Consider the following 47835-nt stretch of genomic DNA (forward strand, 5'->3'; position numbering starts at 1 on the left):
CGGCGGAGGTGACGGGCGGGGCGGCGGCGGTCGGCGTCGCGGGGGCGGCCGGGGCCGGCGGGGTGCGTCGCGCGGCGTCAACGGCCGGATCGGGCTCGACGCTCGGGGTGAGGCCCCAACGGAAACCGCCGGAGGCCGGCACTGCCGGAGCAGGAGCGGTGTCGCCGTCGGCCGGACCTGTATCCGACGACGGAGCCTGTGCGGGCCGCTGGGGAGCGGGGCGCTGGGGAGCGGCCCGCTCGGCGTCGGCCGGCTCTGCGTGCGGCGCGACGGGGATGGCGACGGTCGGGGCGGAGTCGTCCCAGGCATCCGCTGCGGTGTCTGCTGCGGTGTCGGCCCCGGTTTTAGCCGTGGCCTTGTCGGGTTCGGCGGCGGCCTCGCTGCCGTCTGCGTTCAGCTGAGCCGCGAGCCAGTCAAGGCCGAGGTCCTTGTCGTCGCTTCCGTCCCGCTGCTCAGGCATCAGCTCAGTCCCAAGTCCTCGAGTCCGATGGCCGCGTAGTACGGGTAGCCAGCCGCTTCGATGATTTCGCGGGCCCCGGTGCTGCGGTCCACGACCACGGCGACGCCGGCGATGATGGCACCCACCTTGAGGAGCGCCTCGATGGCGGCGAGAGGCGAGCCGCCCGTCGTCGAGGTGTCTTCGAGCACGATGACCCGCTTGCCGGCGAGGTCGGGGCCTTCGACCTGACGGCCGCGGCCGTGGTCCTTGGGCTCCTTGCGCACGACGAAGGCGTCGTAGCCCAGGCCGCGGGCTGCACCCTGGTGCAGGATCGCAGTGGCGACGGGGTCGGCGCCCATGGTCATGCCGCCGACGGCCACAACATCCGGGATGTCCTTGATGAGGTCGATCATGACCTGACCGATCAGCGGCGCGACCCTGTGGTCCAGGCTGACCTTGCGGAGGTCCACGTAGTACGTGGCCTTCTTGCCGCTGGTCAGAGTGAAGTCACCGTGGAAGACGGCGTCGGCCGAGATGTAGTCGATGAGTTTTCTGCGAGTATCCATCACAGGGCTACTTTAGGCCAACACGCGCCCGGTGCACGATGCAGGCGTGCGCCGGACGGCGTGATTAGAAGCTGCGAACGAACTTCCGCTCGGGAACACGACCGTAGCCATCCTTGTTCACCGCGACGACGGTGCCGACGACGGAGCCAATGGCGACAAGGGAGATGAGGAGCATGAAAACGAACACGGACGTGCCTTTCGAGGGAAGTGGATGGCCGTGTCACGCGGGCAGTTGCCCGGTGACCGACATGTTAATCTGACCACCAACAACCATTCAGCACAATCACATTGTTTAGCAGTGACTATGTAGTCTGGCTTCATGGATGTACAGCGTCTCGAACTGCTCCGCGAACTGGCCGAACGCGGCAGCGTCACCGCCGTGGCCCTGGCCACCCACCGCACCCCGTCTGCGGTCTCGCAGCAGCTGAAAGTCCTCGAGCGGGAGGCGGGTCTGCCGCTTACCAAGCGCAGCGGGCGCGGGCTCGTGCTCACGGATGCCGGCCGCGCGCTGGCCGCGAGCGCGACAGATATCGCGGTGGCCCTGGAGCGCGCCACGGCGGTCTGGGACACCTTCCGCAACCGGGCCACCGGCGACGTGAGCCTGGTGACGTTCCCCACCGCCGGACAGATGCTGCTGCCGGGGGCGCTGCAGGACCTCGCCGGCCACGACGGCCTCGCGGTGCACTGCACCGATATGGACCCTGAGCTCAGCGACTTTCCCGCTCTCACGAGCGAATACGACATCGTGCTCGCCCACAGCATGCGCGGGCAGCACACCTGGGGCGGACGCGGTCTGACCTCGGTGCCCCTGATGACGGAGCCGCTCGACGTCGGTCTGCCGACAGGCCACCGGCTCGCCGGCCGCGTGTCGCTCGGCGCCGGCGACGTGGTCGGCGAGACCTGGATCGGTGTGCCGGTCGGCTACCCGTTCGGGCGCATCCTGCACGACATCGAACTGCAGACCGGCAGCCGCGCCCGGGTGACTCAGCGGTTCGCGGACATGCGGCTGATCGAATCGTTCATCATGGCCGGGCTCGGCATCGCCCTGGTTCCCCGGTACACGTCCAGCGGCGATCAGCCGGGCCGGATGGTGCTCAAGCCGCTGCGGGGGCTCGACGCCGAACGGCAGATCGTGGCGCTGATGCGGCCTGACCGCGCCGAGCGTCTGGCCGTGCGCACCGTCGTCGACGCGCTGCGCGCCCGGGCGGCGCAGGTGCAGGCCGAGCACGCGGCGGCGGCCGGTTGATCGGCACGCCGGGCCACGCGACGGGCGTTTGCCAGGACAACGGTCGGAAACAGGGACCCTGTGTCCAATCCCGTTCCGGTAATGGCACTGTGTCCTGACAACGAGGTGCGGTTCCAGCCGAGTTCCACCCGCACCGTGCCGGTTAGGCTGACCGGATGGCTGACATCGAATGGACCCTGCGCTGGGAAGCCGATCTCTCAGCCGACGACCACACCGCCCTGGCGGCCCTGTTCGCGCGGTACTTCCCCGAGGATCACGCCACCTTCACCGGCCCCCGCAGCTGGATGGGCGCCCGCCCTGAAGCCCGGGTCATCGCCTACGACAACGGCCGGCCGGTCGCCCACCTCGGCTTCGTGCGGCGGATGCTGCGCCTCGAGTCCGGCGGCTCGCAGCTGGTCGGCGATGTAGGCCTGGTCGGCGTCGATCCCGACTACCAGGGCACGGGACTCGGCCGCCGGCTGCTCACCGAGGCGACCCTGGCCCTGACCGGCCAGGGCCTGCCGTTCGGCTACCTCACCTGCGCCCCCGAGCTTGTCGCGTACTACACCGCCGGCGGCTGGCGGCAGTCTCCCGGGCAGGTGACCCGCATGATCGACACCCACATGCGCCCGGAGACCTTCACCGGCCCGGCGATGGTGCTGCCGGTGACCGCGCCGTTCTCCGAGTGGCCGACCGGGCAGACGATCATCCGCGACGGCCTCGAGGTGTAGGCCCCGGCGTCAGCCCGCGCCCACGGCGGTCAGGTACCGGTCCACCACCACGTCAACAAGCGCCTCTGGAGGCTTCTCTCCCTCGACGAGAAGCGTCTCGCTGACCACGTCCGCACCGGCATCCTGCGCCCATCTGGCGAACGTTCCGGGTGCCAGGAGATAGCTTGCGACGACGACGCGAGCATCCGGCGACTCGGTCCGCGCAGCGGCCACGGCATCCACCAGGCTCGGACTGGCGGCGGCGATGAAGGCGACGGTGACGGGCTGGCCGATCAGGGCGGCGAGCTGCTCGCCCGCGGTGCGGCAGTCGGCCACGGCGTTGGCGTCGCTCGATCCGGCGGCGGCGAGGATCACCCGGTCCCCTGCGCGCAGGCCGCTTCGCGCCAGCCGGTCGGCGAGGATGCCGGTCAGCCGGCTGTCGGGGCCGAGGGCCGCGGTGACGACGACCGGGCGCGGCTGGGCCTGGGCAACGGCGTTGGCGAGGTCGAATCGCACGTGGTACCCGGCGGACACCAGCAGCGGCACGATGACGGCGGCCCGGCCGGGCTCGGCTGCGGCGAGGCAGTGTGGCACATCCGGCTGCTGCACGTCGATGAATCCCGCTGCAACGAGGGTGGCCGGGCTGATCGTGGTCAGCGCCAGGGTCACCGCGTCGACGAGGGCCAGCACCGCGCGCTGGGCAGCGGGATCCCGGGAGCCGTGGGAGGCGAGGAGCAGCAGCGGCGCGGTCTCTCGCGCGGGAGCGGCGCTCATCACGCCGCGGCGCGGGCCGAGGCTTCCGGCGCGAGCCGCACCCGCACTGAGCCGGATTCGACCCGGGTCTCGAAGGTGGGCAGGGTGAGGTCGGCGGAGGTGAGGCATTCCCCGGTGGCCAGGTCGTAGACCTGCTTGTGCAGCGGCGAGGCCAGCGTGACCGTGTCCCCGTGCGAGCCGACGATTCCCCGGCACATCACGAAGGAGCCGGTCGCGGGGTCCTGGTTGGAGACGGCGTACACGGTTCCGTTGGGCATCCGCACCAGCGCGAGCTGCTCACCGTCGACCATGGCCGCTTCTGCCCACAGGGGTTCGAGTTGGGAGAGTTCGCAAACTGTCGCCCATCCGGTGGTCGCGTCGGCACTCCGCGTGTTCGTGGTGTCTTGAGCTGTCAGCATGATGTCCTCGATTCCGGCGCCGGGCCAGTGAATGCGTTCGGCGCCCCTTCAGATTACCCATGCCCCGGGTACGTTTTTCGGGACTAAGTACCCTCCTTAGGCGCGCGCGGGTATGGCTTACTTGAGAGACGCCATGAGGTCGGCGCGACGGCGGAATACGCCGTCGGGATTATGCGGCCTGATTTACCCGAGAGATGCCGCAATGACACTGAACACTCCCCTGCCGAACTCGAGCGAATCGGACGGCGCGCGCCGGGTCATCGTCATCGGCGGCGGCCCCGCCGCGCACAGGTTCGCCGAGGCCATGGTCGCCCGGGCTGAGGCCGACGGCGAGTCCGCAAGGCGCGTCGACATCACCGTCATCGGCGAGGAAGTTCACCTGCCGTACGACAGGGTCTCCCTGTCGCACCGTCTGGCCGGCCCGGAAGACCTGACCCTGGGCGACCCGGCGTTCTGGCAGTCAGAGACCGTGCACTACCGCGGCGGCAGTCGCGTTACCGCCGTGGACCCCGCGGCCCGCACCATCACGCTCGACAACGGTGAGGCCATGGTCTACGACGACCTGGTCTTCGCCACCGGCTCTTCCGCCTTCGTGCCCCCGGTGCCCGGCGGCGACAGGGGCGTCGTGTACCGCACCATCGAGGACGTGGACTTCCTCGTCAGCGAGACCGCCCGCCTGAAGACGAAGTTCGGCCGGCCCGCAAACGTCACCGTGATCGGCGGCGGGTTGCTCGGACTCGAGGCCGCCGGTGGTGTGCAGCGCCTCGGCGCCAACACGACGATCGTGGATGGCGCGACCTGGCTGATGCCCACCCAGCTCGACCAGGGTGCCGGCATGGCCCTCGGCCGCCTCATCGACGGGCAGGGCATCCGCCTCGAACTCGGCCACCGCCCCACCGAGATCCTCGTCGCGGAGACCGGCCAGGTTCTCGGGCTGACCCTCGACGACGGCCGCCAGCTCAATGCCGACCTGATCGTCTGGTCCATCGGCATCCGGGCTCGGGACGAGCTCGCCCGCGCCGCGGGCCTGGAGATCGGCCCGCGCGGCGGCATCGTGATCGGCGACGACTGCTCAAGCTCGGCGCCCGGCATCTGGGCCATCGGCGAGGTCGCCAGCGTCGGCGGCCAGTGCATCGGGCTCGTCGCCCCCGCGAACGCCATGGCCGAGGTCGTCGCCGACCGGCTCAACGGCGGCCACGCCCTGTTCCCCGGCATTGACGACGCCACCAAGCTCAAGCTGTCCGGCGTGGAAGTGGCCAGCTTCGGCGACGCCTTCGGCACCAGCGACAGTGCCCTCGAGGTCGTCTACGCCGACCCGGCCCGCGGCCTGTACCAAAAGGTCGTCGTCTCCAGCGACGCGAAAACGCTGCTCGGCGGAATCTTCGTCGGCGACGCGTCGCCGTTCCTGTCGCTGCGCCCGCTGCTCGGCCGCGAGCTGCCCGCCGAACCCGGCGCCTACCTGTCGGCTTCCGGCGCCGAGCTTCCCTCGAGCTCGGACATGCCCGACGACGCCCAGCTGTGCTCGTGCAACAACGTCTCATTCGGCACCGTCAGGGCCGCGATCCACGGCGACCACGGCGACCCCGTCACCGAACTCGGCGCGCTGAAGGCCTGCACCCGGGCCGGCACCCAGTGCGGCTCCTGCGTGCCGTTGCTCAAGAAGGTGCTCGAAACCGAACTGACCAAGGCGGGCATCGCGGTGTCGCACGCCCTCTGCGAGCACATCTCGATCAGCCGCAGCGAGCTTTTCGAATCCGTGCGCGTGCTGCAGCTCACCACGTTCGACCAGATCATGGAACGCTTCGGCACTGGTCTCGGCTGTGACGTGTGCAAGCCGACCATCGCGTCGATCCTCGCGTCGCAGTCCTCCAGCTACATCCTGGATGCCGGCCGTGGTGGCCTGCAGGACACCAACGACCGTGCGCTGGCGAACATGCAGAAGGACGGCAGCTACTCGGTGGTGCCGCGCATCCCCGGCGGCGAGATCACCCCGGAGAAGCTCATCGTGATCGGGCAGGTCGCCGCGGAGTTCAACCTGTACACCAAGATCACCGGCGGCCAGCGGATCGCGCTCTTCGGTGCCCGGCTCGACCAGCTGCCGGACATCTGGCGGGTGCTCGTGGACGCCGGCTTCGAATCCGGACAGGCCTACGGCAAGAGCCTGCGCACGTCGAAGTCCTGCGTCGGCTCGGCCTGGTGCCGCTTCGGCGTGCAGGACTCCGCGGCCATGGCCATCCAGCTGGAGAACCGGTACCGCGGGCTGCGGTCACCGCACAAGTTCAAGCTCGGCGTCTCGGGTTGTGCCCGGGAATGCGCCGAGGCCCGCTCCAAGGACATCGGCGTCATTGCCACCGAACTGGGTTGGAACCTCTATGTCGGAGGTAACGGCGGTTTCCAGCCCGCCCACGCCGTGCTGCTGGCCCAGGATCTCGACGCCGAGACACTGGTGAAGTACATCGACCGGTACCTGATGTACTACATCCGCACGGCCGACCGGCTGCAGCGCACCGCCCGCTGGCAGGAAGACCTCGAGGGCGGCATCGACCACGTGCGCGACGTGGTCGTCAACGACTCCCTCGGCATCGCCGCGGACCTGGAAGCGGCCATGGCCACCCACGTCGACGTGTTCGAAGACGAGTGGGCGGCCACCCTCGCCGATCCGGAGCGGCTCCGCCGGTTCCGTCCCTTCGTCAACGCCGACACCCCCGACCCCTCGCTCCTCCAGGTGATCGAACGCGGCCAGCCGCGCCCGGCTCGCCCGGAAGAACGCGACGGCACCAGTGCGGCCGGCCCGGTTCACCTGGCCGGGCTCACGATCCCGGTTCGCCGCGATGGCATCGACATTCCGGTTTCTTCGGCGACCGGCGCGGAGTAGCCCGTGTCCGTCGGCCTCGACTTTTCGGGGAAACGGGTGCTCGTCGTGGGCGGGGCCCACGCGGCACGCCGCGTTCTCGCGCGGTACCTGACCTCGGGTGCGACCGTGTACCACCTGGCCGGACCTGGCCCCCATTCGCCGGTCAGCCTCGTGGTGCCCGGGGTTACCGCCCCCGTCTTTCCTCGGTCGGTAGGCGCATGGGATGCGCTCATCGCCGCGGTCGACCTGGTCGCCGTCGTGGAGACCACCCCGCACACAGACGCCGTGATTGCCGCGGCGTGCTCCAGGCACCGCACCTGGCTGAGCCGGGAAATCGCGGCGTCGACCTCCCCCGTCGGGTCGGTCACGCTCGTCGGCGGCGGACCCGGGCTCGAACGGCTGCTCACCGTCGGCGCGCTCGCCGCCCTGAACGCGGCCGACATCGTCTACTACGACCGGCTGGGTCCCACCGACCGGCTCGAGGAATGGGCGCCGGGCGCCGAGCACGTGGACGTCGGCAAAGCTCCTGGGCACCACGCGGTTCCGCAACGCGACGCCGAGCGGATGATGGTGGCGTCGGCCCTGGCCGGCCGCACCGTTGTGCGCCTCAAGGGCGGCGACCCGTTCGTCTTCGGCCGGGGCGGCGAAGAGGTTCTGGCCTGCCGCGCCGCCGGGGTACCGGTGACCGTGATCTCCGGTGTGACGAGCGCGATCGCCGTGCCGGCCGCCGCGGGCATCCCCGTGACGCACCGGGAGGTCAGTCATCTGTTCACGGTGATCTCCGGCCACGCACCGATCACTGATTCGGAACTGACCCACCTCATCGGCCTCGGTGGAACCATTGTGGTCTTGATGGGCATCGGCACTCTGCAGCAGATGGCCGCCGGCCTCGCCCGGCTCGGGATGCGCATCGACATGCCTGTGGCGATCATCGAACGGGGATTCGCGCACGACCAGCGCTCGACCTTCGGCCGCCTCGACACTATCGGTGCGCTCGCGGCCCATGCCGGGGTGCGCTCCCCCGCCGTCGTGGTGATCGGCGACGTGGTGAGCCTGGCCGCGCACGGGGATGAGGCGGCCGCCGATCTCCTGCGCGAGGCCGCGACCCTGCAAGCCTGAGTTCGCCTCCCACACGGGACGGGTTGCATAACTCCTGCAATTCGTCCGGGCGCCCGGCGGCGGCTGCCGGAATGACGCGGGACTGCCTTGCAGCGGCGAAATTCTGCAGGAGTTGTGCGCTCGGGGCGGCTCGCGGAGCCGGTCGGGCAGCCCGGACCGGCGCAACGCGAAGGCGGCGATCCTCCCCACCTCGCCGGATCCGCTGCCGACGTGGGGCGAGAACCGCCGCCTTCCTCTGCCGCCTCCGCCCGGCCCCGGGCGGGAGGCGGTCAGGCTCTACCGTGCGACACCCGGGTGCGGCGCGACAGGGAATCGACGATGACCGCGAGTAGCAGCACCGCGCCGGTGATCATGTACCGGATCGACGAGTCCAGGTTGAGCAGGGTGAGGCCGCTGGAGATCGACTGGATCACCAGGATGCCCAGCAGGGCGGAGAACGCGCTGCCGCGGCCGCCGAAGAGACTGGCGCCGCCGATCACCGCCGCGGCGATGGCGTTGAGGTTGGTGTCTCCGCCGCCGCTGCCCTGGTTGGCCGCCGCCAGCCGCCCCGCCGCAAGGATGCCGCCGAGGGCCGCGAAGGTGGAACACAGTACGAACACCGTGATGTACACCCGCGTGACGTTGATGCCGGAGCGGCGGGCGGCCTCGACGTTGCCGCCGACCGCGTAGACCGACCGGCCCCACCGGGTGCGGGTAAGGAAGAAGTTCATCACCACGACCAGCACCAGGAACAGCAGGAACATCGCGCCGACCCCGCGAGTCTGGTTCAGGTACCAGGCCGGCACACCGAGCACCAGCAGCAGGAACACACTACGCACCACGATCGACGTGGCCGGTACGGCTGAGAGCCCCGCAGCGGCCCGCCGATTCGCGGTGACGAACAGCTGCGCGGCATAGGCCAGGGCCGTGAGCACCACCAGCACGTAGGAGAGCCAGTCGGGCAGGAACCACTGCTGGGCGAACTGTACGATCCATGAGTCGAACGGGATGTTGATCGATCCCGTCGAGCCGAGCACCCACAGCTGCAGACCCAGGAAGCCGAGCAACCCGGCCAGGGTGATCACGAAGCTGGGTACCCCGAACCGTGTGTACAGGAATCCGTAGAGCAGGCCGACGGCCACACCCGCCAGCAACGAGGCCGACAGCGACACCGGCAGGGGCCAGCCCATGTTGACGAAACTGACCGCGAGGATGGCCGCGGACAGGCCGCTGACCGAACCGACCGACAGGTCGATCTCGCCCAGCAGCAGCACCAGCACGATGCCGATGGAGATGGTGCCGACGGCCGCACATTGCAGGGTGAGGTTGACCAGGTTGGTGCTGGAGAGGAAGTTGGGGTTGAGCAGGGAGAACGCCACCCAGATTAAGATCAGGCCGATAACGACGGGCAGCGAACCGATGTCACCGGAGCGCACCCGCCTGCCGAACGCGCGCACCGTGCCGCCGATGCCGTGCGGCTGGATCAGGCGTTCGTCCTGCAGGTCAGCTGCGACGGCGGCCAGCCGAACCGTTTCGGCGGGCGGGGCGGCGTCGTCGGCGCCGGCCGGCAGCGGGGTCGACGTCGGGGTCGTCACGGCCGTTCCTCCTTGGGGAGTGCGGTGGCGGTGGGTGCGCCCGCCGCGGCAGCGGCGTCGGCCGAGTCCACCCGTGCCTGGGCGCGCCGGGTGACGGCGTTGTCGCTGGCCCCGGTGATCGCCGTGATGATGTCCTCGTAGCTCACGTCGGCCACCCTGAACTCGCCGTTGTTCCGGCCCAGCCGCAACACCACGATACGGTCGGCGACGGCCTGTACATCCGCCATGTTGTGGCTGATCAGAACCACCGCCAGGCCACGGTCCCGCAACCGTTCGATGAGGTTGAGCACCTCGGCCGTCTGGGCCACACCCAGGGCGGCGGTGGGTTCGTCGAGGATGACGATGCGCGGCTCACCGATCAGCGACCGGGCGATCGCCACGGTCTGCCGCTGCCCACCGGAGAGCGAGGCGACGGGGATGCGCACCGACGGGATGCGGGCGGAGAGCTGGCGGAGCAGTCCCCAGGAGCGTTTCTCCATCTCGACCTCGTTGATGGTGCCGCGCCCGAGCTCGTGACCGAGGTACAGATTGGCAACCACGTCGAGGTTGTCGCACAGAGCCAGGTCCTGGTGCACGGTCGCGATGCCCAGATTGTTGGAGTCAGCGGGGTTGTTGATGGTCACTGTCTTGCCGTCGTGGCTGATGGTGCCGCCGTCCTGCGGGTGCACCCCGGCCAGGATCTTGATCAGCGTGGACTTGCCGGCGCCGTTGTCACCGACGAGGGCGACCACCTCGCCGCTATAGATGTCGAGGTCGATAGCCGTGAGCGCCTGCACGGCGCCGAAGTTCTTGTCGATTCCGCGCAGCGACAGGACGAGGTCGCTTTCCGGTGCCTCCGGGGTGGAAAGCACAGTCATTGTGATTCCTCTGATCGAGATGAGAGCCGGCCGGGAACCGAATCGTGGGTGCGGTGCCCCGGCCGGCCGTTTCGATGCGCCGGCTGACTACTGCAGCCCGGCCTTGGCGCAGGCGTCGGCGTACTCAGCGGTGCAGATGTCGTCGACGGTGTAGAAGCCGTCGTCGATCACGGTCTCCTGGATGTTGTCGACGGTGACCATCACCGGTGTCAGCAGGGTAGAGGGGATGTCCTGGAACGTCGTGTCAGGTTCCGGGGTGTCGCCCTGGGCGAGTTGGTGCGCGACCTCCGCCGCCCTCTCGGCCTCGAGCTTGATGGCCTTGTAGACGGTCATGTACTGGTCACCGGCGACGATGCGCTGGATGGCGGCCAACTCGGCGTCCTGCCCGGTGACGGGCGGGATCGGCTCGGTTCCGGCGGCCTTCACCGCGGCGATCGCACCGCCGGCTGTTCCGTCGTTGGCGGCGTAGATGCCCGACATCTCATCACCGAACTGGGTGATCTGCCCGGCCGCCCATTCCTGGGCCTTGTCCGGGCTCCAGTCAGGCGTGTCGTATTCGGCAAGGATCGGAATGCCGCTCGGGTCGATCACGGAGTGCGCGCCCTTCTTGAACTCGGCCGCGTTGGCGTCAGTCGGAGACCCGTTGATCATGATCAGACCCGTTGTGGTGCCGTCTTTGGTGAGCCTGTCCACGAGGGCAGTGCCCTGCAGCACACCCACCTGCTCGTTGTCGAAGGAAATGTAGTAGGTGACCTTGTCGCTCTTGATCAGCCGGTCGTAAGACACCACCGGCACATCCTGCGCCGAGGCGGACTCGGCGATGCTGGCCGCAGCCGCACCGTCAACCGGGTCGAGCACGAGAACCTTGATACCCTCGGTGAGCGCCGACTCGGCCTGCTGCTGCTGCTTGGCGGCATCCTGATCTGCGTTGGCGTAAATGATCTCGTAGTCTCCGAGCGACTTCAGCTTCTCTTCGAAGAGCGGCCGGTCGAAGCTTTCGTACCGGGTGGTCTTGGACTCGGGGAGGAGCAGGCCGATTTTGATGGTGTCGCCGCCGCCGCCATCGGTGCTTTCGGCGTCGGAACCGTTCGATGTGCATGCGGTCAGGGTTCCTGCGGTAGCGATCAGGGCGACCGCCAGGAGCGCGAGCTTCTTCCTGGGTTTTCTCACGATATGCCTCCAGCTGTGACCGCCCTCGTCGGGCGGTGTAACGAGCATGGCCCCGGGGCCAAATGCCGTCAAGGCACGAACTCAAGAGGCCAGACCGCCCCTTTCGGGCGATATTCGAGGGGACAGAACGGGCATGATTCCGCCGATCCCGGGCAGTATGTCGGGGGAACGGCCGCTGACCACGGTGCGGACGGCGTCTTCGGGCTGGCCCTCCGTGGTCTGGGCCCGATCGATGGCGAAGAGCACCGCGCCGAGCACCTCCGCCCGCTCGCCCAACTCACCCTTGACCACCTCTGGCACCCCGGATGCCGTGGCGAGGGTGGACCGTTCCAGCGCGTGCCGGCCGGCGTCGGCGATCACCCGGCGCGCCAGGGCCTCACCGGCATCGGCGCAGCACGATATCGCGCAGCTTCACCTCGCCGTGGCTGCCGGGGAACTTCGCGGCCAGCGCGGGGGCTCCCACCAGGGTTTCCAGGCAGCCGCGGTTGCCGCACGGCAGACCAGGCCATGCTCGTCGAGGGTGAGGTGGCCGATCTCGCCGGCCTTGCCGCTGCCGCCGCGGTAGACCCGGCCGTCCACGATGAGCCCGGCGCCCACGCCATGCGACAACCGGAGGTAGGCGGCCTGCCGAACTCCCTGTGCGGCGCCCATGCGGTACTCGCCGAGCGCACCGAGATTGGCCTCGTTGTCGACGAACACCGGCCGGTGCAGACGGGACCCGAGTTCCTCGGCGACGGGCACCCCGTCCCAGCCGCGCAGCAGGCCGGGCGTGGCGATGAGGCCGGTGCGCGGGTCGACCGGAGCGGCCAGCCCCACCCCCACGAGTTCGCACGTCGGACTCTCGCCCGGCTATCGCACGGCTTCGCTGAGAGGCCCGTCCAGCCAGCGCTCGACCTCACCCTGCGATCGTTGCCGTTCCACAACTCCTCCCGAAGTACCCGGCGACGGATGGTCCGGCGGATCACCCGGGGTAACGTCACCCGGAGGAATGGCAGATCGAGAGCGAAAATCGGATTCGTGAAGACGGGACGATTCAGCGTGCGGAAATTCGCGTGGCCGAGTGCGGAAAAACGTGACCATCCCGCGAGATCACGATTTTTGCGCGAGCGCTCGCACCTGCTCGACGATCAGGTCGGGTCGAGTGATGAATGGGTGGTGCCCTGTCGGAAGCTCGACGACGCGCGTTGCCCGCTCGGCATGGAGGCGCTGCAATTCTACCGATGTGCTGCGGTCCTGCCCGCAGACGATGTAGGTCGAATCGACCCCCTGCCAGCCGGCGGTGCTGGTGGGCGTCATGAACGCCCTGGCGGCCTGCGCGGTCACCCGATCCCAGGCCTGGTGCTGGGTGTCGGCGTCCGCGTCCTGCAGAAATCGGGCGCCGAACGAGGTTGCGTCGTAACCCGAAACACCGAGCGTGCCGTCGCCGTTGACCGCGATCGACACCGGGTTGCTCTCACCGCTCATGATCGCCCCCTGCGACTGCCCGATCTGGGGCAAATAGGACGACACGTAGAGCAGGTGCGCGACGGCGGGATGCGCGCCGGCCTCGGCGATGACGGTTCCGCCATACGAATGGCCCACCACGATCGCCGAGTCCACGTCATCGAGTTCACGGCGAAGCGCCGCCGCGTCGGCAATCAGGCCGCCCGCGACCTGCTCTGGCGTGGTCTCGCCGCAAGACGGCAGCGCCAGAGCGCGGCTTCGGATGCCCGTGCGTTCCCGGAGAAGGTCAGCGCTCCGCTGCCACCACCACTGCCCGTCTCGCACCAGAGCGCCGTGGACGAAGATCAGTTCCATGTCGGTCCTTCCATCGCGGTTGGGAGGTGGTGGCGGTGGAGCTCGGATCAGAGCGTGTCGACAGCGGCCCGTTCGACGGCGAGGCCCGCGTGGTAGCGGTCGAGGTAGCTGGAGAAACCGGCGACGTCGACCGGGTCGGGGGCGACGGTCTCGAACTCCTGCCCAACGAACACCCGTTCACGCAGGTAGCCGTCGAGATCGAGGTCCACGCCTGATGCTGCGGCCGCCGTGTAGGACGCCAGGACCGCGATGCCCCAGGCGCCGCCTTCCGACGCCGTCTCGGCGACGGAGACCGGGGCGTCCAGGGCGCCGGCGAGGAATCTCTGGGCGACACCGGCGGTGCGGAAGAGCCCGCCGTGCGCGAACATCGCGTCGAGTTCGACGCCCTCCTGGGCGAGAACCCGCATACCGAGGCTGAGCGTGCCGAACACCCCGTAGAGCTGTGCGCGCATGAAGTTGGCGAGGGTGAGCCGGCTGTCGGGGGTGCGCACGAAGAGGGGCCGGCCCTCGGTGAGGCCGGCGATTGGCTCGCCGGCCAGATGGTTGTAGGCCAACAGGCCGCCGGCATCCGCGTCACCGTCGAGCGCCTCACGGAACAGGGCGTCGAAGACCGCGTCGCTGGTGACGGGGTTTCCGCTGGCCGCGGCGAAGCGGCCGAACATTCCGGCCCACGCGGCGAGCTCGCTTGCCCCGTTGTTGCAGTGCACCATCGCGACGGGATCGCCGGCCGGTGTGGTGACCAGGTCGAGTTCGTGGTGCACCTTCTTGAGCGGGCGTTCGAGCACGACCATCGCGAAGATGCTGGTGCCGGCGCTGACGTTGCCGGTGCGCGGGGCGACGGAACAGGTGGCGACCATGCCCGTGCCGGCGTCACCCTCCGGCGGGCACAACACTGAGCCGGGTCGCAGGACACCGGTCGGGTCCAGGAGGGCCGCTCCCGCCGCCGTGAGTTCGCCTGCCGGCTGCCCGGCCACGAGCACTGTCGGCAACAGTGCGGCGAGGTTGAGGTCGGGAACGGAGGCAGCGACCAGGCCGTCGTAGCGGGCGAGGAGTTCGGCGTCGTAGTCGGCGGTGGCGGCGTCGATGGGGAACATGCCCGATGCATCGCCGACACCGAGAACCTTGCGGCCGGTGAGACGCCAGTGCACGTAGCCGGCGAGGGTCGTGATGAAATCAAGCTGCGCCACGTGCGGCTCGGAGTCGACAACCGCCTGGTGCAGGTGGGCGATCGACCAGCGCAGCGGAATGTTCACGCCGAACAGCTCGGTCAGCTCGGCCGACGCGGGACCGGTCGTGGTGTTGCGCCAGGTGCGGAACGGCACCAGCTGTTCGCCGGCGTCGTCGAACGCGAGATAGCCGTGCATCATCGCCGAAACGCCGATCGCACCGTAGCTCTCGAGGCGAACACCGTACTGCTTCTCGACGTCGGCGACGAGGGCAGCGTGGGCGGCCTGGATGCCCGTCCACACGTCTTCCAACGAGTAGGTCCACACCCGATCGACGAACTGGTTCTCCCACTCGTGGCTGCCTACGGAGAGGACGTCAGCCGGATTTTCGCCGATCAGGCAGGCCTTGATGCGGGTCGACCCCAGCTCGATCCCCAAGGACGTCCGTCCGCTGAGAATTGCGGTCCGGGTGGCCTCGAGTGCATCGTTGCTAGTCATATCTCGATTATGGCGGTGATTTCACCGCACCGCGGTCAGGGTCCGCCGAGCCAACTGTCGATCCGATGGTGGTCGGGGGTGAATCCGTTGCCGACGCCCCACAGGACGGCCTGGGTGCGGCTGGCAACGCCGATCTTGCCGTAGACACTACGTATATAGGACTTGACGGTATTGGGACTGAGATACGTGAGCGCGGCCACTTCGGCGTTGCTCTTGCCCTGGGTGATCAGCGCCAGAATCTCGGACTCGCGATCCGTGATCCCTTCGCGACGCCCGGGCCAGTCCAATCCCGGAGCGCTGCCCACCCGCCTGGGCGGATCGCTCACCACGATCTCGCCGGCCTGCACCGATTCCAGGGCCGCCACGAGGTCACGGGCGGGCAACGTCTTCGACAGGTAACCGCTGACACCCCGATCCAAGGCATCGGCGATGAGCGCGGGCTGGAAGTTCCAGGTGTACACAACGACGCGACCGGCTCGTGGGTTCCGGACGAGAGCTGAGAGCTCAGACAGATCGGATTCGGGTTGGGCGAAGGAGTCGTACAGCACGATGTCGGTTGTGTCGGAGAGAGCCGTGTTCGCATCGATCTCCGCGACAAGCACACGATCCCGATAGTGATCGAACATGTGCGCCAGGCCCTTCAGCACAATGTCGTAGTCATCGACAAGGGCGACAGTCACTGGCTGGAACGGGGACACAGTAGGACGTTACCGCCCCTGTGGGAAGCGTGGCTACACCCCTAGGGGTGTACCGCCGCCTCCGTCCGGGTGTTTTGCTGTTCATCGTCCAGCAACCGCTGGTCTCATCGAACGCTCAGCCACAACCAACAGGAAGGAGACCACAATGCTTGGTCTCATCATCAGCCTCATCGTCGTCGGCATCATCGCCGGCGCAGTCGCTCGCCTCGTCGTGCCCGGTCGGCAGAACATCAGCATCCCGATGACCATCGTGCTGGGCATCATCGGGTCCTTCGTCGGCGGATTCCTCGGCTTCCTGATCTTCCAACACGACCCGATGGACGGCTTCTTCCAGCCGGCAGGCATCATCGGCGCGATCATCGTGCTCTTGGTCTACATCCGCGTCAGCGGCCGTCGCAGCGTTCAGCACTAGCCGGCTCCCCGGTGACCGCCGTTTCGTCGGTCACCGGGGCCAGCTGCGCCGTGAGGGCTTCCGTCAGGAGACGGCCTTCTCCAGCAGTTCGACCAGTTGCTTCTGATCCGCGTCGGTGAGCGTGTTCACCGCGAACGAGGTGGGCCAGAAATTGCCTTCGTCGAGGTTCGCGTCCGGCTGGAAACCGATGGTGGCGTACCGCACCTTGAACTTCGCGGCGCTCTGGAAGAACACCACCACCTTGCCGTCGGCGTTGGCGTAGGCCGGCATGCCGTACCAGGTCTTGGCGCCCAGATCGGTGTTGTCCTTGACCAGCCGGTGCAGAGTCTCGGCCAGTTCCTGGTCGGTGCCGGACATCTCGGCGATGGCGGCGAGGCACGCCGCCTCCAGGTCGGCGTCGACTTGAGCGGCCTTTGCTTCGGCCACCACCGCTCGCATGGCGGCCTTCTCCTCTTTGCTGAATGCTGTGCTCATTGTGTGTTCCTCCCTGGTTCGGTCTATGGCACCTACTGTAGGACGCACCCGGGACGGCTGCTTCTTCGATTCTGCTCACATCGGCGCATCCGGGCAGGTCGGAGCGACGGGCGTTTATAAGGACAAAGGTCGGAAATTAGGAACCTTCGTCCAATCCCGTCCTTGTAATATCGCTTTTTCCTTTTAACGAGGTCACCTACGTGTTCTGCGGGAAGCCCAGGTTGATGCCGCCGTGGCTGGGGTCGAGCCAGCGGGCGGTGACGGCCTTTTCACGGGTGTAAAAGCTGATGCCCGCGGGGCCGTAGGCCTTGGCGTCGCCGAACAGGGAGTCCTTCCAGCCGCCGAACGAGTGGTACGCCACCGGCACGGGGATCGGCACGTTGATGCCGACCATGCCTACCTGCACCTCATGCTGGAAGCGCCGCGCTGCACCACCGTCGTTGGTGAAGATCGCGGTGCCGTTGCCGTACTTGCTGGCGTTGATGACGGCCACGCCGTCGGTGTAGCTGGCCACCCGCAGCACGCTGAGCACCGGGCCGAAAATCTCGTCCTTATAGACGGCGGAGTCCAGGCTGACCTTGTCGAACAGGGTGGGGCCGAGCCAGAAACCGGATGCCTCGCCGTCGACCTTGATGCCGCGACCGTCGATCACGACGTCCGCTCCATCCGCCTGGGCGATGTCGATGTAACCGGCCACCTTGTCGCGGTGCGCCTCGGTGATCAGCGGGCCCATATCGCAGCCGCGCATGCCGTCGCCCACCTTCAGTCCCTTGACCCGCTCGGCGATCTTGGCGATCAGCTCGTCGGCGACGGGCTCCACGGCCACGATCACGCTGATGGCCATGCAACGCTCCCCCGCCGAACCGAAGCCGGCGTTGACCGCGGCATCCGCGGCCAGGTCGAGGTCGGCATCCGGCAGCACCAGCATGTGGTTCTTGGCGCCGCCGAGGGCCTGCACCCGCTTGCCGTGCTGCGCGGCGGTCTCGTAGATGTACTTGGCGATCGGGGTGGAGCCGACGAAGGAGATGGCCTGCACGTCTGGATGGACCAGCAGCGCGTCGACGGCCTCTTTGTCTCCGTGCACGACGTTGAAGACGCCGTCGGGCAGGCCGGCCTCGGTGAACAGGGCGGCGAGCCAGTTGGCGGCGGACGGGTCCTTCTCGCTGGGCTTGAGCACAACGGTGTTGCCGGCGGCAATGGCGATGGGGAAGAACCAGAGCGGCACCATGGCCGGGAAGTTGAACGGGCTGATGATGCCGACCACGCCGAGCGGCTGCCGCAGGGTGTACACATCGACGCCGGTGGAGACGTTCTCGGAGAACTCGCCCTTGGACAGGTGCGGCAGGCCGAGGGCGAACTCGACGACCTCGAGTCCACGGGCGATCTCGCCGAGGGCGTCTGAGGTGACCTTGCCGTGTTCGTTGGTGAGGATGTCGGCCAGCTCGCCCTTGCGCGCATTGAGGAGCTCGCGGAACGTGAACATGACGCCCTGGCGTTTGGCGATGGAGGCGTCCCGCCAGGCGGGGTATGCGGCCAGGGCCGAGGCGACAACGGTGTCGACGTCGGCGGCGGTGGCCAGGGAGACCAGACGCTGCACTGCGCCGGTGGCCGGATTGTAGACGGGGGCGGTGCGCGTGGAACTTCCGGCGCCTGGGGCGCCGTCGATCCAGTGGGTGAGGATGGGAAGGTCGTTCATGTCAGTCGATTCTGTTGGGGTTATCCGTTGGTCGAGCTTGTCGAGATCCGGTCGCGGGGTCTCGGCAGGCTCGACCAACGCATGGGGGCGTTGTCGAGGCAGGTCAGGCGTAACCGAGCTCGAGGGCGAGGACCTCGTCGTAGATGGCCAGGGCCTCGGCCACCTCGGAGTCGGTGACGACGCAGGGCGGCACGACGTGGATGCGGTTGTCCATGATGAAAGGCAACAGGTTGCGGGCCAGCAGCTCGGTCTTGATGCGGGCCATCACCGCCGGCGGCACTGGCTCGCGGGTCTCCCGGTCGGCCACGAGCTCGATCGCCCAGAAGACGCCCTCGCCGCGCACCTCCCCGATGATCGGGTGCTTCGCCTTCAACGCCTCCAGGCCGGGGCCGATGGCGTCGGTGCCGATCCGGGCGGCGTTCGCCACGATGTCCTCCTCTTCCATGGCGTCGAGGGCCGCCACGATCGAGGCCATCGCCAGCGGATGCCCGCTGTAGGTGAGCCCGCCGGGGAACACCGTGTCGTCGAAGTCGGCGGAGATGGCGTCGGAGATGATCACGCCACCGACGGGCACGTAGCCGGAGTTGACGCCCTTGGCGAAGGTGATCAGGTCGGGCACGACGCCGGTGCCGTCGAACGCGAACCAGCGCCCGGTGCGGCCGAAGCCCACCATCACCTCGTCGAGGATCAGCATGATGCCGTACCGGTCGCAGAGCGCGCGCACCCCGGCAAGATAGCCGGGCGGCGGCATCAGCACCCCGGCGGTGCCGGGGATGGACTCCAGCAGAACGGCGGCGATGGAGGTGGCGCCCTCGCTCTGGATGACCCGCTCCAGGTGGTGCAGCGCGCGTTCGCATTCCTGCTCTGGCGTCGTCGCCCAGAACTCGCTGCGGTACAGGTAGGGGCCGAAGAAGTGCACGTGTCCGCGGGCGAACTCGTTGGGGATGCGGCGCCAGTCGCCGGTGGCGACGATGGCCGCGCCGGTGTTGCCGTGGTACGAGCGGTAGGTGGAGAGCACGGTGTCGCGGCCGGTGTGCAGGCGGGCCATCCGGATGGCGTTCTCGTTGGCATCCGCACCGCCGTTGGTGAAGAAGACCTTGTTGAAGCCGTCGGGTGCCCGGTCGACGATGCGTTTGGCGGCCTCGCCGCGGGCCAGGTTGGCGGTGGACGGCGCGATGGTGGTGAGCAGCTGCACCTGGTCGATGATTCCCTTGATCACGGCCGGATGCTGGTGGCCGATGTTGACGTTGACGAGCTGGCTGGAGAAGTCGAGATAGGTGCGGCCGTCGTGGTCCCAGACCCGGCAGCCGAGACCGCCGGCGATGACAAGGGGAACCAGCTTGCCCTGGGCAGACCAGGAGTGGAAGACGTGGGCCTTGTCGAGCTGGGCGGTGCGGTCGTTCAGGCCGAGCTCGGTAGTGGTGTCGATGTCGGTCACGATGTGTGTTCCTTCTCTGCTGCTCTGTGTGCCCCGCCAGGCGGGGCGGTGGGTGACCGGGCGACCGCGCGAGGCAGCCGCCCGGTCGAGGTTGACTACTCGCCGCCCTCCTGCAGGGTGACGTCGATCGGTGCCCAATCGGCGCCCTTGACGTCCACTCCCTCCGCGGTCAATTCATCCAGGGCCTGCTGCACGTACTCGTTGGAGTATGCGGTTTTGGGCGGGTCTGTGGTGATGATGGTGCCACCGGTTTCGTTCTTCGTGTTCATGGCGATGTCGACGGTGTTGGCCCAGGCGGCCTCGTCGATCAGGCCAACGCCGTTCGTGGACGGGAAGATCAGCTTGCTGACCTCGTTGGTCATCCACAGCTGGTGGCCGGCGGGCAGGGCTGACCCGGCGTCGGCCACGATGGTCGCGGCCTCCTCGGGATTCTGGGAGGCGTAGATCCAGCCCTTGATGGAGGCCTTGATGAACGCCACGGTCTGGTCGGCGTAGGCCTCGTCGTCGGCGAGCTTGTCGGTGTTGGCCCAGATCGCATCCTGAAGCATCGCGGTGCCCTCGTCGTTCCAGTCGATGACGTTGAGGTCCTCGGGCTGGTAGAGCTCACCGGTGTCTGGGTTGATGGTTTCCAGCACCTGGGCGTACTCGTTGTAGGTCATCGCCTGGGCCGCGTCGATGTCGCCGGCCAGGAAGGCATTCATGTCGAACGCCTGCTGCACGAGGCTGATGTCGCCGACCTGCACGCCGGCCTGCTGCATACCGGCGAAGAGCTCCCACTCGTTGCCGTAGCCCCAGCTACCCACGTTCTTGCCGGCCAGGTCGGCCGGGCTGGTGATGTTCTTGTCCTTGAACGAGATCTGGGTGGTGGCGCTGCGCTCGAAGATCTGCGCGACGTCGGTGATGTTGGCGCCCTGTTCGATGGAACCGAGCACCTTGGGCACCCAGGAGATGGCGTAGTCCACGTCGCCGGACGCGAGAACGTCCTGCGGCACGATGTCGGCGCCGCCCTCCTCAATGGTCACGTCGAGGCCTTCCTCCTCGTAGTAGCCCTGGTCGACGGCCGCGTAGTAACCGGCGAACTGGGCCTGGGCCACCCACTGCAGCTGCAGGGTGACGGGGGTGAGGTCTCCGGTGGCGGAGTCCTCGGTCGGATCGGCATCGCTGGCGGCGCTGCATCCGGAAAGGACGAGGGCGCTGGCCGCGGCGACGGCGCCTGCCGTCGTCAGCCATCGTGTGCTGTGTTTCATGAGTTCCTCCTTTTATGTACTGCTACGGGTGCTGCTGATGCGGGATGGTGCTGCGGGATGGTTTCAGGCGGTGGGGGCGCGGCGGCTGACCACCTTCTCGAGGCCGAGCGCTGCGCTATAGAAGAGGAGTCCGAGGATTATGGAGCCGAGCACGTAGGCCCAGGCGAGACCGTAGTTACTGCTGGACGCGGCGGAGGTGATCGACTTGCCCAGGCCCCCGACCGGGCCGCCGAAGTACTCGGCGATCAGGGCGGAGATCACGGCGAGGGAGGACGCAATGCGGAGGCCCGTGAACACGAACGGCACCGCGGTGGGCAGGGTCACGGTCTTGGTGGCCTGCCAGCTCGAGGCGGCGTAGGCGCGCATCAGGTCTCGGTGCACGGGCCGCACCATGCGTAGGCCCTTGAGGGTGTTGAAGTACACCGGCACGAACACCGCCAGCGCGGCCACGAGCTGTCTGGCGGTCTCGGCGTTGGCGCCGAACATCGTATACAGCACGGGTGCCAGGGCCACGATCGGCACCACCGCGAATGCGGCCACCACGGGCGCTGACATCTCGTCGAAGATCCGCACCAGCGCGGAAAGGATGGCCAGCAGCACGCCGACGATGGCGCCGAGCACCAGGCCAATCAGGGCATTGCGTCCGGTGACGACCATGCCGTTGACGACGTTCTGCAGGTTGGTGACGAACTGCTCGCCGATAGTGACTGGGCCGGGCAGGATGAACGGCTTGATAGCCAGCACCGTGACGAAGCCCTGCCAAAGCAGGATCGCCAGGGCGCCGAGCAGCACCGGCGGTAGAACGGTGCGGGCCGGCCCGGAGCCGGCTTGGGCTGTGCGTGCCGACCCGGCGGGAGCCGGTGCGGCCGCGCGCGTTCCAGCGGGGACGCTCATCGCGACTCGACTCCGCGCGCCCCGGTGGGGGCGGCGCCATGCAGCAACTCGCGCACCCGGCTGACCGAGTGGAAGAACTCCGCCTCTTCGCGCAGGTTCTCGCCGCGGTCGCTCATACGGCCGAGGTTCACCCCGAGCACGTCGCGGATGCGGCCGGGCCGGGGCGACATCACCACCACCCGGTTGGAGAGGAACACGGCCTCGGGGATGGAGTGGGTGACGAAGACCACGGCGGCGCTGGTCTCGGCGCAGATGCGCACGAGCTCGTTCTGCATGCGCTCCCTGGTCATCTCGTCGAGGGCGCCGAACGGCTCGTCCATCAGCAGCAGGCTCGGGCTCTCCGCCAGCGACCGGGCGATCGCCACCCGCTGTTGCATGCCGCCGGAGAGCTGGTCGGGGTAATGCCCGGCGAAGTCGGTCAGGCCCACGAGTTCGATCAGCTCGGCGGCTCGCTCGCGGCGGGCGGCCTTGCCGGCGCCGTGCAGTTCCAGAGGCAATTCGATGTTGCCGGTCACCGTGCGCCAGGGCAGCAGGCCGGCCTGTTGAAAGGCGATGCCGTAGTCCTGGTCGATGCGGGCCTGGCTGGCGGTCTTGCCGAACACCTCGATGGACCCGTTGGTGGGGGTGTCGAGGTCGGCGATCAGCCGCAGCAGGGTGCTCTTGCCGCAGCCGCTGGGCCCGATCAGCGAGACGAATTCGCCGGGGGCGACGGTGAGGCTCACCGCATCCAGGGCCGTGACTGAGGCGCCCTTGCGGCCGGCGAAGACGCGGCTGACCTCGGTCACCTCCACGGCGTGCTGTACCGGTAGTGCTGCCGTGGTCATGCGGCCACCTCTCCCCTGCGGAATCGACGTAGGAACAGTGAGATCAGGCCGACGAACCCGGCGGCGACGAGGCCCACCAGGATCGACCCGAAGATGGGGGCCCAGGGCTTGCCGGGGTCGCTGCCGGCGGCACCGGCGTATTCGACGATGAGCCGGCCGATGCCGCCGCGCAGCCCGATCGAGACCTCGGCGACGACGCTGCCGATCACGGCGCTGGCCGCGGCGAGGCGGAGGGCCGGCAGGAGGAAGCCCACGCTGGCCGGGAGCCGCAGCCGCCAGAGCGTCTTCCACCAGCCCACGGCGTAGCAGTGCATGAGGTCCACGTGATTGGCGTCGGGTGAGCCGAGGCCCTTAAGCGCGCCGATCGAGACCGGGAAGAAGGCGAGGTAGGAGGCGATCAGCGCCACCGACATCCAGTTCTCCCAGGTGAAGGCGCCGAATTCGAGCTGCGCGCCCCAGCGCCGCACCAGCGGGGCCAACGCAATCAGTGGCACGGTCTGGCTGAGGATGACCCAGGGCAGGATGGCCGATTCGGCCAGCTTGAACCGCTGCATCAGCAACGCCAGGGCCAGGCCCACCGTGACGCCGACGATCCAGCCGACAGCCGAGATGCCGAGGGTGAACAGGGACGCCTCGAGCACGGCCTGCAACATCGAAACGGCGCTGGCGCTGCCGGTGACGGGTTCGAGGATGCGTTCGAGCATCACCCACAAGTGCGGCATGGCCATCTCGCTGGCCCGGGGCAGCACGGTGACGCCGCCGACGATCACGCCGTCTGCCGGTGCGAGGAAGATGTAGAGCTCCCACAGCAGCGCGAGCGCGAGCACCCCGAGGGCGCCCACCAGTAGGCGCCGCGGCGTCCCCCGGAGCCTCGCCCGGCCCCGCGACGCAGCGCCCGCCCTCACGGGGGCGGTGCGCACGGAGCCGGCCGGAGTCATGCCTTGGCCGTGATGTGGTTGGCGAGGGCGGGGATCACGGTTTCGCCGTAGACCCGGAGCGTCTCCTCTTTATTGTCATGCTGCAGGTAGCCGGCAAACTGGTCGACGCCCAGCGCCTTGAGCGCCTTGAGCTTCTCGATGTGCGCCTCGGCCGGGCCGAGCAGGCAGAACCTGTCGACGATCTCGTCTGGTACGAAGTCGGCGTGGGTGTTGCCCGCGCGGCCGTGCTCGTTGTAGTCGTAGCCCTCGCGGCCCTTGATGTAGTCGGTGAGGGCCTGCGGCACGGCCCCGGACTGGCCGTATTTGGCGACGATGTCGGCCACGTGGTTGCCCACCATGCCCCCGAACCAGCGGCACTGGTTACGCATGTGCTGGATGTCCTCGCCGATGTACATGGGCGCGGCCACGCAGAACTTGACGGAGTACGGGTCACGGCCCGCGTCGCTGGCGGCGGTGCGCACTGTCGTGATCATCCACTCGGCCACGTCGAGGTCTGCCATCTGCAGGATGAAACCGTCGCCGACCTCGCCGGCGAGTTTGAGGGCGAGCGGCCCGTAGGCGGCCACCCACACGTCCAGGGTCGAGCCCGTGCTCCAGGGGAACTGCAGAGTGGCCCCGTTGTACTCCACCGGGCGGGAGTTGGCCAGTTCGCGGATCACGTGGATCGATTCGCGCAGCGTCTTCATGGTGCTGGGCCGACCGTTGGTCACCCGCACCGCGGAGTCGCCGCGGCCGATGCCGCAGATGGTGCGGTTGCCGTACATCTCGTTGAGGGTGGCATAGGTGGATGCTGTGACGGTCCAGTCCCTGGTGGCCGGGTTGGTGACCATCGGGCCCACGATGACCTTGCGGGTCTCGGCAAGGATTTTGCTGTAGATCACATAGGGCTCCTGCCAGAGCAGGTGCGAGTCGAAGGTCCACACGTGGCTGAAGCCATGGTTCTCGGCCAATTGGGCCAGCTGCACGGTGCGCGCCGACGGCGGGTTGGTCTGGAGTACTGCTCCGAAGTCCATGGGGTTCCCGCCTAGATCAAGTACTGGCTGAGGCCGCGTTTGATGTACTTGCCATCGCCCTTGGCGCCGAGGTACCGGTTGTTGTCGATGACGACCTTGCCGCGGGAGAGCACGGTGTCGACGTGGCCATCGATCTCGAAGCCCTCGTAGGCGGAGTAGTCCATGTTCATGTGGTGGGTCTTCTCCCTTCCCATTTCAGGCATCCCGATGGAGGTGTGGCCTCCCGGGTTGTAGATCACCACGTCGCCGTCGGCGCCGGGCTGGATGACGCCCTTGGTGCCGTACATACCGAACATGCGCGCCGGGGTGGTGGAGGTGACCTCCACCCAGCGTTCGAGGGAGATCTGCTTGTCGACCACGCCCTGGTACAAGAGGTCCATCCGGTGTTCGACCGAGCCGATGCCGTTGGGGATCTTGGAGAAGTCGGTCAGGCCCATGTCTTTCTGGCCCTTCATGCAGAACGGGCAGTGGTCGGTGGAGACCATCTGGATGTCGTTCGTGCGCAGGCTCTGCCACATGTGGTGCTGGTGGCCCTCGGCCTTGGACCGCAGCGGTGTGCTGCACACCCATTTGGCGCCCTCGAAGCTGCCCCACTCGTCGCTCTGGGCGCCGAGGTTGTCTTCGAGGGAGAGGTAGAGGTATTGCGGGCAGGTCTCGCCGAACACGTTCTGGCCGCGGTCACGGGCGACAGCGATCTGCTCAACGGCCTGCTTGGCCGACACGTGCACCACGTACAGCGGCGCCCCGGTGAGGTTGGCGAGCATGATCGCCCGGTGGGTGGCCTCCTCCTCGGCCTGCCATGGTCGGGTGAGGCCGTGATAGTAGGGCGTGGTGTTGCCGGCTGCCACGGCCTGCTGCACGAGCAGGTCGATGACGCTGCCGTTCTCGGCGTGCATCATGATCATGCTGCCGTTGCCGGCTGCCTTCTGCATGGCCTTGACGATTTGACCGTCGTCGGAGAGGAAGACGCCCTTGTAGGCCATGAACAGCTTGAAGCTGGAGACGCCCTCGTTGACGAGTTCGTCCATCGCCACGAGGGAGGAGTCCTGCACGTCGGAGAGGATCTGGTGGAAGCCGTAGTCGATGGCGCACTCGCCGCGGGCCTTCTCGTGCCAGAGGTGGTACTGGTCGAGCACGTTCTCGCCGGCGTACTGCACCACGAAGTCGACGATGCTCGTGGTGCCGCCCCACGCCGCGGCGCGGGTACCGGTCTCGAAGGTGTCGCTGGCTTCTGTGCCGCCGAACGGCATCTGCATGTGGGTGTGCGCGTCGATGCCGCCGGGGATGACGTACTTGCCGGCGGCGTCGATCACGGTGTCGACGTTCCGCTCGATGTCGAAGCCGAGCAGGGTGGAGCCGGGTGCGAGCACCGCGGCGATTTTCTCGCCGTCGATCAGCACATCCGCTGTGGCCGTTCCCGTGGAATTGACCACGGTGCCGTTCTTGATCAGGGTCTTCACGATGCTCTCCTGTTCGCTGTGCTTCGCTACTTCGTCTGCGGTTCGCACCATCCCGCTGGTTGAGCTTGTCGAAACCCCCGTGCGCCGTTCTCTGAACGTAGGCTCGGTCGCGGGGTCTCGACAAGCTCGGCCAACGGATGGTCGGGTCGCGGGGTCTCGACAGGCTCGACCAACGGAACTTTGGTTCCGCAGGTTGCCTTACGGCTTGGGGATCGAGGTGTACGAGTCCGGGCGCCGGTCCCGGTAGAACTGCCAGTTGTTGCGCACCTGGCGGATCATGCCGAGGTCGAGGTCGCGAATCACGACCTCCTCGGTGTCGGCGCTGCCCAGCTCGCCCACATAATTGCCCTGCGGGTCGACGAATTGGCTGGTGCCGTAGAACGTCACGGCGAGGTCGCCGTATTCGTTGTCCTCCCGGCCCACCCGGTTGGGCGCGGCCACGAAGTATCCGTTCGCGGCGGCCGCGGCGGGCTGCTCGATCTCCCAGAGCCGGTTCGACAGCCCGGGCTTGGTGGCGTTGGGGTTGAAGACGATCTGCGCGCCGTTGAGGCCCAGCTCGCGCCAGCCCTCTGGAAAGTGCCGGTCGTAGCAGATGTACACGCCGATGGGTCCGACGGCGGTGTTGAAGACCGGGTAGCCGAGGTTGCCGGGACGGAAGTAGAACTTCTCCCAGAACTTGTCGAGGTGGGGAATGTGGTGCTTGCGGTACTTGCCCAGGATTGTGCCATCGGCATCCACCACCACGGCTGTGTTGTAGTAGACGCCGGGCTGCTCCTCCTCGTAGATGGGGAGCACCATGACCAGGTTGAGCTCCTTGGCCAGGGCGGCGAAGCGCTGCACGATGGGGCCATCGGCCGGTTCGGCGTAGTCGTAGTACTTGGCGTCTTCGGTGATGCCGAAGTACGGGCCGTAGAACAGTTCCTGGAAGCAGATCACCTGCGCCCCGTCGGCGGCCGCGTCGCGGGCGAACTGCTCGTGCTTGGCCAGCATCGAGTCGATATCGCCCGTCCACGTGGTCTGGGTGATCGCCGCTCGCACGATGTTGGATGTGTCAACGCTCATACTGTTTGCCTCCACTGGGTCTCACACGGTGGAACCTCGTCAGCGGGGGTCGGACGGCAACGCAATGTTCTGCGAGCCAAACGGTGAGAGAGCCTGTCGAGATCGAGCCACACTACGGTGTCCGGTTTTGTTATTATTCGACGTAAACATTTCTGTTCTGTTTCTTCACATGACGTATGCGTAAATCATCATCCTGTCGTTAGCGGGTGCTGCTGGCAAGCACTTGCCCCGGAAGGACCCCCGTGCAGCTCTATCTCGTCGAGATCGAACAGGCCACGCCGGCCGGAATTGCGGCCGCCCTCGGCCGGCTGATCAGCAGCGGCCGGATCGCTCCCGGCGAGCGCCTGCCCACCGTGCGGGACCTCGCCGGCGGGCTCGGGGTGAGCCCCGCGACGGTCAGCCACGCCTGGCAGGCGCTCTCCTCAGCGGGCTTGATCGTGTCGCGGGGCCGCAGCGGCACCTTCGTGCGGGAGCAGTCCACACACTGGCTGCCGGCTCGCACCCAGTCGCTGGCCGGCCATGTGAGCGACACCCGCATCGACCTGTCCCGGGGCACGCCAGACCCCTTACTCCTGCCCGCGCTCGGCCCCGCGCTCTCCAGGGTCTCCCAGCGCGCCATGACCCCCAGCTACCAGGCGCCGCCGGTGATCCCGGAGCTGCTCACCGTGCTCACCGGCTCCTGGCCGTACAGGTGCGAGTCCATCACGGTCGTCGACGGGGCACTCGACGCCATCTCGCGCAGCCTCGAGCAGGTAGCCAGGTTCGGCGACAGGGTGATCGTCGAAGACCCGGGCTTCCCCCCGTTGTTCGACCTGCTCGACCAGATGGGCATCGAGCGGCTGCCCGTTGCGGTGGATGCGGAGGGTATCGACCCCGCCGAGTTCCAGGCGGCGCTGGCCCTGTCCCCGGCCGCGGTCATCCTGCAGCCGCGCGCACACAACCCCACCGGGGCGTCGATGTCTCCTGAGCGGGCGGCGGAGCTGGCCCGGCTGTTGGCCGCCAGCACGCGCGCGACGCACACCGTGGTGATCGAGGACGACCACTCCGGCGCGATCAGCACCTCCCCCGACGTGTCGCTCGGCCGTTGGCTTCCCGAGCGGGTGCTGCACGTGCGCAGCTACTCCAAGTCGCACGGGCCCGACCTGCGCATCGCCGCGCTCGGCGGGCCCGCCAGGCTGGTGGACCGCATCGTGGCGCGGCGGATGCTCGGCCCGGGCTGGACCAGCCGGATGCTGCAGACCATCCTGCACGAGCTGCTCACCGATGGCGCCAGCATGGCGCAGGTGAACGAGGCCCGGCACGTGTACTTCGCCCGTCAGAAGGCGCTGGCGGAGGCCCTCACCGGGTTCGGCCTGCCGCTCGCCCGCGCCGATGGCATCAACGCCTGGGTACCCGTGGCCGACGAGCGCGACGCCCTGGTGCGGCTGGCGGCGTCGGGCATCCGGGTGGCCGGCGGCAGCCCGTTTCTCGCGGTGGACCGGTCGGAGGCGTTCATCAGGGTGACGGCCGGGGCCCTGACCGATGATGTGCTCCCGGTTGCCCGGGCGATCGCGGCGGCGGCCGCGCCCGCGCGCTAGGCATCCGTCTCGTCCGAACCCATCGTTGGTCGACGTGTCGACGCCGTGCTGGAAGACGGGTGGGCCGCCGTGGCGGGGGACCTGGCAGGCGCGTATGGCAACTTCAGCCTGCACCAGGATGTGGCGACCCTCGCCCGGATCTACCCGCCGGACACGGCAGCTCGGTTGCGGGCGGCCAAGCGGCGCTACGACCCGGAGAACGTGCTCGCCGGCAACCACAACATCGTGCCCTGAGCCGGCGGGGCGGCGCTCCCGCGGAACAACTGTTGCCCATCCGGACGATAGTTGCCGGCGCACCGGGCGCAAATGTCCGCACGGGCAACAGTTGAGCCGGGCAGTCCGCCGGCAGCCAGGCCGGCTGGGTACCATCCGGCGAAAAACCGTGCGTGCCCGCCGCACCGGACGTCCACGGCAACGGGATGCAATGGGCAGCGCAAACGTTAGCGGCCGAAGGGCGGGTCAGAGGCAACCGCCACTAAGACCATGGGTTTAGGCTGGATGTGACCCCCGGTTCGATCTGACCGGTTGCGCTGGCCCGGATTTGGGCGGCAGGTCGGGGCTTTGCCTTCAGTTTCACCCCCACCTCGTTCGAGCCCTGCTCCGACGCGTTCGCTTGCGGTGCGGGCCGGCGCCGGTGTCGCCCGCGACACCGTCGTTTCGGTCCGAAGCGTCGCGACCGCGCCGACGGAGGCCCGGCTCCCGCCGCTCAGATTGGTCCCATGAAGACTCGCCACCCCGTCGCCGCCGCCACCGCGGCCGTGCTGCTGCTCGCCGGCTGCGCCTCCGGTTCCACGGCCGCCGCGCCCGCCCCCACCGCCTCGGCCGGCGGTGCCGGCGCCTTCCCGGTGTCGTTTGAGAATTGCGACACCACGGTCACCCTCGACGCCGCCCCCGAACGCATCGTCACGATCAAGTCGAACACCACCGAGCTGCTGCTCGCGCTGGGACTCGGCGAGCGCATCGTGGGGTCGGCGTTCCTGGACGGCCCGCTGCCGGCATCCCTCGCCGACGCTGCCGCCGATCTCAACGTGATCAGTGACTTCGTACCCGGCCAGGAGGCCGTGCTGGCGCTCACCCCCGACTTCGTCTACGGCGGCTGGGAGTCGAACTTCTCCGCCGAGGGCGTGGGCGAGCGAAGCGCACTGGCCGATCTGGGCATCGGCAGCTACGTGTCGCCGGCCGCGTGCAAGGGCGACGCCATGCCGGATCCGCTCACCTTCGACACCGTGTTCGCGGAGATCGACGAGGCCGGCGCCCTGTTCGGCGTGCCGGATGCCGCCGCTGAACTCGTCGCCGAGCAGGAGGCCGAACTGGCCGCGCTCACCCCCGCCGCCGGCGACACCACCGCGCTCTGGTACTCCAGCGGCACCGACACCCCGTACGTGGGCGCCGGCATCGGCGCGCCGCAGATGATCATGGATGCGGCGGGCCTGACCAACATCTTCGCTGACGTGCATGACACCTGGACCTCGGCCGGCTGGGAGTCCGTCGTGGAGGCGAACCCGAGCGTCATCGTGCTCGTGGACGCCACCTGGAACACCGCCGACTCGAAGATCGCCAACCTCCAGGCCAACGCGGCGACCGCCGGGCTCGACGCCGTGCTGAACGACCGCTACATCGTGGTGCCGTTCGCGGCCACCGAGGCGGGCATCCGCAACGTGGAGGCCGCCGGGTCGATCATCGACCAGCTCGCCGCGCTCGAGGCCGAGTAACACCGATTCGAAGGACCACGGATGACCGTCACCCCGAGCAGGCAGGGCCCCGGCACCGCCGCGCCCGGCGGGCCCGCGGAAAATGGTGCGCCAGGCACCTATACGGCATCCGCTCGCGCTCGACGCAGCGGGCCGGGACGGTACCTGGTCTGGCTGGTCGCGGCGGTGGTGGCGCTGGTGCTCGGCAGCGCCGTGGCCGTGACGATCGGCCCGGCCGACGTGAGCCTGGCGCAGGTGTGGGCCAGTGTGGCCGGCCACCTCGGCCTGCCCGGGCTCGCCGGCGACACCCCGGTGCCGCCGCTCACCGACGCGATCGTCTGGCAGCTGCGGATGCCGCGGGTTCTCACCTCCGCCACGGTGGGCGCGGGCCTCGCGCTCAGTGGCGCGGTCATGCAGAGCGTCACCCGCAACCCGCTCGCCGACCCGTACCTGCTCGGCCTGTCCTCCGGCGCGTCACTGGGCGCGGTCTGCGTGGTCATCCTCGGCATCGGCTTCGCGCTGCCGGCGGCCGCGTTCGCCGGGGCGCTGATCGCCCTGTTCGCTACCCTCAACATCGCCCGCGTCGGCGGCAGCATCACCCCAGGCCGGGCCGTGCTGGCCGGGCTGGCGATCGCCCAGCTTGGCTCCGCGGGCACCTCGTTCATCATCTTCTGGGCCGCCAAGGGCGACTCCTACCGGGAGATCCTCAACTGGCTGCTCGGTTCCCTGGCCGGCAGCTCGTGGAGCAGCGTGCTGATCTCCTCGGTCGCGCTGGTCGTGGTGGGCACCGGCATCCTGCTCGCCGCCAGCCGGCTGGATGCGTTCACCTTCGGCGACACGAACGCCGCGTCGTTGGGCATCAACGTGAACGCCACCCGCTGGGGGTTTCTCGTGGCGGTGGCGTTGCTCACCGGCGCGATGGTGGCCGTGAGCGGCGCGATCGGCTTCGTGGGGCTGATCCTGCCGCACCTGGTGCGCGGGCTCAGCGGCCCGGGGCACCGTCGCCTGCTTCCGCTGGTCGCGGTGGTGGGCGCGCTGTTCCTGGTGCTGGCCGACACCCTCGCCCGCACCGTCTTCGACCCGCGCGAGCTGCCGGTGGGCATCATCACGGCGTTCATCGGCGTGCCCGTGTTCATCCTGCTGATCAAGCGCAAGCGAAGCGCGGCCTGGGCATGAGTGTCGAGCGCGGCGCCGCCGCCAGGTCACGAGACGACACGTCGGGCCTGTTCCGGAGCCCGCCAGGGGCCCCAACGGTCACCTCGCCGGATGCCGTCGAGCGAGACGACACTTCGGGCCCGTTCGGGAGCGCTCAAGGGGCCCCAACTGCCACCTCGGCTGCGCCGGGCGACGCGGGGACGGCGACGGCCGCATCGGGCGTCGTGCTCGACGGGGTCTCCCTCAGCATCGAGGGCACCAACATCCTGCAGGGCATCTCGGCGACCCTGCCGCCCGGCACCGTGACCGGACTGCTCGGGCCGAACGGCGCAGGCAAGTCCAGCCTGCTGCGGATCATCGCCGGCATCGAGCGGGCGGATGCCGGCACCGTCGCCCTGGACGGCGCCGTCGTGGGGCAGCTGCGCCGGCGGGAGGCCGCCCGGCGCATCGCGCTGCTGGAGCAGAACGTCGCCCCCAGCGTCGACCTGTCCGTGCGCGACGTGGTGCTGCTCGGCCGCATCCCGCACCGCAGCCGGCTGCTCGGAAGTTTCGGTGGCGACGACGACCTCGCCGTGGCCGTCGAGGCGCTGGCGATGGTGGGTGCAGGCGACCTCCTCGACCGGCGCTGGCACACCCTCAGCGGCGGTCAGCAGCAGCGCGTGCAGATCGCCCGGGCCCTGGCCCAACGGCCGAGCCTGCTGCTGCTGGACGAACCCACCAACCACCTCGACGTGAGTGCGCAGCTCTCGCTGCTGCACCAGGTGCGCGGGCTGGGCCTCACCTCGGTGCTCGCCCTGCACGACCTCAACCTCGCCGCGGCCTACTGCGACCGCATCGTGCTGCTGCAGGAGGGTCGGCTGGTCGCGTTCGGCACGCCAGCCGAGGTGCTGCGCCCCGAGACCATCCGGGCGGTGTACGGCGTCGACTGCGACATCATGCCGCACCCCCGCACCGGGCTGCCGGTGATCGTGTTCTCCGGGCCAGACGAGCACGCCGCGCCCGGCCCGGCAGCCCCGACTGAAGGAAACCCATGACCCGAGTCACAGTTCTCGCCGGCGGCGTCGGCGGCGCCCGCTTCACCCGCGGGCTGCTGCAGCAGCTGGCATCCGTGGACGCCCGAGTTGCCGCGAATGACCCCTTCGGCAGCCGTGAAGGGGCATTTTCCGGCACGTCGGCGCAGGGAGCCACCGCCAGCGAGGTCACCGTGATCGTCAACACCGGCGACGACATGTGGCTCGACGGCCTGCGCATCTGCCCCGACCTCGACACCGTGATGTACACCCTCGGCGGCGGCATCAGCGAGGAGCAGGGCTGGGGCCGCCCCGACGAGTCCCGGCGCACCTCCGCCGAGATCGCCGCCTACGGGCGCGGCTGGTCGTGGTTCACCCTCGGCGACCTCGACCTGGCCACCCACATCGTGCGCACCGACCTGCTGCGGGGCGGCGCCACCCTCAGCGCTGCCACCGAGTTCCTGTGCCGGCGTTGGCAGCCCGGCGCCCGGCTGCTGCCGATGAGCGACCAGTTCGTGGAGACTCATGTGCGGCTCGCGGCGGATGCCGACGAGCACCGGGCCGGCGACCTCATCCACTTCGAGGAGTGGTGGGTGCGCTACCGCGCCGGCAAGCCCGTCAGCGAGTTCGTGCAGGTGGGCCTGGCCGACGCCGTCGCGGCCCCCGGCGTGATCGAGGCCATCCTCGACGCGGACCTGGTGATCCTGCCGCCGTCGAACCCCGTCGTGTCGGTCGGCACGATCCTGAGCGTCCCGGGCATCCGTGACGCCCTCCGCAGCACCACGGCGCGGGTCGTGGGCGTCTCGCCGATCATCTCCGGCGCCTCGGTTCGCGGCATGGCCGACGCCTGCCTGAACACCATCGGCGTGCAGACCTCCGCCCTCGCGGTGGGGCTGCATTACGGCTCCCGCCGCGGCGACGGGGTGCTCGACGCCTGGCTCGTCGACAAGACGGATGCCGACGCTGTGCCCGCGCTCGAGGCCGCCGGCATCCGCGCTGTCGCTGTGCCGCTCTGGATGAGCGATGTGGCCGCGACCGCGCAGATCGCCGCCGAGGCCCTGCACATCGCCGCTGGTCTCACGGACGCGCCAACCCCTGACCTGCCGATCGCGGAGTTCGCCTTTCCCGGCCCGTTGCGCGACCGACTGGTGGCCGCCATCCTGGACGGGTCGAAGACGTCCACGACGTCCACGCTCATCGAATACGGCATCGAGGACGTGCCGCTGCCCGTCGTCGGCAGCCGGCAGGTCGTGATCGACTCGGCCGGCCATCCGGTGGCGGTCATCGAGACCACCGGCGTGCGGGTGACTCGACTCGCCGACGTCGACCTCGACCATGCCCGCGACGAAGGCGAGGGCTATACCTCCGTGGCCGCCTGGCGGGCCGGCCATGAGACTTTCTGGCACAGCGACGACATGCGCGCCAGCATCGGCGACCCTGCCTTCACCGTGATCGATGACACCCCGGTTGTGCTCGAACGGATGCGGGTCGTGCGCGTGCTACCGCGCGCCTGACCCGCCCGGGCAAGCGGAACCCCGCCGAGCGGCCTACTATCGCCGGTAAGTAATGCCGGTGCGATCACGGAAGGTGGAATCAACATGGACACTGCCACAGTCATTTGGATCATCGTGGGCATCGTCGTCGTGCTCGCCATCATCAGCGTGATCGCCGTCGTCGCTTCCCGGCGCGGCAGGGAGCAGCGCGAGAAGAAACGCCTCGCCGACCAGGAGCGAGCCGAGGAGATGCGCCGGGAAGCCGAGGCCCGTGCAATCGACGCCCGCGAGAACGAGGCCAAGGCCACCCGGGCGCAGGCGGATGCCCAACAGGCGCAGGTAGACGCCGACCGGCTGCGCCAGGAAGCCGACCAACGCCAGGCCGAAGCGCAGGACCTGCGCGCCCATTCCGAGCAGCAGAGCCGTCAGGCCGACGAGATCGATCCCACCGTGGACACGCGCCACGGCGGGCGCCACGACGACACCGCGACCGGTGCCGGCGAGTCAGACGAGCGCCCGGCGGCCACCGAGGCGCGCCACACCGAACAGCCCCCGCAGCAGGGCACCGACGACCGGGCCTGAGACCGCCTTCTCGGCACCCTGGCCCTGCCGGGGAACACGCAGCCGCGCTACTCTCGGCTATGTCGAAGCGCCACGCGCCGACCCGCCCCCGAGCGAAGGGCCACCCTCATGTCTCCTGCTCCCACGCCGACCCGCGCCTACGGCACCTGGCCGGGCGGGATGCCCTACCTCGCCGTCGGCTCCGGCCCGCCGCTGGTGTTCCTGCCCGGCACCACCCCGAACCATGAGGCTCCCGTGGGTGTCGAGCGTCGTTTCCACGCCCGGCAGGTGATGCCGTACGCCGGGTCGCGCAGGGTGTGGTGGGTGAACCGGCGGCCGGGCCTCGACCCCGCCGCCACGATGGCCGACATCGCCGCCGACTACGCCAATGCGATGCTGCGGCGTTTCGACGAGCCCGTCGACGTGATCGGCGAGTCCACCGGCGGCAGCGTGGCGCTGCAGCTCGCCGCCGACCATCCGGCCGTCGTGAAGCGGCTCGTGATCGTGTCCGCCGCGTACAGGCTCAGCGAGGAGGGCCGCGACACCATGATGCGGGTGGCCGACCACGTTCTCGACGGCCGGCCGCGCGCCGCCGGCGCGGAGCTGATGCGGATGACGGGCTCCGGCGCCCTGTCCAACCGCCTGCTGGCGGGGCTGGGCTGGCTGGTCGGCAAGCCCTTCTTCGCCCGTGTCACCGCCGACCTGATGACCACCATCCGGGCCGAGGATGGCTTCAACCTGCACACCAGGTTGGCCGACATCCTCGCCCCCACGCTCCTGATCGGCGGGGACCGGGATGCGTTCTACTCGGCCGAACTTTTCCGCCAGACGGCGGAGGGCATCCCCCGCGCTCACCTGGCCCTCTACTCCGGCCGAGGCCACATGAACACCGCCCTGGATCCCCGGTTCCTGACCGACGTGCTCACGTTCCTCGACCCGCCCGACGACGCCGGCTCGCCGGCCGGACCTCGGTACAGTGAGGGAGACATTCGTCCCACATCGAAGTGAGCACAGTGCAAGAATCCCGTGTTGCCGTTCGGCCAGCACCATCCGTCCTTCCGTTTCTGCCGATCATCGTAGTCAGCCTGATCCACCTGGGCGCCATTCTGCTGTCCCTGTACGGCGTCGTGGAGTGGACGAAGCCGTTGCTCATGCCGGCGCTGGTGATCGGGCTCATCTGGGGCGCGCCGCAGCGTCAAGCGCCGGCCGTTGTGCTGGGGGTACTCGCCCTGGTCTTCTCCTGGGTGGGCGACGTCACCCTCCGGTGGTTCGTCATCGGCCTGGCATTCTTCCTGCTGGCGCACATTGCCTACCTCGCGCTTTTCGTCACCCGGCTCGCCGTGCGTCGGGTGCAATGGTGGGCCGTCGCCTATGCGGCCTGGCTCGTCGTGCTACTGACGATCCTGGGCGCACATACCGGCTCCCTGCTGATTCCGGTCATCGCCTACGGCATCGTGCTCTCTGCGATGGCCGCATTCGCGTCACGGTGCAACCGCTGGGTCGCGTGGGGCGGGGCACTCTTCGTCGTCTCGGACTCGATGCTGGCCATCAACAGATTCCTCCCGGCTGCCGGCATACCCCTGGCTGATTTTCTGATCATGGTCACCTACATCGCGGCCCAGACGCTCATCGTTTGGGGGTTGCTGCGGCACGAGCGGGCGCGGGTGGCTTCGGCGTAGCAGCCGCATCGCGTTGACGATCACGAGCAGAACGGATGCCTCGTGCACGAGCATCCCCACGGCCATGCTCACGCCGCCCAGCAGCACCCCGGCCAGCAGCAGCACCACCGTGATCAGGGCGACGGCCACGTTCTGGTGCATGGTGCGCACGGTGCGCCGGGCCAGGTCGATGGCCACGGGCAACATCAGCAGGTTGTCACCCATCAGGGCGATATCGGCGGTTTCGACCGCCACCGCCGACCCGGCCGCGCCCATGGCGATGCCGACGTCCGCCGTGGCCAACGCCGGGGCATCGTTCACGCCGTCGCCCACCATCGCCACAACGTGCCCGTCCTGTTGCAGCCGCGTCACGACGTCGAGCTTGTCCTCGGGCAGCAGTGATGCCCGGATCTCATCGATGCCGACCGCGGCGCCGACCATGGCGGCCACCAGCGGGCCGTCGCCGGTGAGCATAATGACCCTGTGCACCCCGGCGGCGCGCAGCCCCGCCACCATGCGGGCGGCGTCGGGACGCACCTCGTCTGCAACCGCGAGGACCCCGGCCATGATGCCGTCGATCACGACGATCAGCGGTGTGCTTCCGCGGGCGGCGAGGCCGGCGGCCACCGTGACGGCCGCATCCGGGTCGTCGATGGCGTGAGCGGCAAGCAGCGCCGGGTTGCCGATCAGCACGGTGCGCCCGGCCACGGCGGCGATTATGCCCTGGCCGGGAATCGACCTGATGGTGTCGGGCAGGTGGGTTCCACCGGCACCGGGAGCTCCGGCACAAGCGCCCGTCGTCGCGCTCTCCGCGGCGGCCAGCACGATCGCTCCGGCCAGCGGATGCTCGGAGCCGGCCTCGGCCCGAGCGGCCCAGCCGAGCACGTCGGCGCGGGTCAGTTCGGGGTTCAGCACCACCACGTCGGTCAGCACCGGGCGACCGCGGGTGAGGGTTCCGGTCTTGTCGACGGCGACGACCGTGATCCTGGATGCGGTCTCGAGGAACTCGCCGCCCTTGATCAGGATTCCGGACCGGGCGGCGCGGCCGATCCCGGCGACGATCGCGACAGGAATCGAGATGACCAGGGCGCCGGGGCAGCCGATCACCAGCAGCGTCAGCGCCAGGAACAGGTCGCCGGTGACCAGACCGACGACCACGGCGAGCACCAGGATGCCGGGGGTGTACCAGGCGGAGAACCTGTCCATGAAGACCTGGGTCGGGGCGGTGGCGTCCTGCGCCTCCTCCACCCTGTGCACGATGCGGGCCAGGGTGGTGCCCGCGCCGACCTCGGTGGCCTCAACCTGCAGCAAACCGCCGGAGGACATCGTGCCGGCGAAGACCCTGTCGCCGGGGACCTTGGCCACCGGGAGGGATTCGCCCGTGATCGAGGCTTCGTCGAGGGTGCCGGTGCCCTGCGTCACGATGCCGTCCACCGGCACCCGCGCGCCGGTTTTGACCAGCACGGTCTCGCCGCTGAGCACGGCGGCGGCCGGCACCTCGGTCTGCGCGCCGCCACGCAGCACCAGGGCCACGTCGGGCGCCAGCGCCACGAGGGCGGTCAGGGCGGACCGGGTGCGGTTCAGGGTCGCCGTTTCGAGGGCGTGGCCGATGGCGAACAGAAAGGTCACCGCGGCGGCCTCCCAGTATTCGCCGAGTACGACAGCGCCCACCGTGGCCACGGTGACGAGCAGGTCGATGCCGACCACACGCCCCGACAGGCCGCGCAGGGCCGCCCGGGCGATCGGGGTGCCGGCCACAACGGCGGCCGCCACCATCGCCGTGTCCGAGACCAGGCTCAGCGATGGCACCAGACCGGCCAACCAGGCCGCCGCGATCAGCGTCCCGGACACGGCCGGAATCGTCCAACGGGTGTTCAGCCGGCGGCCGAGGCCGGCAGCGGTGCGCATGTCCCTCCCCCGACCTGGGCGTCAGAACGCGGCCAGGCGGGCGGTGTAGCCGGCCTTGCCGACCGCGGCGATGAGGGCATCCGTCGTTGCCAGGGCCGGGTCGTGGTCGATCTCGATGCGGGCGGAGGAGAAGAACACGGCCACCCCGGTGACGCCGGGCAGCCGGCCGACCAGCTTCTCGATCTTGGCGACGCACGAGGGGCAGGAGAAGCCGTCGGCCCGCAGGATGGTGTGGGTGGTGGTGAGCGTCGTCATGGTGTGTCCTTTCGTAGGGGCCGTGCACCCCGGCTGACCGGGGCAGTCACGACGTTACGGAGCCGGCTCGCCGGCGACCATGACGGCCGTCACTTTGCGGCGAGCAGGCCGGTCCGGTCGAGCACCGCGGTCCAGCGGCGGCCCGAGTCGATGAGTCCGTCGCGGCGGAGCCGGCTCATCGTGCGGGACACCGACTCGGCACTGGTGCCCGCCATGGCGGCCAGGTCGGCGCGGGTCAGGGGTAGCTGGATGAGGGTCGCGCCGGGGTCGTCGCCCGGCACGCCGAAGCTGTCGGCCAGGCGGAGCAGGCCGGCCGCCACCCGTTCGGTGACGGTGGCGGAGGCCTGCTCCTGCTCGGTGGAGCGGGCGCGGGCGAGACGGTCGGCGACCACGTCGAGCACGCCAAGCGCCACCGACGGATACGCAAGCATCACCTCGCGGAAGGCGCCGGCGTCGATGCGGAGGGCGCAGGTGGTGACCAGGGCCACGGCCGTCTCGGTGTAGCCGCTGCGGCCCGCCCAGGTGAGGCCGCCGAGCACGTCTCCCGGCCCGAAGAAGTCGAGGCTGGTGCGCTGGCCGGCGGGGGTGGTGCGGAAGGCCTTCGCCTGGCCGGCCGCGAGCAGATAGACGTGCTCGGCGGGGTCGCCGGCGGTGAACACGGCCTCGCCGGCGGACCAGGCCAGCGACTCCATTTGTCTGCCGATCAAGGCCAGCTCGACGCCGGGCAGGTCGTGGAAGAGGCCGATCTGCCCGAGGATGCGCAGTTGCATCGCGGGCGGGCACGGGTGCGGGCGTCCGCAGGTGCTGCGCAGCGGCACCGTGCGCCGGGGCTCACTCACGGCAGCACCTCGATGACGCCGCGGGCGCCCTTCTCGGCATCCGACATGGTGTGGCTCACGAACGGGTAGTGGCCGGCCTGGCTGAAGCTGAGCTCCACGAAACCGCCTTGCGCCGCGGCGAGATCGAGCACCTGGGCACCGCCGGTTCCGGTGCTGCCGCCGTCTTTGAGCGAGTAGTCACCCTCCTTGAAGACCGTGGAGAACTGGCCGCCGACGACGTGGAAGGCGCTGCCCACATTCGGGCCGGCATCCAGAACCCAGACCCGCACGCTCTCGCCCACCCGGGCCTCGATCGGGCGGGCAGCGTACTGGTTGGCGTAGCCGTTGAAGACGACGAGGTCGGGGGTCTGCGCCTCAACCTTGAGGTCGTCGACCTCGCCGCCCTGCGCGCCGAGGTAGAGCTCGGACTGCACGACGAGGTACTCCCGATCAACCTCGGCCAGGCCGGGCGGGTCGATGATGACGGCGCCGAACATGCCGTTGGCGATGTGCACCGACGTGGGCATGGTGGAGCAGTGGTACAGCCAGATGCCCGACCGGGTGGCGGTGAACGTATAGACCAGGCTCTCGCCGGGCTGGATAGTGCGCATCACGTCATCGGGGGCGATGTCGCCGGCGTGGAAGTCGATGGAATGGCCCATCGTGCCCTCGTTCACCAGGGTGATCTCGAACACGTCGCCGACCGTGCCGCGCAGGGTGGGTCCGGGAGCGGTGCCGTTGAAGGTCCACAGCATCTGGGTGACGCCCGGCGCCACTTCGGTCTCCACATTGCGCACGGTCAGGGTCTGCCGGTGCACGGTGTCGGACGGGGCGGGCGGCAGTGTGGCGTCCCTCGCCTCGAATGCGGCGCCGGGCACCGCCATCGGGTCGAGGTCGTCGGCGGCGGATGCCCCGGTCGCAGCAGAGCCGCGGCCGGTGTGGGTGCCGTCTGCGGACACGCCCGCCATACCGTCCATCGACGTGCCGTCGCCGGCATCGGCTGCGCTGTCGCCGCCCACGGCGACGATGCTGATCTCCATGCCCAGCAGCCGGTGTCCGGCGATCGAGCACCAGCCGTCCACGCTCGCGCCGATCACGCCAACGGCCACGGTCTCGGTGGCGCCCGGGTCGAGCGAGCCGGAGACCAGCCCGGACTCGAGCACCAGGTTGTGCACCATGTCATCGCTGTTGGTGAGGTCTATCACCAGTTCGTCACCGATAGGCACCTCGATGCGGTCGGGCACGAACCGGGTGTTCACCATGTCCACGTCCACCGTGGTGGTGTGCCCGGTCGCGGCACCGGCGGCGGTGCCGGCGGCCTGGGTCGACACCGTCGACAGGCCGACAGAGGCCGGGTCGGCCACGATGCCCACGGTCACCGTGAGCAGCAGCACGGTCGCGGCCGCGAGCATCCGCCCGGTGCTGCGGGGTCGCTCGGCCGGCACCGCGCGTTCGCCCGGTGCGATGCGCACGAGCGGGAGGGCGCGTACCCGCCGGTTGGTGCGGAGCGCCAGGGTGAACAGCACCAGGAAACTGGCCAGGGTGCCCACGGTGAGCATCGACAGCAGCACGGTGAGGGTGCTGGACACCGGCAGCAGTGTGAGGGCGAGGGCGCCGTTGACGACCACGGCCCGGAACAGGCCGCCCCGGTCGAGTTCGGCCGCGGTGGCCTTGAGGGCGGCAGGGCCGCCGCCGAGCACCACGGGTACCAGATGGCTCAGGGCGCCGAGCAGGATCTGTGCGGCGAAGCCGACCGCGAAGTACGGCACCAGGGTTTCCACACCGGCGGCGGCGGCCGTCCAGCTGGGGGCGAGGGCCAGCTGCAGGCCGAAACCGAAGGTGCAGAGCGCGAACCAGGCCAGCGCGGCGCCGAGGCTCCAGGCTGCGAAGGTGACGGCGGGGGCACGGCGCAGGTGGCCGACGGCCTCCCCAAGCACCATGCCCAGCCCGACCAGGTAGACCAGCACCCCCAGGGCCACGATCAGGCGCAGGTCGGCCAGGCAGCCGAGTGCGAGTAGACCGAGTGCGCCCACGAGCACCGTGAGGGTGTGGCCGCCGGCGAGAGTGGCGCCCTCCACCCGGGTGTGCAGCACCGTGGGCCAGAGCAGGGCGATGGTGCCGATCACGGTAAGGCCCACCCAGCCGAGCAAGTTGAGGCCGAGGTGTCCGATGAAGAGGCGCTCGTAGTCTTCGCCGCCACCGTCGAGCCTGGCCATCAGAATGCCCAGAACCACCCCGCCGGCCAGCATCAGCGCGCTGGCCACGTAGTAGCGCACCAGCGGGGCGAACCGGCCCGGCATCGCGCCACGGGACTGGCTCACGATCACGACGGCGTGCATGATCGCGTTCAGGCCCACCAGGATGCCGCCGACCAGCACCAGCGGGTAGGCGTCGATGACCATTCCCGTCATCACCAGGATGGCGCCCACGGTGTGCGCGCTCAGCCGCAGCCCGAGCGAGAAGCGGTGGCCAAGGGCCTTGCGTCTCAGCAAGGTGTCGGCGAAGTGTTGGCTCCAGATCAGGATGGCGGTGCTCACCGCGCCGAGTAGCAGCAGGTGCACGAGCAGCCAGCCCGACGACGGAACCAGGCGGTGCAGGACGGTGAAAACCACCGCGGCGGCCAGCCAGGCGGGCACCAGAATGCCCGAGACAATGTGCCAGAGCCGGTTTTTCATAGGAGCGAGCCTCGCAGGGGTGTGGGCGTCGGCACGGCGGTGCCGCGCAGTGCCGGGCGAGCAGGCAGCACCGTGGCGCCGCGCAGCACCGAGATCACGGCTACAGCCACGAACAGCAGCACCGCGACGATGTTGAACACGCCGCCCCACTGCACCAGCACCGGCCAGCCGTAGGCGTCGCCGAGCAGCACCCGGGCCAGCAGCGAGGCGTGCAGCAGCGCGGCCGGCAGGTACATGATCGGCCGGTAGGGCAGCGGCCGGCGCAGCACGGCCGGCAGGATGGTGGGGGCATGCGCCATGATCATCGACATCACGAAGCCGAGGAACACGGCGTGCATCATGGCGTCGTAGGCGGGGCCGGAGTAGACCGGGCCCCGCAGCAGCCAGATACCGCCCACCACGACCAGCCAGCCGTAGCCGGCCAGCAGGCAGCAGGCCATGTAGCGGGGCAGCCCGACCGAGCGCACCATGCGGGTGGCGATGTCGTGGCGGAACAGCCAGGCCACCAGCGCCAGCATCCCGGCGCCCAGCAGCGGGTAGCCGGCGACCGGCCAGACCAGGGCGATGACCGAGCCGAAGCTGAGGGTGAGGCTGATGCCGAGCATCCACCGTTCGGCCCGACGGTTCACGGTGGGCGAGATGCGGGACAGCTCGAGGCGCTCGCCGGCGATAGTGAGCACCAGGTAGAGGATCAGCAGCGGCGCGAGCTGCGGGATGCCGATGCCGCGCAGCCACAACACCGTCGCCATCAGCCCGGCGACGGCGCCGAGCACCTGCACCGCGGTGGACACCGACCCCTGCCGACGCCAGATCTCGGCGTAGATGGCCAGCAGCATGGCGCAGCCGGCGACGAGGGCGACCTGGCCCACGATCACCGGCAGCGGTGAGATGAGGGCGAGACCACCGGCGCCGAGCAGCCCCGGGGACAGGTAGGCCCAGCCGCGGCGCACCGCCACCGCCCGCTCGAGCACGACGACGGTGCCGACGAAGCCGAACACCATCAGCGGCCCGTGCACCGCACTGAGCCGCGCGCTGTCGACCGGGGCCGCCAGGCCAAGCAGCAGTAGCGCGCCGTCGAGTCCGGCGAGCAGGGCGATGCCGCCCAGGAGCAGGAAGACCAGCCGGCCGGTGACCTTCGGCCGTGCCGCCGGACCGGTGCCGCGCGCGGCGCTGCCGGTGCGGCGGAGGGGGCTGAGCGTGGTCATCGGCGGCGGCGGGTCAGGCAGGCGAGCGCTGGCTAGTTGGCGCGGGTGAGGCGGATGGTCCAGGTTTCGGGTCCGTTCTCGAGGTAGGAGACGACGAAGTCGCCGGGGCGGCTGCTTTCGAGCTGGCCGAGCAACGGCAGTGGGTTGTGCGAGGCGATCAGGTCGAGGGCGAAGCCGGGCTGGATCGCACCGAGCGCTCCGAAAATCGTGGCGTGGCGGATGGCGTGCGGGATGGTGCGGGAGTCGAGGACGATCTTCTCGGTGTCCTCGTGGCCGCAGGCGCAGGCATGCCCAGCGGGGGCTTCGACATCCACGGCACCGGGACGGCTGGATGAGAGGTTGATCGGTTCGGCAGTCACAAGAATTCTCCTTCGCCGGGTCGAATGACCCTAGTGAGTCACTTTAGAGGATGCCTATCCTTTTAATCGGGACGTTCGTCCCATCAGCCCAGGCCGGACCAGGACCGGCGGGAACGAGGAGCAGATGGCAACCAGGGTGTGCGCGGAATCCGAGCTCGAGCTCGGCGAAGCGATCAAGGTGATGGTCGACGGCGTGGCTGTGGCCCTGGTGAAAGACAGCGCGGGTAACTGCTTCGCGCTCGGCGACATGTGCTCGCACGCCGACATCTCCCTCTCCGACGGCTTCGTCGAGGACGACGACCTCGAGTGCTGGGCGCACGGCGGCCGGTTCGAGCTCTCCACCGGGCGGGCCCGCACCCTGCCGGCCTCCGAGCCGGTGCCGGTTTACCCGCTCACCATCGTCGACGGCGACGTCTACGTAGACGTCACCACACAGGTCGACGTGTCCTCCTACGTGGCCTGAGACTCCGCGAGCTGTGAGAAAAGCACCACCGCGGGGGCAAACTTGGGGCTTTTCTCTCAGTTCGCGAGACCCTCAGTTCGCATCTCCACGAGACACAGGTGGGGCTGCACGAAGGGCAACAGGCGGATGCCAGAGGCGTCGTGGCCGAGTTCCCGCACCAGGCCCTTGATGAGGCCCAGGTGCACCGAGCAGACCACGTCGGGATTGGCCCGCGCCTCGGCCCGGAACGGGCAGGCGGGCAGGGCGATGGTGTTGTCCTCGACGCGCAGCTGAGGTTCGAAGCCGATCTCGGCGAGCACCCGCAGCAGTGGGGGCATTACGTCAGTGACGGGTCCATCCACCCCAGCCGCGTACTGCGCCGACCAGTGCTCGCCGGCGCGCACCGAGCGTGCGCGGCCGCGGTCGGCGTCCTCGCCGATCACCGAGGCGAGGGCCTGGGTGAGCTGCTGCTGGGCGTCGTCGGCGGGCAGCGGTGCCGCCACCGGGCTGAACAGCACGTGCGGACGGCCACGCTCGCCGGACCTGGCGACCTGGCGTTCGACGAGGCCGGCGGCCTCGAGTTGCTCCAGGTGGAACCGTGCAGTGGTGACGTGTAGGCCGATGCCCGCGGCGACCGTGACGGCGTCGAGCGGCTCGGCGGCGGCGGTCAGCAGGCCGAGCACCCGGCGCCGCGGCTCGCTGGCCAGGGCCGCGTGCCTAGCGTCGCGCTGATCTGTCGAAATCATGATTTTAGAGTAGCAGCGTGCGGTTTAATCGGGCCGGGCGGCGGTCATCCGCCGATGTAGGACATCTCGATCTTCTTGCGGCCGGAGGAGCGCACCGCACCCGTCTGGGCGCTACGCAGCGCGGAGGCACGGTCGGTGCGCTGCCGCCAGATGGAACCCATCGCGGCCGAGAGCTGCTCGTCGCTGCTGCCATCGCGGAGCAGCACGCGCAGGTCGTGGCCCTCGCTGGCGAACAGGCAGGTGAACAGCTTGCCGTCGGTGGAGACCCTGGCCCGCGAGCAGGTGTGGCAGAAGGACTGGGTGACGCTGGAGATCAGGCCGATCTCGCCCTCGCCATCGGCGTAGCGCCAACGTCGGGAGGTCTCGCCGGTGTAGTTGGGCGCCACTTCCTCCAGTGGCAGTTCGGCGTGGATGCGGTCCCGCACCTCGCTGGACGGCAGCACGGCGGCCATGTCCCAGCCGTTGCTGGTGCCCACGTCCATGAACTCGATGAACCGCAGGATGTACGGCGTGCCCTTGAAATGCCGGGCCATGCTGACGACGTCCTGGTCGTTCTGGCCGCGCTTGACGACCATGTTGATCTTGATCGGGCCCAGGCCCACGGCGTGGGCGGCGTCGAGGCCGGCCAGGATGCGGGCGACGGGGAAGTTGACGTCGTTCATGGTGCGGAAGGTGGTGTCGTCGAGGGAGTCCAGCGACACAGTCACCCGCGCCAGGCCCGCATCCTTGAGCGCCTGCGCCTTCATCGCCAACGCCGAACCGTTGGTGGTGAGGGCGATGTCAACGGGCCGGCCGGCCGGGGTGCGCAGGGCGGCAAGCATGGCGATGAGTTCCTCGAGGCCCTTGCGCAGCAGGGGTTCGCCGCCGGTGAGCCGGATCTTCTCCACCCCGTGCGCCACCGAGATGCGCGCCAGCCGGGTCATCTCCTCGAACGAGAGCATCTCATCGCGAGGCATGAAGGCGAAGTCCTTGCCGAAGACCTCCTTGGGCATGCAGTACACGCAGCGGAAGTTGCACCGGTCGGTGACCGACAGGCGCAGGTCGTGCAGCGGACGATTGAGGGTGTCCACGAGGGGCGCATCCACGGTGTGGGCAGGCGGGAGCTGCACGTCACCGGCCAGCGGCTCGATGGCGCGCACGGAGATCGGTGCGCCGGACATACACCGACCCTAACCCCGAACGGTTCGAATTCGCCGCACTGCCCGGGCACGCAGCCGCCCGCTGTTGGTGCGAATCATTTTTCACGGTGTTCGCGCGTTGTCGGCAACTCCGGCGACGGTCAGGCTGACCATTGAGCGAACCATCAGGGTCCGCCGACCCGACCGGAAATCAGGAGCTTTCATGTCAGCCGCCGCTTCCACCGCCGTCAGCAGCCGCCTCGAACCGGACCTGTCCAATTGGGACCCGGAAAACGAAGAGACCTGGGATTCCAAGCTCGCCTGGCGCACCCTGTGGATCACCACCTTCAGTCTGACCCTGGCGTTCGCCTCCTGGTATCTGGTGAGCGCGATCGCGCCGCGGCTCAACGACATCGGCTACGCGCTCGCACCCGAGCAGCTCTACTGGCTGGTGGCCCTGCCCGGTCTGGCCGCCGGCATCCTGCGGCTGGTCTTCATGTTCCTGCCGCCGATCATGGGCACCCGCAACCTGGTGGCGATGTCGTCCGGGCTGCTGATCCTGCCGATGCTCGGCTGGACCCTCGCCGTGCGGGATACCTCGACGCCGTTCTGGGTGCTGCTCTGCCTGTCGTTCTCGGCCGGCATCGGCGGCGGCGCGTTCTCCGGCCTGATGGCCTCCACCAGCTACTTCTTCCCCAAGCGCCTGGCCGGCACGGCACTCGGCCTGCAGGCGGGCCTGGGTAACTTCGGCATCGGCCTGATCCAGCTGCTGCTGCCCTGGGTGGTCGGTTTCGGCCTGCTCGGCACGGCGGCGCTCACCCCGCAGAGCAGCGCGAAGGGCGAACTGGTCTGGCTGCACAACGGCGGGCTGGTGCTCATCCCCTGGGCCCTGCTCGCGATGGTGCTCTCGATCCTGTACCTGCGCCGGGTGCCCATCACGGCCAACTTCGCGCAGCAGGTGGACATCTTCAAGGTCAAGCACACCTGGATCATGACGGCCATCTACCTGATGAGCTTCGGCGCGTACAGCGGCCTGGCCGCGCAGATGGGCCTGATCATCCTCAACGTCTACGGTGACTTCCCGGATGCGCCCAACCCGTTGGCCTTCGCGTTCATCGGCCCCGTCGTGGGTGCCGCCGTGCGCGCCGCGAGCGGCCCGTTCTGCGACAAATTCGGCGGCGCGATCTTCACCTTCGTCGGAGGCGCCGGCATGGTGGTGGGTACGGTCCTGACCGCGTTCTTCCTCACCCCGTCGACTGTCGGCGAGTTTTGGGGCTTCCTCACCGGGATGCTGATCATCTTCTTCTTCGCGGGCCTGGCCAACGGCGGCACCTTCAAGCAGATGCCGATGATCTTCCCCAAGCGCCAGGCCGGCGGCGCAATCGCCTGGACCTCCGCCATCGCGGCGTTCGGCCCGTTCATCGTGGGCATCTCGCTCACGGCGATCAGCCCGACCGCGTTCTTCATCGGCTGCGCCGTGTTCTGCGTCTTCTGCACCGTGCTGGCGTGGGTCTTCTACGCCCGCCCGAACGCCCCTTACCCCGGCTAACCCCGCCCTGCCCCTACGCCCCGCCATTTCCCCGGCGGAATGCATAACTCCTGCAATTTGTGCTCGCCCGGCCAGCCGGCCCCGGATTTCCGGGCCGGCATCCGCTGCCGGAATAAAATTGCAGGAGTTATGCGCATGCCCGGCGGGGATGGTGGGGGCGGTGCTTTGTGTCGGGCCTGGCCCGACGGCCAATGGGCGAAGGGGTTATCCACAAGTTGATATTTGCTCACACAAAGCTTCGTAATCGGGCTAGATTCGGGGCATGACAAACCAGTCGAGTATCGTAGACACCTTCGCCGCTCACAGCGGTGA

General features: G+C 69.0%; 45 protein-coding genes and 2 pseudogenes. 16 read left to right on the plus strand and 31 right to left on the minus strand.

Translation table 11 applies throughout. The features are described 5' to 3' along the window. The 3 genes and pseudogenes from E3O42_RS01530 to E3O42_RS18700 form a co-directional block, all read right to left on the minus strand. Positions 1-460, minus strand: a pseudogene (locus E3O42_RS01530) (hypothetical protein); the annotation flags it as partial. Then, positions 460-1005, minus strand: a complete 546-nt coding sequence (gene pyrE / locus E3O42_RS01535) for an orotate phosphoribosyltransferase (protein WP_134452191.1) — start codon at positions 1003-1005, stop codon at positions 460-462. The pseudogene E3O42_RS01530 and the gene pyrE, both read right to left, overlap by 1 nt. A 64-nt stretch (positions 1006-1069) precedes the next feature. Continuing rightward, entirely contained in the window at positions 1070-1192 is a 123-nt protein-coding gene (locus E3O42_RS18700; protein ID WP_255454906.1) for a hypothetical protein, read from the minus strand. A 132-nt stretch (positions 1193-1324) separates the two neighbouring features. Here E3O42_RS18700 and E3O42_RS01540 point away from each other — a divergent pair, with 132 nt between their 5' ends. Both E3O42_RS01540 and E3O42_RS01545 read left to right on the plus strand, forming a co-directional pair. After that, positions 1325-2251: a LysR family transcriptional regulator gene (locus E3O42_RS01540; RefSeq protein ID WP_134452192.1), complete on the plus strand. Its 927-nt coding sequence runs from the start codon at positions 1325-1327 to the stop codon at positions 2249-2251. A gap of 155 nt (positions 2252-2406) precedes the next feature. Next, positions 2407-2961, plus strand: coding sequence for a GNAT family N-acetyltransferase (locus E3O42_RS01545; RefSeq protein ID WP_134452193.1), 555 nt, complete (start codon positions 2407-2409; stop codon positions 2959-2961). Between the two features lie 9 nt (positions 2962-2970). Here E3O42_RS01545 and E3O42_RS01550 read toward each other — a convergent pair whose 3' ends face one another. Together E3O42_RS01550 and nirD are read right to left on the minus strand one after the other, a co-directional pair. Further along, entirely contained in the window at positions 2971-3714 is a 744-nt protein-coding gene (locus E3O42_RS01550) for a sirohydrochlorin chelatase (RefSeq protein ID WP_134452194.1), read from the minus strand. After that, a complete protein-coding gene (nirD, locus tag E3O42_RS01555; RefSeq protein ID WP_134452195.1) occupies positions 3714-4112 on the minus strand; it encodes a nitrite reductase small subunit NirD in 399 nt (132 codons plus the stop codon). Before nirD ends, E3O42_RS01550 begins: the two co-directional genes overlap by 1 nt. Before the next feature lie 202 nt (positions 4113-4314). On the opposite strand from nirD, the gene nirB reads away from it, so the two are divergent. Both nirB and cobA read left to right on the plus strand, forming a co-directional pair. Continuing rightward, positions 4315-6987 carry a nitrite reductase large subunit NirB gene (gene nirB / locus E3O42_RS01560; RefSeq protein WP_134452196.1) on the plus strand — a complete coding sequence of 891 codons (2673 nt, stop codon included), beginning with the start codon at positions 4315-4317 and terminating at the stop codon, positions 6985-6987. A 3-nt stretch (positions 6988-6990) separates the two neighbouring features. Further along, on the plus strand, positions 6991-8085 hold the full coding sequence (cobA, locus tag E3O42_RS01565; protein ID WP_134452197.1) for a uroporphyrinogen-III C-methyltransferase: 1095 nt from the start codon (positions 6991-6993) through the stop codon (positions 8083-8085). A 269-nt stretch (positions 8086-8354) separates the two neighbouring features. Here the strand turns inward: cobA and E3O42_RS01570 are convergent, their stop codons facing one another. The 8 genes from E3O42_RS01570 to E3O42_RS01610 form a co-directional block, all read right to left on the minus strand. Next, positions 8355-9551, minus strand: coding sequence for a sugar ABC transporter permease (locus tag E3O42_RS01570; protein WP_241984562.1), 1197 nt, complete (start codon positions 9549-9551; stop codon positions 8355-8357). Between the two features lie 104 nt (positions 9552-9655). Continuing rightward, on the minus strand, positions 9656-10516 hold the full coding sequence (locus tag E3O42_RS01575) for an ATP-binding cassette domain-containing protein (protein WP_134452198.1): 861 nt from the start codon (positions 10514-10516) through the stop codon (positions 9656-9658). Between the two features lie 87 nt (positions 10517-10603). Next, positions 10604-11686 (minus strand): sugar ABC transporter substrate-binding protein, encoded by a 1083-nt coding sequence (locus tag E3O42_RS01580; protein WP_166787863.1) that lies wholly within the window; start codon positions 11684-11686, stop codon positions 10604-10606. An 81-nt stretch (positions 11687-11767) separates the two neighbouring features. Continuing rightward, positions 11768-12046 (minus strand): hypothetical protein, encoded by a 279-nt coding sequence (locus tag E3O42_RS01585; RefSeq protein WP_134452200.1) that lies wholly within the window; start codon positions 12044-12046, stop codon positions 11768-11770. Between the two features lie 51 nt (positions 12047-12097). Beyond that, positions 12098-12502, minus strand: coding sequence for an ROK family protein (locus E3O42_RS01590; protein WP_206751221.1), 405 nt, complete (start codon positions 12500-12502; stop codon positions 12098-12100). A 273-nt stretch (positions 12503-12775) separates the two neighbouring features. After that, positions 12776-13483, minus strand: coding sequence for an alpha/beta hydrolase (locus tag E3O42_RS01600; protein WP_134452202.1), 708 nt, complete (start codon positions 13481-13483; stop codon positions 12776-12778). 47 nt (positions 13484-13530) lie between these two features. Continuing rightward, entirely contained in the window at positions 13531-15147 is a 1617-nt protein-coding gene (locus tag E3O42_RS01605; protein ID WP_134452203.1) for a xylulokinase, read from the minus strand. Positions 15148-15182: 35 nt separating this feature from the next. Then, positions 15183-15845 (minus strand): LuxR C-terminal-related transcriptional regulator, encoded by a 663-nt coding sequence (locus E3O42_RS01610; RefSeq protein ID WP_241984557.1) that lies wholly within the window; start codon positions 15843-15845, stop codon positions 15183-15185. A 145-nt stretch (positions 15846-15990) separates the two neighbouring features. Here E3O42_RS01610 and E3O42_RS01615 point away from each other — a divergent pair, with 145 nt between their 5' ends. Further along, positions 15991-16257 carry a GlsB/YeaQ/YmgE family stress response membrane protein gene (locus tag E3O42_RS01615; RefSeq protein ID WP_134452204.1) on the plus strand — a complete coding sequence of 89 codons (267 nt, stop codon included), beginning with the start codon at positions 15991-15993 and terminating at the stop codon, positions 16255-16257. A gap of 63 nt (positions 16258-16320) precedes the next feature. On the opposite strand, the gene E3O42_RS01620 is transcribed toward E3O42_RS01615, so the two are convergent. The 10 genes from E3O42_RS01620 to E3O42_RS01665 form a co-directional block, all read right to left on the minus strand. Then, positions 16321-16731: a DUF1801 domain-containing protein gene (locus tag E3O42_RS01620; protein WP_134452205.1), complete on the minus strand. Its 411-nt coding sequence runs from the start codon at positions 16729-16731 to the stop codon at positions 16321-16323. 196 nt (positions 16732-16927) lie between these two features. Further along, a complete protein-coding gene (locus E3O42_RS01625; protein WP_134452206.1) occupies positions 16928-18427 on the minus strand; it encodes a CoA-acylating methylmalonate-semialdehyde dehydrogenase in 1500 nt (499 codons plus the stop codon). A 103-nt stretch (positions 18428-18530) separates the two neighbouring features. Beyond that, entirely contained in the window at positions 18531-19856 is a 1326-nt protein-coding gene (locus E3O42_RS01630) for an aspartate aminotransferase family protein (protein WP_134452228.1), read from the minus strand. A gap of 104 nt (positions 19857-19960) precedes the next feature. Beyond that, entirely contained in the window at positions 19961-21112 is a 1152-nt protein-coding gene (locus E3O42_RS01635) for an ABC transporter substrate-binding protein (RefSeq protein ID WP_134452207.1), read from the minus strand. Positions 21113-21175: 63 nt separating this feature from the next. Next, positions 21176-22006 carry an ABC transporter permease gene (locus E3O42_RS01640; protein ID WP_134452208.1) on the minus strand — a complete coding sequence of 277 codons (831 nt, stop codon included), beginning with the start codon at positions 22004-22006 and terminating at the stop codon, positions 21176-21178. Further along, positions 22003-22830, minus strand: coding sequence for an ABC transporter ATP-binding protein (locus E3O42_RS01645; RefSeq protein ID WP_134452209.1), 828 nt, complete (start codon positions 22828-22830; stop codon positions 22003-22005). The genes E3O42_RS01640 and E3O42_RS01645 overlap by 4 nt, the downstream gene beginning before the upstream one ends. Next, a complete protein-coding gene (locus tag E3O42_RS01650; protein ID WP_338144914.1) occupies positions 22827-23672 on the minus strand; it encodes an ABC transporter permease in 846 nt (281 codons plus the stop codon). The genes E3O42_RS01645 and E3O42_RS01650 overlap by 4 nt, the downstream gene beginning before the upstream one ends. Positions 23673-23764: 92 nt before the next feature. Further along, positions 23765-24781 (minus strand): TIGR03842 family LLM class F420-dependent oxidoreductase, encoded by a 1017-nt coding sequence (locus E3O42_RS01655; RefSeq protein WP_134452211.1) that lies wholly within the window; start codon positions 24779-24781, stop codon positions 23765-23767. An 11-nt stretch (positions 24782-24792) separates the two neighbouring features. Beyond that, positions 24793-26244 (minus strand): dihydropyrimidinase, encoded by a 1452-nt coding sequence (hydA, locus tag E3O42_RS01660; protein ID WP_134452229.1) that lies wholly within the window; start codon positions 26242-26244, stop codon positions 24793-24795. 195 nt (positions 26245-26439) lie between these two features. Beyond that, positions 26440-27303, minus strand: coding sequence for a nitrilase-related carbon-nitrogen hydrolase (locus E3O42_RS01665; protein WP_134452212.1), 864 nt, complete (start codon positions 27301-27303; stop codon positions 26440-26442). A gap of 242 nt (positions 27304-27545) precedes the next feature. On the opposite strand from E3O42_RS01665, the gene E3O42_RS01670 reads away from it, so the two are divergent. From E3O42_RS01670 to E3O42_RS18385, 9 genes and pseudogenes are all read left to right on the plus strand, one after another. Then, positions 27546-28880: an aminotransferase-like domain-containing protein gene (locus tag E3O42_RS01670; protein WP_134452213.1), complete on the plus strand. Its 1335-nt coding sequence runs from the start codon at positions 27546-27548 to the stop codon at positions 28878-28880. A gap of 45 nt (positions 28881-28925) precedes the next feature. Further along, a complete protein-coding gene (locus tag E3O42_RS01675) occupies positions 28926-29114 on the plus strand; it encodes a BBE domain-containing protein (RefSeq protein ID WP_166787864.1) in 189 nt (62 codons plus the stop codon). 485 nt (positions 29115-29599) lie between these two features. Continuing rightward, on the plus strand, positions 29600-30592 hold the full coding sequence (locus E3O42_RS01680) for a putative F420-0 ABC transporter substrate-binding protein (protein WP_134452215.1): 993 nt from the start codon (positions 29600-29602) through the stop codon (positions 30590-30592). Between the two features lie 21 nt (positions 30593-30613). Further along, a complete protein-coding gene (locus E3O42_RS01685; protein ID WP_134452216.1) occupies positions 30614-31747 on the plus strand; it encodes a putative F420-0 ABC transporter permease subunit in 1134 nt (377 codons plus the stop codon). Next, on the plus strand, positions 31744-32760 hold the full coding sequence (locus E3O42_RS01690; protein WP_134452217.1) for an ABC transporter ATP-binding protein: 1017 nt from the start codon (positions 31744-31746) through the stop codon (positions 32758-32760). Before E3O42_RS01685 ends, E3O42_RS01690 begins: the two co-directional genes overlap by 4 nt. Next, positions 32757-34250: a 2-phospho-L-lactate transferase gene (cofD, locus tag E3O42_RS01695; protein ID WP_166787865.1), complete on the plus strand. Its 1494-nt coding sequence runs from the start codon at positions 32757-32759 to the stop codon at positions 34248-34250. The genes E3O42_RS01690 and cofD overlap by 4 nt, the downstream gene beginning before the upstream one ends. An 84-nt stretch (positions 34251-34334) precedes the next feature. Beyond that, a complete protein-coding gene (locus E3O42_RS01700; protein WP_134452218.1) occupies positions 34335-34811 on the plus strand; it encodes a hypothetical protein in 477 nt (158 codons plus the stop codon). A gap of 108 nt (positions 34812-34919) precedes the next feature. After that, positions 34920-35798 (plus strand): alpha/beta fold hydrolase, encoded by an 879-nt coding sequence (locus E3O42_RS01705; protein WP_134452219.1) that lies wholly within the window; start codon positions 34920-34922, stop codon positions 35796-35798. Between the two features lie 143 nt (positions 35799-35941). Further along, positions 35942-36373: pseudogene (locus tag E3O42_RS18385) on the plus strand (lysoplasmalogenase family protein); the annotation flags it as partial. Here the strand turns inward: E3O42_RS18385 and E3O42_RS01715 are convergent. The 6 genes from E3O42_RS01715 to E3O42_RS01740 form a co-directional block, all read right to left on the minus strand. Then, positions 36272-38356: a heavy metal translocating P-type ATPase gene (locus tag E3O42_RS01715; protein ID WP_241984559.1), complete on the minus strand. Its 2085-nt coding sequence runs from the start codon at positions 38354-38356 to the stop codon at positions 36272-36274. The pseudogene E3O42_RS18385 and the gene E3O42_RS01715 overlap by 102 nt on opposite strands. A gap of 21 nt (positions 38357-38377) precedes the next feature. After that, positions 38378-38611, minus strand: a complete 234-nt coding sequence (locus E3O42_RS01720; protein ID WP_134452221.1) for a heavy-metal-associated domain-containing protein — start codon at positions 38609-38611, stop codon at positions 38378-38380. A gap of 89 nt (positions 38612-38700) precedes the next feature. After that, positions 38701-39450 carry a Crp/Fnr family transcriptional regulator gene (locus tag E3O42_RS01725; RefSeq protein ID WP_241984560.1) on the minus strand — a complete coding sequence of 250 codons (750 nt, stop codon included), beginning with the start codon at positions 39448-39450 and terminating at the stop codon, positions 38701-38703. Then, on the minus strand, positions 39447-42104 hold the full coding sequence (locus tag E3O42_RS01730) for a multicopper oxidase domain-containing protein (RefSeq protein ID WP_134452222.1): 2658 nt from the start codon (positions 42102-42104) through the stop codon (positions 39447-39449). The genes E3O42_RS01725 and E3O42_RS01730 overlap by 4 nt, the downstream gene beginning before the upstream one ends. Then, the gene (locus E3O42_RS01735; protein ID WP_241984561.1) at positions 42101-43309 is read right to left on the minus strand and encodes a hypothetical protein; all 1209 of its coding nucleotides are present in this window, start codon (positions 43307-43309) and stop codon (positions 42101-42103) included. Before E3O42_RS01735 ends, E3O42_RS01730 begins: the two co-directional genes overlap by 4 nt. A 32-nt stretch (positions 43310-43341) precedes the next feature. After that, on the minus strand, positions 43342-43668 hold the full coding sequence (locus E3O42_RS01740; protein WP_240632282.1) for a DUF2249 domain-containing protein: 327 nt from the start codon (positions 43666-43668) through the stop codon (positions 43342-43344). Between the two features lie 124 nt (positions 43669-43792). Between E3O42_RS01740 and E3O42_RS01745 the strand changes: the two genes are divergently transcribed. After that, positions 43793-44131 (plus strand): non-heme iron oxygenase ferredoxin subunit, encoded by a 339-nt coding sequence (locus E3O42_RS01745; protein WP_134452223.1) that lies wholly within the window; start codon positions 43793-43795, stop codon positions 44129-44131. Between the two features lie 56 nt (positions 44132-44187). Here E3O42_RS01745 and E3O42_RS01750 read toward each other — a convergent pair whose 3' ends face one another. Together E3O42_RS01750 and moaA are read right to left on the minus strand one after the other, a co-directional pair. Beyond that, entirely contained in the window at positions 44188-44856 is a 669-nt protein-coding gene (locus tag E3O42_RS01750) for a helix-turn-helix transcriptional regulator (RefSeq protein ID WP_134452224.1), read from the minus strand. Positions 44857-44900: 44 nt separating this feature from the next. Continuing rightward, positions 44901-46016, minus strand: a complete 1116-nt coding sequence (moaA, locus tag E3O42_RS01755; RefSeq protein ID WP_134452225.1) for a GTP 3',8-cyclase MoaA — start codon at positions 46014-46016, stop codon at positions 44901-44903. Between the two features lie 181 nt (positions 46017-46197). Between moaA and E3O42_RS01760 the strand changes: the two genes are divergently transcribed. After that, on the plus strand, positions 46198-47523 hold the full coding sequence (locus E3O42_RS01760; RefSeq protein ID WP_134452226.1) for an MFS transporter: 1326 nt from the start codon (positions 46198-46200) through the stop codon (positions 47521-47523). Positions 47524-47835: the final 312 nt, after the last annotated feature.

Origin of the sequence: Cryobacterium adonitolivorans, assembly GCF_004402695.1 — a bacterium.
GTDB lineage: Bacteria > Actinomycetota > Actinomycetes > Actinomycetales > Microbacteriaceae > Cryobacterium > Cryobacterium adonitolivorans.

Excerpts from the sequence above, each read along its gene's own strand:
- pyrE (WP_134452191.1), bottom strand. The coding sequence starts at position 1,005 with ATGGATACTCGCAGAAAACTCATCGACTACATCTCGGCCGACGCCGTC.
- E3O42_RS01540 (WP_134452192.1), top strand. The coding sequence starts at position 1,325 with ATGGATGTACAGCGTCTCGAACTGCTCCGCGAACTGGCCGAACGCGGC.
- E3O42_RS01545 (WP_134452193.1), top strand. The coding sequence starts at position 2,407 with ATGGCTGACATCGAATGGACCCTGCGCTGGGAAGCCGATCTCTCAGCC.
- E3O42_RS01550 (WP_134452194.1), bottom strand. The coding sequence starts at position 3,714 with ATGAGCGCCGCTCCCGCGCGAGAGACCGCGCCGCTGCTGCTCCTCGCC.
- nirD (WP_134452195.1), bottom strand. The coding sequence starts at position 4,112 with ATGCTGACAGCTCAAGACACCACGAACACGCGGAGTGCCGACGCGACC.
- nirB (WP_134452196.1), top strand. The coding sequence starts at position 4,315 with ATGACACTGAACACTCCCCTGCCGAACTCGAGCGAATCGGACGGCGCG.
- E3O42_RS01575 (WP_134452198.1), bottom strand. The coding sequence starts at position 10,516 with ATGACTGTGCTTTCCACCCCGGAGGCACCGGAAAGCGACCTCGTCCTG.
- E3O42_RS01600 (WP_134452202.1), bottom strand. The coding sequence starts at position 13,483 with ATGGAACTGATCTTCGTCCACGGCGCTCTGGTGCGAGACGGGCAGTGG.
- E3O42_RS01605 (WP_134452203.1), bottom strand. The coding sequence starts at position 15,147 with ATGACTAGCAACGATGCACTCGAGGCCACCCGGACCGCAATTCTCAGC.
- E3O42_RS01615 (WP_134452204.1), top strand. The coding sequence starts at position 15,991 with ATGCTTGGTCTCATCATCAGCCTCATCGTCGTCGGCATCATCGCCGGC.
- E3O42_RS01620 (WP_134452205.1), bottom strand. The coding sequence starts at position 16,731 with ATGAGCACAGCATTCAGCAAAGAGGAGAAGGCCGCCATGCGAGCGGTG.
- E3O42_RS01625 (WP_134452206.1), bottom strand. The coding sequence starts at position 18,427 with ATGAACGACCTTCCCATCCTCACCCACTGGATCGACGGCGCCCCAGGC.
- E3O42_RS01635 (WP_134452207.1), bottom strand. The coding sequence starts at position 21,112 with ATGAAACACAGCACACGATGGCTGACGACGGCAGGCGCCGTCGCCGCG.
- E3O42_RS01640 (WP_134452208.1), bottom strand. The coding sequence starts at position 22,006 with ATGAGCGTCCCCGCTGGAACGCGCGCGGCCGCACCGGCTCCCGCCGGG.
- E3O42_RS01645 (WP_134452209.1), bottom strand. The coding sequence starts at position 22,830 with ATGACCACGGCAGCACTACCGGTACAGCACGCCGTGGAGGTGACCGAG.
- E3O42_RS01655 (WP_134452211.1), bottom strand. The coding sequence starts at position 24,781 with ATGGACTTCGGAGCAGTACTCCAGACCAACCCGCCGTCGGCGCGCACC.
- E3O42_RS01665 (WP_134452212.1), bottom strand. The coding sequence starts at position 27,303 with ATGAGCGTTGACACATCCAACATCGTGCGAGCGGCGATCACCCAGACC.
- E3O42_RS01680 (WP_134452215.1), top strand. The coding sequence starts at position 29,600 with ATGAAGACTCGCCACCCCGTCGCCGCCGCCACCGCGGCCGTGCTGCTG.
- E3O42_RS01685 (WP_134452216.1), top strand. The coding sequence starts at position 30,614 with ATGACCGTCACCCCGAGCAGGCAGGGCCCCGGCACCGCCGCGCCCGGC.
- E3O42_RS01690 (WP_134452217.1), top strand. The coding sequence starts at position 31,744 with ATGAGTGTCGAGCGCGGCGCCGCCGCCAGGTCACGAGACGACACGTCG.
- cofD (WP_166787865.1), top strand. The coding sequence starts at position 32,757 with ATGACCCGAGTCACAGTTCTCGCCGGCGGCGTCGGCGGCGCCCGCTTC.
- E3O42_RS01700 (WP_134452218.1), top strand. The coding sequence starts at position 34,335 with ATGGACACTGCCACAGTCATTTGGATCATCGTGGGCATCGTCGTCGTG.
- E3O42_RS01705 (WP_134452219.1), top strand. The coding sequence starts at position 34,920 with ATGTCTCCTGCTCCCACGCCGACCCGCGCCTACGGCACCTGGCCGGGC.
- E3O42_RS01715 (WP_241984559.1), bottom strand. The coding sequence starts at position 38,356 with ATGCGCACCGCTGCCGGCCTCGGCCGCCGGCTGAACACCCGTTGGACG.
- E3O42_RS01720 (WP_134452221.1), bottom strand. The coding sequence starts at position 38,611 with ATGACGACGCTCACCACCACCCACACCATCCTGCGGGCCGACGGCTTC.
- E3O42_RS01730 (WP_134452222.1), bottom strand. The coding sequence starts at position 42,104 with ATGAAAAACCGGCTCTGGCACATTGTCTCGGGCATTCTGGTGCCCGCC.
- E3O42_RS01735 (WP_241984561.1), bottom strand. The coding sequence starts at position 43,309 with ATGACCACGCTCAGCCCCCTCCGCCGCACCGGCAGCGCCGCGCGCGGC.
- E3O42_RS01745 (WP_134452223.1), top strand. The coding sequence starts at position 43,793 with ATGGCAACCAGGGTGTGCGCGGAATCCGAGCTCGAGCTCGGCGAAGCG.
- E3O42_RS01750 (WP_134452224.1), bottom strand. The coding sequence starts at position 44,856 with ATGATTTCGACAGATCAGCGCGACGCTAGGCACGCGGCCCTGGCCAGC.
- moaA (WP_134452225.1), bottom strand. The coding sequence starts at position 46,016 with ATGTCCGGCGCACCGATCTCCGTGCGCGCCATCGAGCCGCTGGCCGGT.
- E3O42_RS01760 (WP_134452226.1), top strand. The coding sequence starts at position 46,198 with ATGTCAGCCGCCGCTTCCACCGCCGTCAGCAGCCGCCTCGAACCGGAC.